Source organism: Pseudomonas sp. Seg1 (assembly GCF_018326005.1).
GTDB lineage: Bacteria > Pseudomonadota > Gammaproteobacteria > Pseudomonadales > Pseudomonadaceae > Aquipseudomonas.
In genome coordinates this window covers 6,571,473-6,625,535 of the sequence record NZ_AP021903.1, presented here as the reverse complement: position 1 = coordinate 6,625,535, position 54,063 = coordinate 6,571,473, and the positions used below count along the sequence as shown (strand labels likewise).

Genomic DNA, 54,063 nt, shown 5'->3' with positions numbered 1-54,063 from the left:
GTGGATAACCTGCCTGTGGATAACAGGCCATTCCACACACAGGTTATCCGATAGCGCAGCACAGGCTGAACACGGTTTTCCACTGTAGTTGTCATTCTCTGTACATCACGAAAAATAAGGCCCCATGGCACTTATCCACAGATGATGGCGTGCCTAGCTTTTATAAGCTTTACAGAAAAGCTTTAAATAATTCCCTTCTTTATTTTTATGTATCGCGAACAGGCTTTCAGCCAAAGAAGCCCCGAAGATCTATTTATAAGGAAACGCTGGTTGGAAATTGACCTGAAGGCTTGCTTTCTCTAGAATCCCCGGTCTCTTAAAACGGGGGCCATTCCGGCCCGTTGTGGACGAACCAGGTAACACGACATGAAACGTACTTTCCAACCAAGCACTATCAAACGCGCTCGTACCCACGGTTTCCGTGCTCGCATGGCTACCAAGAACGGCCGCGCAGTCCTGTCGCGTCGTCGCGCCAAAGGTCGTGCGCGTTTGGCAGTTTGATAATCCGGTACTGGAGGTGAGTCAGGACTTCAGTCGGGAAAAGCGTCTGCTTACTCCCCGGCATTTCAAGGCAGTCTTTGACTCCCCTACCGGCAAGGTTCCGGGGAAAAATCTCCTGCTCCTTGCACGCAACAACGATCTCGATCACCCCCGTCTCGGGCTGGTTATCGGGAAAAAGAGCGTCAAGCTCTCCGTTGAGCGAAATCGCCTCAAACGTCTGATGCGCGAATCATTCCGTCTGCACCAGGATTCACTGGTCGGCTGGGATATCGTTATCGTCGCGCGCAAAGGTTTGGGTGATGTAGAAAACCCCGAATTGATTCAGCATTTCGGCAAACTCTGGAAGCGACTGGCCCGTAACAAGCCCGTTCCAGCAGTCAAAACCGAAACTGTAGGGGTAGACAGTCCAGATGCGTAAACTGGCACTCGTTCCGATCCAGTTTTATCGCTATGCCATTAGTCCTTTGATGGCCAGCCACTGTCGTTTCTACCCCAGTTGTTCTTGCTACGCGTATGAAGCCATCGAAAAACATGGCCTTCTGCGCGGTGGCTGGCTGACCTTTCGTCGTTTAGGTCGCTGTCATCCGTGGAATCCCGGTGGTTATGACCCGGTTCCACCTATCCCTACCTCCCGTTCTTCTTCGATGGCCGAGTAATCATGGATATCAAACGCACGATCCTGATCGTCGCCCTGGCAATCGTGTCCTACGTTATGGTTCTTAAATGGAACCAGGACTATGGCCAGGCTGCCCTGCCGACTCAGAATGTTGCTTCCAGTACGACTACATCCGGTTTGCCGGACACCGCCACTGGCAATAATGCTGCCGCCAGTGACGATATTCCGCGCGCCGCTAGCGATACCAGCGCACCTGCCGAAACTCCGGTGGCCGCCAGCAAGGATCTGATCCAGATCAAAACCGACGTGCTCGATCTCGCGATCGATCCACAAGGTGCCGATGTTGCTCAACTGACCTTGCCTTTGTATCCACGTCGTCAGGATCGTCCTGATGTTCCGTTCCAGCTGTTCGATAACGGCGGCGAGCGTGTTTATCTGGCACAAAGCGGTCTGATCGGTACCAACGGCCCGGACGCAAATCCGGCCGGTCGTCCGGTTTACTCTTCGGAGAAGAAGACTTATCAACTGGCTGACGGTCAGGATCAACTCGTCGTTGACCTGAAATTCAGCAAGGACGGCGTCAATTACATCAAGCGTTTCACCCTGAAGCGCGGCCTGTATGACGTAGCCGTTTCCTACATTGTGGATAACCAGAGCGCTCAGCCCTGGAATGGCGCGATGTTCGCCCAGTTGAAGCGTGATAACAGCGCTGATCCTTCGTCCACAACCGCTACTGGTACCGCGACTTACCTGGGCGCCGCCCTGTGGACAAGTTCGGAGCCGTACAAGAAAGTGTCCATGAAGGACATGGACAAGGCCCAACTGAAAGAAACCGTCACCGGTGGTTGGGTAGCGTGGCTGCAACACTACTTCGTGACTGCGTGGATTCCGGCCAAGGGCGAAAACAACATCGTCCAGACCCGTAAAGACAGTAAAGGCAACTACATCATCGGTTACACCGGTCCTACACTGACCGCTGCTCCGGGTGCCAAAGTTGAAACCAGCGCTGTGCTGTACGCCGGTCCGAAAAGCCAGGCTGTGCTGAAAGAGTTGTCCCCAGGTCTGGAACTGACCGTCGACTACGGCATCCTGTGGTTCATTGCCCAGCCAATCTTCTGGCTGTTGCAACACATCCACGCGATTGTGGGTAACTGGGGCTGGTCGATCATCTTCCTGACCATGCTGATCAAGGGTCTTTTCTTCCCTCTGTCGGCTGCCAGCTACAAATCGATGGCGCGCATGCGTGCCGTTGCGCCGAAACTGGCTGCGCTGAAAGAGCAACATGGCGATGACCGGCAGAAAATGTCGCAAGCCATGATGGAGCTGTACAAGAAAGAGAAGATCAATCCGCTGGGCGGCTGCTTGCCGATCCTCGTGCAGATGCCGGTTTTCCTTTCGCTGTACTGGGTTCTGCTGGAAAGCGTGGAAATGCGTCAGGCACCGTTCATGCTGTGGATCACTGACCTGTCGATCAAGGATCCGTTCTTCATTCTGCCGATCATCATGGGCGCAACCATGTTCATCCAGCAGCAGCTGAACCCGACTCCGCCGGATCCGATGCAGGCGAAGGTCATGAAAATGATGCCAATCATCTTCACCTTCTTCTTCTTGTGGTTCCCGGCAGGTCTGGTGCTGTACTGGGTTGTGAACAACTGCCTGTCGATTGCACAACAGTGGTACATCACGCGTAAGATCGAAGCGGCGACGAAAAAAGCCGAGGCGTAACTTGCACTGTGGATAACACCACTCAAAACGCCCCCTAGTGGGGCGTTTTGCTATCTGCCACTTTTGTCTGGATACCGGTTTATGAGCACACCTCGTGAAACCATCGCCGCTGTTGCCACCGCCCAAGGTCGCGGCGGTGTCGGCATCGTCCGTATTTCCGGGCCGTTGGCCAGTGTCGCGGCCAAAGCCATCAGCGGCCGCGAACTGAAACCGCGTTACGCCCATTACGGCCCGTTTTTCAGTGATGACCAGCAAGTGCTGGATGAAGGTCTGGCACTGTATTTCCCAGGGCCGAACTCGTTCACTGGTGAAGACGTGCTGGAACTGCAGGGCCACGGTGGCCCGATCGTTCTGGACATGTTGCTTAAGCGTTGCCTGGAATTGGGCTGCCGTTTGGCTCGCCCGGGGGAATTCAGTGAACGCGCCTTCCTCAATGACAAACTCGACCTGGCCCAGGCCGAGGCGATCGCCGACTTGATCGAAGCAAGTTCTGCACAGGCTGCGCGCAACGCCCTGCGTTCCTTGCAAGGTGCGTTCTCCCAGCGTGTGCATAACTTGACCGAGCAACTGATTGGTCTGCGCATCTACGTCGAAGCCGCCATCGACTTTCCGGAAGAAGAAATCGACTTCCTCGCCGACGGCCATGTATTGAGCATGCTCGACAAGGTGCGTGATGAATTATCCACAGTGCTGCGCGAAGCCGGGCAGGGTGCCTTGTTACGTGACGGCATGACCGTGGTGATTGCCGGTCGTCCGAACGCCGGCAAGTCCAGTCTGCTGAACGCGTTGGCCGGTCGCGAAGCCGCCATCGTCACCGAGATTGCCGGCACCACGCGGGATATCCTGCGTGAACATATCCACATCGACGGCATGCCGTTGCACGTTGTGGATACCGCAGGCCTGCGCGATACCGATGATCATGTGGAAAAGATCGGTGTCGAGCGTGCATTGAAAGCCATTGGTGAAGCCGATCGGGTACTGCTGGTCGTCGATGCCACCGCCCCGGAAGCGTTGGACCCGTTTGCCTTGTGGCCGGAGTTCCTCGAAATCCGCCCAGACCCGGCGAAGGTCACTCTGATTCGTAACAAGGCCGATCTGACCGGTGAAGCGATTGCCCTGGAAGTCAGTGATGACGGCCATGTGACCATCAGTCTGAGCGCGAAATCGGCAGGCGATGGTCTGGAACTGCTGCGCGATCACCTCAAAGCCTGCATGGGTTACGAGCAAACCTCGGAAAGCAGTTTCAGTGCTCGACGCCGACACCTGGAAGCCTTGCATCACGCCAGTGCAGCGCTGGAACACGGCCGCGCACAACTGACTTTGGCTGGCGCGGGTGAATTGCTGGCCGAAGATTTGCGCCAGGCTCAGCATTCGCTGGGGGAAATCACCGGGGCCTTTAGCTCGGATGACTTGTTAGGAAGAATCTTTTCCAGCTTCTGCATCGGCAAATGACCAAAGGGTCTGTGGATAAGTTGTCCACAGACCCTTTTTCGTTTTACCAGTTGTAGGAAACCGTGCCGAGCAGCGTACGGTCTTCACCCCAATAGCAGCGGCCGGCGTCGTTGCATCCCGAGACATATTCCTTGTCGAAAAGATTTTTCGCGTTCAAGTCGACGCTCCAGTGAGTGTCGATCTGATAACCGATCGCCGCATCCACCAAGGTGACGTCGCCGGCATCAAGCTTTCCGTATAACGAAGGCGAGGTGTAAGCGAAGGCACTGTCGAAGTAACGCACACCACCGCCAACGTACAAACCTTTCAGATCGCCATCGAGGAAGCGGTACTTGGCCCAGGCCGAAGCCTGATTACGCGGCACGCCGGTCATTTGACGACCTTTGACCAGTGACGTCGCGGCATCCTTGGTGATCCGCGCGTCAGTGTAGGTGTAAGCAGCGGTGACATTGAGGTTCTGGGTCAGGTTGCTGTTCAGTTCCAGCTCTACACCTTTGGAACGGCTTTCGCCGACCTGGCGATAGGTCGCTGTCGTCGAGTCGAAGTAGGTGTCGTCCTTTTTGCGCAGGTCATACACCGAAGCAGTGAACGCGGTATCCCAGCCGATCGGCTCGTACTTAAGGCCTACTTCGTACTGGCTGCTGGTGATGGGATCAAGCGGCGCGCCGGCATTGGAGATCTGCTGCACCGGCACGAACGAAGTCGAGTAGCTGACATACGGCGTCATACCGTTGTCGAACTGGTACATCACGCCGCCCTGATAGGTGAACTTCTTGTCCTCGGAGCTGATGTTGCTGCCCTTGGCCACTTTGTCGCGAAAATCACTGTCGACCCAATCCTGACGGCCGCCGAGCAGGAACAGCCAGTGGTCATACTTGCTCTGGATCTGTGCATAAACACCTTTCATCTGCTGCTCAAGCAAGGTGTTTTGTACCGCGATCGGGGTGGTTGGATCGCGAAGATAAACCGGATTGTAGATATCAATCGGTCCGACGATGCCGGCGTTCCAGTCCTGATTGAACGACGTGCGGTCATAGCTGGCACCGAACAGCACAGTGTTCTCCAGACCGCCGACCTGGAACTTGCCTTCCAGCTGGTTATCCAGCGAGTACACCATGGATTTGTTGAAGCGATCGTAAGCGGTCATGTTCAACCGCGTTCCGAACCCGGCGTTGTTCAGGTTGCCCGGCCAGGTTTCATGGCGGGTGATGCGCGACTGCATGTAGCGCGAGTTCTGGCGGAACTGCCAGTCGTCGTTGAAGGAATGGCTGAACTCATAACCGGTGCTCCAGGTTTCGCGTTCAAAAGTGTTCCAGTCCGGATCACCGAGCATGGTGTCTTTGGATAACTTGCCGTTGGGATTGCTCAACAAAGTACCCGCGGCCGGCAGACCGAGTTCCATGTTGGTGTGATCCTTCTGGTAGTTGGCCAGCAAGGTCAAAGTGTTGAAGTCGTCGAAATTCAGCGTCAGCGACGGGGCGATGTAGATACGATCATCCGGTACATGATCGGTCTGCGTGTCGGACTTGCGCCCGAGCATCACCACCCGACCAAGCACATTGCCGCTGTCGTTGAGAGGTCCGGAGACATCGACCCCCATCTGCCGGCGATTATTCGAGCCATACCCCAATTGCACTTCGCCCTGAGGGTCGGCTGTCGGACGCTTGCTCACCAGATTGACCAGACCGCCCGGCGCGTTTTCACCGTAGAGCAGTGAAGACGGGCCGCGGAAAACCTCGACCCGCTCCAGCCCATATGGCTCGGTGCTGGTGTCATAGCGGTTGCCCTGCACGCGTAGTCCATCGCGCAGCAGGCCGTAGCCGTAATCGGTGGCGTTGAAACCGCGAATGAAAAACAGATCGCCGGCCAGACTGTCGCCGGCGGCAAACGGTGGGGCAAAGATCCCCGGAACGTAGCCAAGTACTTCGGTCAGCGTCTGAGATTTCTGATCCTTCATGCGCTGCGCGGTAACCACCGACACCGAACGCGGCGTTTCCGACAACGGTGTGCTGGTTTTCGTACCGATCCGGCTGTTCTGCGCCTTGTAGCCAACATCGGCGGCGTAATCCAGATTCATCGAGTTGGCCAACTGGCCATTGATGTTGGTCGGCGCCAATTCCAGCGAATCGCCGGTCGGCAGTGCCTGCAGAATGTAACTGCCCGCTGCTTGTGGCACGGCTTGCAGACCGGAACCTTGCAGCAGTTGGGCGAAACCCTGTTCCACGGAGAAATTGCCGCTCAGTCCAGGGCTGCGCAGGTGACTGGTCTGTTGCGGCGAGAACGACAGGATCACGTTCGCGGCCGATGCAAACTGGCTCAGGGCGCTGTCCAGTGGTCCGGCGGCAATGGCGTAACGCTGGGTTGCAGTCGCTGCGAACGCGCTACCGGTCATTACCAGGCAGGACGAGGCACTGGTCATCAGTAAGCTGTAGGCAATGCAGTGGTGGGAAAAACGCTGACGAAACGTGGGAAGACGCATGTGTGGATAAGCCCTGAAGGTGGCAAAGAGCCGCGTTTATCGCGATTACCTGTAGGGCCGGGTCAGGGCAAAAAAAGATAACCCTGTTTTCAATTTATTTTTCCAAAGGCGTCTTTTCGATCAGGCGTTATGTCGAATCGAAACCCAATAACGAGTGAAATAACGCACGTTTATTGGCATTGAAGCCTGCAGATTTGCCAGTACCGCATCGGTGGAATCGAGACGGAAGGTGCCAGACACGCGTAAATCCCGAGCGCGTTCATCGCACTGCAGCACGCCATGACGATAGCGGCCCAACTCTTCGAGTACGTCGCCCAGACGAGCATCGAGCACGATCAGCTGGCCATTGGTCCACGCCACCTCTGCGGGCTTGAAGGAATGAATCCGGCTGATGTGCTGACGATCGAAATCCACGCCTTCGCCGGCTTTCAATATTCTTGCGGTAGCCAATTCTTCACCAGGCTGAATGCTGACTCGATCTTCAAGCACGCCAACTCGAGTCGATCCCGACAACTGATGCACAGAAAACCGGGTACCCAAGGCTTGGATACGTCCATCGCGGGTTTCGACGTACAGGGGGCGCTGATCGCCGAGGTTTCCGGTCTGTATAAGGATTTCGCCAGTGCGCAAACGGATCAATCGTTGCCTGCTATCGAAAGACACGTCGATGGCCGTATCGGTATTCAGTTGAATCTGACTGCCATCGGCCAGCGTGATGTCACGTCTCTGACCGACGCGGGTTTTATAGTCGGCCCAGACGTATCCCAGGGAGGTGTGTTGCTGGACATTCCAGCCAACCAGACCCGCGCCAGCCACCAACACCATCAACTTCAGCACTTGGCGGCGTTGCTGGCCAGTGCTCAACGCTCGTCGCTTCAGATCCTGCGGCAGCGTGCCGAGGTGGCGTTGCAACCGTTCCATCTGATTCCAGGCCGCCAGATGTTCAGGAGCGCTATCTATCCACAGCTGCCATGCCCGTTGTTCGGCAAGCGTCGGTGGCTGTGACTGAAACTGCACGTACCAACCGGCAGCCGCTTCAAAGACTTTGCGATCAGGGGCGATAGCCATCACAGCTGCGCCATGATCAATGCACATTCCGTCAGTGCGCGGATCATGTGTTTCTTCACGGTGGTCAGCGAGACTTTCAACTGCGAGGCGATCTGTTGATAAGTCAGGCCATCGATCTGCGAGAGCATGAAGATCTGCCGGGTTCTTGCACCCAAGCCGGTCAAGGCCTTATCCACAGCGACCAGCGTCTCGATGATCAGCGCCCGGTCTTCTTCGCCGATGGCTGTGGCTTGGGGACGAGATGCGAGGGCTTGCAGATAAGCCGCTTCGATGGCCTGTCTTCTATAGCGATCAATGACCAGGCCCCGTGCAATGGTGGTCAGATAGTCCCGAGGTTCGCGAATCTGCGCGGCATTACGCGCAGCGAGGATCCGCACAAACGTGTCGTGCGCGACATCGGCAGCATCGCAGGCGTCATTCAATTTGCCCTTGAGCCACCCATATAGCCACGAATGGTGTTGCTCGTAGATTTGCTCGATCGCAGCGTTATGAATGGATAAGGACATGAGGAGAAGAGGGCGAGTTAATGATAATGGCTATTATTAGCCTCTGTTACGTCCTCTCACAATAGGCCTCTGACAACACTCCATCGGTTGGTTTTGGGTTTTCTGTTCGCTATCCAGCAATGGGTGGCGATTTTTTTGTGCCCGAAAAAGGTGGATTCATCGATTTTCTGTGGATTAAGCCCTGTGAATAAGTGCCACTGAGGTCAGTTGATAACAGGGCTTGAAAACTGGATATAAACCCCTCTGTGGATAACCACCCCTTTCATCCACAGGCTTACACCGGTTATCCAAACCCCTCATGGCCACATGGACACAGGCTTTTAAAACTCTGTACATATTGAATATAAAGGCCTGTAGCAATCTATCCACAGAAATGAGGCTCAGTAAGAATAAGCTTTAAAACAAAGGTTTTATAAATTTCTCTCTTTTTTATTCTTTTAACCGCGAGTTCTCCACAGCTGGTTAAATTTTGTGCAAAGGGTTCTTTAGGAAGGGCGAAGTCCCTATACTTGCCGACCAGGTCCAGAAACCTGATCTCAAACTATTCCTGAATTACCTACTTAAGCAGGCACGAGGTGCGTGGTGGATTTCCCTTCCCGTTTTGAAGTGATCGTCATCGGCGGCGGTCATGCCGGTACCGAGGCAGCACTGGCCTCAGCACGTATGGGGGCAAAAACCCTGTTGCTGACGCATAACGTGGAAACCCTCGGCGCCATGAGTTGCAACCCGGCCATTGGTGGCATTGGCAAAAGCCATCTGGTCAAGGAAATCGACGCCCTCGGCGGCGCGATGGCCATCGCCACCGATCTGGGCGGCATCCAGTTTCGCGTGTTGAACAGCCGTAAAGGCCCGGCCGTGCGTGCAACCCGGGCACAGGCCGACCGCATTCTGTACAAGGCCGCTGTCCGCGAAATCCTGGAAAACCAGCCGAACCTGTGGATATTTCAACAAGCCGCTGACGACCTGATCGTTGAGCAGGAACAAGTCCGTGGTGTTGTCACCCAAATGGGTCTGCGTTTCTTCGCCGATTCCGTGGTGTTGACCACCGGTACGTTCCTCGGCGGACTTATCCACATCGGGTTGCAGAATTTTTCCGGCGGTCGCGCCGGAGATCCGCCGTCGATCGCCCTGGCTCACCGTCTGCGTGAACTGCCATTGCGTGTCGGTCGCCTGAAAACCGGTACGCCCCCGCGCATTGATGGCAAATCTGTGGATTTCTCGGTCATGACCGAGCAGCCAGGGGATACGCCGATCCCGGTGATGTCGTTCATGGGCAACAAAGAACAGCATCCGCGCCAGGTCAGTTGCTGGATCACTCACACGAACGCCCGCACCCACGAAATCATCGCGGCGAACCTCGATCGTTCGCCGATGTATTCCGCTGCCGGTGAAATCGAAGGCATCGGCCCGCGTTATTGCCCGTCGATCGAAGACAAGATTCACCGTTTCGCCGACAAGGAAAGCCACCAGGTGTTCATCGAACCGGAAGGTTTGACCACCCATGAGCTGTACCCGAACGGGATATCCACAAGCTTGCCGTTCGACGTGCAATTGCAGATCGTGCAGTCGATTCGCGGCATGGAAAACGCGCACATCGTGCGTCCGGGTTACGCAATCGAGTACGACTACTTCGATCCGCGCGACTTGAAGTACAGCCTGGAAACCAAAGTCATCGGCGGTCTGTTCTTCGCCGGGCAAATCAACGGCACCACCGGTTACGAAGAAGCGGGCGCCCAAGGTTTGCTCGCTGGCGCCAACGCTGCACTGCGTGCGAAAGGCAAAGAAGCCTGGTGCCCACGTCGCGATGAAGCCTACATCGGCGTGTTGGTCGACGACCTGATCACCCTCGGCACCCAAGAGCCGTACCGCATGTTCACTTCCCGTGCCGAGTACCGCCTGATCCTGCGCGAGGACAACGCCGACCTGCGTTTGACCGAAAAAGGTCGCGAGCTCGGCTTGGTCGATGACGCGCGTTGGGCAGCCTTCTGCAAGAAACGCGAAAGCATCGAGCTGGAAGAACAGCGCCTGAAAAGCACCTGGGTTCGCCCGGGCACGCCGCAGGGCGAGGCGATTGCAGAAAAATTCGGCACGCCGCTGACCCACGAATACAACTTGCTCAATCTCTTGAGCCGTCCGGAAATCGACTACGCTGGTCTGGTCGAAGTGACTGGCAACGGCGCCGAAGATCCACAGGTCGCCGAGCAGGTTGAAATCAAGACCAAGTACGCCGGGTACATCGACCGTCAACAGGACGAAATCGCTCGTCTGCGCGCCAGCGAAGACACGAAACTGCCTGTGGATATCGATTACACCAACATTTCCGGTCTCTCCAAGGAGATCCAAAGCAAGCTCGGCGCGACTCGACCCGAGACGCTGGGCCAGGCTTCGCGGATCCCGGGTGTGACCCCGGCAGCCATTTCGCTGTTGATGATTCATTTGAAAAAACGCGGCGCGGGCCGTCAGTTGGAGCAAAGCGCTTGAGTTCTAAGGTCACTTCGCAACACGCCGAAGAGTTATCCACAGGAGCCCGCGAGCTCGGTGTCAATCTCAGTGAAACCCAGCACGAATTGCTGCTGGGTTATCTGGCCCTGTTGATCAAATGGAACCAGGCCTACAACCTGACGGCTGTGCGCGATCCGGACGAAATGGTTTCTCGTCATTTGCTCGATAGCTTGAGCGTAATGTCGTTCATCGAAAACGGTCGCTGGCTCGATGTCGGCAGCGGCGGCGGTATGCCGGGAATTCCGTTGGCGATCCTGTATCCAGACTCGCAAGTGACCTGTCTGGACAGCAATGGCAAGAAAACCCGCTTCCTGACTCAGGTCAAACTCGAACTCAAACTGGATAACCTGCAAGTTATCCACAGCCGTGTCGAAGCCTTCCAGCCTGCTCAGCCGTTCAACGGGATCATTTCCCGGGCGTTCAGCAGCATGGAAAACTTCACCAACTGGACTCGCCACCTCGGCGATGCCGATACACGCTGGCTGGCAATGAAGGGCGTTCATCCGGCCGATGAGCTGGTAGCATTGCCGGCAGACTTCAAACTCGATAGCGAACACGCCCTGGCCGTACCCGGTTGCCAAGGCCAACGCCATCTGCTGATACTGCGCCGCACGGCATGATTGGGAACACAAGCAAGAATGGCTAAGGTATTCGCGATAGCGAACCAAAAGGGTGGTGTGGGCAAGACCACCACCTGCATCAACCTCGCAGCATCCCTCGTCGCGACCAAGCGCCGGGTGCTGTTGATCGATCTCGATCCACAGGGCAACGCCACCATGGGTAGCGGTGTGGATAAACACGGTCTGGAAAACTCCGTCTACGATCTGCTGATCGGCGAATGCGATCTGGCCCAGGCCATGCACTATTCCGAGCACGGCGGTTATCAACTGCTGCCGGCCAACCGCGACCTGACGGCCGCGGAAGTGGTTCTGCTGGAAATGCAGATGAAGGAAAGCCGTCTGCGCAGTGCGCTGGCGCCGATCCGCGAAAACTACGATTACATTCTGATCGACTGCCCGCCGTCGCTGTCGATGCTCACGCTGAACGCATTGGTTGCCGCTGACGGGGTGATTATCCCCATGCAGTGCGAGTACTTTGCGCTCGAAGGTTTGAGCGACCTTGTGGATAACATCAAGCGCATCGCCGAACTGCTGAACCCGAACCTGAAAGTCGAAGGTTTGCTGCGGACCATGTACGACCCGCGCCTGAGCCTGATGAACGACGTTTCGGCGCAGCTCAAGGAACACTTCGGCGAGCAGCTCTACGACACAGTGATCCCGCGCAACATTCGCCTGGCCGAAGCGCCAAGCTACGGCATGCCGGCACTGGCGTACGATAAGCAATCGCGCGGCGCGCTGGCCTATCTGGCCCTGGCGGGCGAAATGGTTCGTCGTCAGCGCAAAAATTCACGCATTGCCGCCGCTCAGGCAACTTAAGGAATCCCCATGGCCGTCAAGAAACGAGGTCTCGGACGTGGACTGGATGCACTGCTGAGTGGTCCGACTGTCAGCGCGCTGGAAGAACAAGCCGCGCAAGCCGATACGCGTGAACTGCAACATTTGCCGCTGGATCTGCTCCAGCGCGGCAAGTACCAGCCACGCCGGGACATGGATCCGCAGGCGCTGGAGGAACTGGCGCAGTCGATCAGGGCGCAAGGCGTCATGCAGCCGATCGTGGTTCGCCCGATCGGTGGCGGGCGCTTTGAAATCATTGCCGGTGAACGTCGCTGGCGCGCCAGCCAGCAAGCCGGGCAGGAAACCATCCCGGCAATGGTCCGTGATGTACCGGATGAAACCGCGATCGCCATTGCACTGATCGAGAACATTCAGCGCGAAGACCTCAATCCGATTGAAGAAGCGGTGGCCCTGCAGCGTTTGCAGCAGGAATTCCAGCTGACTCAGCAACAAGTCGCCGAGGCTGTGGGTAAGTCCCGTGTCACTGTGGCTAACCTGTTGCGGCTTATTGCGTTGCCGGAAGTCATCAAGACCATGTTGTCTCACGGTGACCTGGAAATGGGTCATGCGCGTGCTTTGCTCGGTCTGCCGGACAATCAGCAGGTGGAAGGGGCGCGACATGTTGTCGCACGCGGCCTCACCGTGCGCCAAACCGAGGCACTGGTTCGCCAGTGGTTGAGTGGCAAACCGGAGCCTGTGGAGGCTACAAAACCCGACCCGGATATCGCTCGTCTCGAACAGCGTCTGGCCGAGCGCCTAGGCTCTGCGGTGCAGATCCGCCACGGGAAGAAGGGAAAAGGGCAGTTGGTGATCGGTTACAACTCCCTTGATGAGCTCCAGGGTGTGCTCGCACACATCCGCTGAAACATTTCCTCATGTAGCGCGCAGTCGGAAATCACTACCTGACAGTTGAATAGGGGCAGAACCGCCCCTATACTCTGCGCGCATTTTGTCGGCACAAATTATGCCAAGTTATTGAATTCTGGCAGCCGACCATTGGAGAGCAAACGTGATGGAAACCCGCAAGCCAAACCGCCTGCCGTTCCATCGCCTGGCGGTTTTTCCGGTGTTGATGGCTCAATTTGTCATTTTGCTCATTGCCGCTTTGGCGCTCTGGCAATGGCATGGAGTCGTTGCCGGATACTCGGGACTTTGCGGAGGCCTGATAGCCTTGCTGCCCAATGTTTATTTCGCTCACAAGGCATTTCGGTTTTCCGGCGCCCGAGCAGCCCAGTCCATCGTCCGGTCTTTTTATGCCGGCGAGGCAGGCAAACTGATTTTGACGGCAGTGCTCTTTGCACTGGTGTTTGCAGGTGTGAAGCCACTGGCGCCGATAGCTGTATTCGGCGCGTTCGTGCTGACTCAGTCGGTCAGCTGGTTCGCTCCCCTGCTGATGAGAACAAGACTTTCGAGACCTTAGGGCGTTTGAGGCAACCATGGCAGAAACAACCGCTTCGGGCTATATCCAGCACCACTTGCAGAACCTGACCTTCGGTCAGCTACCTAACGGCGGCTGGGGCTTTGCCCATACCGCAGCAGAAGCCAAAGAAATGGGCTTCTGGGCTTTCCACGTCGATACTCTCGGCTGGTCGGTCGCGTTGGGTCTGATCTTCGTTCTTCTTTTCCGCATGGCGGCAAAGAAGGCAACTTCGGGTCAGCCAGGTGCTTTGCAGAACTTCGTTGAAGTATTGGTCGAATTCGTCGATGGCAGCGTGAAAGACAGCTTCCATGGCCGTAGCCCGGTGATTGCACCGCTGGCACTGACCATCTTCGTCTGGGTGTTCCTGATGAACGCCGTCGACCTGGTACCGGTCGACTGGATTCCTCAGCTGGCCATCCTGATCACCGGCGACCACCACATCCCGTTCCGCGCCGTGTCGACTACCGACCCGAATGCGACCCTGGGCATGGCGTTCTCGGTTTTCGCACTGATCATTTTCTATAGCATCAAGGTCAAGGGCCTCGGCGGCTTCATCGGCGAGCTGACCCTGCACCCGTTCGGCAGCAAGAACATCTTCGTTCAAGCCCTGCTGATCCCGGTGAACTTCCTGCTGGAATTCGTGACCCTGATCGCCAAACCGATCTCCCTGGCTCTGCGTCTGTTCGGCAACATGTATGCCGGCGAGCTGGTGTTCATCCTGATCGCTGTGATGTTCGGCAGCGGCCTGCTCTGGCTGAGCGGCCTGGGCGTTGTTCTGCAGTGGGCGTGGGCTGTGTTCCACATCCTGATCATCACGCTGCAGGCGTTCATCTTCATGATGCTGACCATCGTCTACCTGTCGATGGCGCACGAAGAAAACCATTAAGACCAGTTTCGACTAGTCTGATGTCCCTCCCGGTCAAACGGGAGGGGGCTCTTCACAGGGCACCTGAAACGATTTGTTTTACCGCTTTAATCTAAAAAACCTAAACCATACGACGTAAAAGTCGGGAGGAAAGATGGAAACTGTAGTTGGTCTAACCGCTATCGCTGTTGCACTGTTGATCGGCCTGGGCGCACTGGGTACCGCAATTGGTTTCGGCCTGCTGGGCGGCAAGTTCCTGGAAGGCGCAGCGCGTCAGCCAGAAATGGTTCCAATGCTGCAAGTTAAAATGTTCATCGTTGCCGGTCTGCTCGACGCCGTAACCATGATCGGTGTTGGTATCGCTCTGTTCTTCACCTTTGCGAACCCGTTCGTTGGTCAGATCGCTGGCTAATTACCCGGATTCTTCCGAGTAATTTGATGTGATGGACAACGTAACTGCGAGGTGTTGGCGTGAACATTAATGCGACCCTGATTGGCCAGTCCGTTGCGTTCCTGATTTTTGTACTGTTCTGCATGAAGTATGTATGGCCTCCGGTCATCGCTGCTCTGCACGAACGTCAAAAGAAGATCGCTGATGGTCTGGACGCTGCCAGCCGTGCAGCTCGCGACCTGGAGTTGGCCCAAGAAAAAGCGGGTCAGCAACTGCGCGAAGCGAAAGCTCAGGCAGCTGAAATCATCGAGCAAGCCAAGAAACGCGGTAACCAGATTGTCGAAGAGGCCGTTGAAAAGGCCCGTGTCGATGCTGACCGTGTGAAGGTTCAGGCTCAAGCCGAGATCGAACAGGAACTGAACAGCGTCAAAGACAAGCTGCGTGCCCAAGTGGGCTTGCTGGCTGTCGGCGGCGCCGAGAAGATCCTGGGTGCCACAATCGATCAAAACGCGCACGCAGAGCTGGTTAACCAACTGGCTGCTGAAATCTAAGCGAGGGCGATCATGGCAGAACTGACCACGTTGGCCCGACCTTACGCTAAGGCGGCCTTCGAGCACGCTCAGGCCCACCAGCAACTGGCCAATTGGTCAGCCATGCTCGGCCTGGCAGCAGCGGTGTCGCAAGACGACACCATGCAGCGCGTGCTCAAGGCCCCGCGACTGACGAGCGCAGAAAAGGCCGCCACGTTCATTGACGTGTGCGGCGACAAGTTTGATGCCAAGGCACAGAACTTCATCAACGTCGTTGCCGAAAACGACCGTCTCCCGCTTCTGCCGGAGATCGCCGCTCTGTTCGACCTGTACAAGGCCGAGCAAGAGAAATCGGTAGACGTTGAAGTAACCAGTGCATTTGCATTGAACCAAGAACAGCAAGACAAACTCGCCAAGGTTCTCAGTGCACGACTCAACCGGGAAGTGCGCCTGCAAGTTGCGGAGGACGCTGCCTTGATTGGTGGTGTCGTGATCCGCGCCGGCGACCTGGTTATCGATGGCTCGATTCGCGGAAAAATCGCGAAACTTGCCGAAGCATTGAAATCTTGAGTTTGAAGGGGCAGCAGAGCAATGCAGCAACTCAATCCTTCCGAAATAAGTGAAATTATCAAGGGCCGCATCGACAAGCTCGATGTGACCTCCCAAGCCCGTAACGAAGGCACTGTCGTCAGCGTATCTGACGGCATCGTGCGGATTCACGGTCTGGCCGACGTCATGTACGGCGAGATGATCGAGTTTCCGGGCGGCGTCTACGGTATGGCCCTCAACCTGGAGCAAGACTCCGTAGGTGCCGTTGTATTGGGCTCCTACCAGTCTCTGGCTGAAGGCATGAGCGCCAAGTGCACCGGCCGCATCCTCGAAGTTCCTGTTGGTAAGGAACTGCTGGGTCGCGTAGTCGACGCACTGGGTAACCCTGTTGACGGCAAAGGTCCACTGGGCAACACCGAGACCGACGCGGTCGAGAAAGTTGCTCCGGGCGTGATCTGGCGTAAGTCGGTAGACCAGCCTGTACAGACTGGCTACAAGGCTGTCGATGCCATGATCCCTGTCGGCCGTGGCCAGCGTGAGCTGATCATCGGTGACCGTCAGATCGGTAAAACCGCTCTGGCGATCGACGCGATCATCAACCAGAAAGACAGCGGCATTTTCTGCGTCTACGTAGCGATCGGTCAGAAGCAATCGACCATCGCCAACGTGGTTCGCAAGCTGGAAGAAAACGGCGCCCTGGCCAACACGATCATCGTGGCTGCCAGTGCTTCGGAATCTCCTGCGCTGCAATTCCTGGCACCGTACTCCGGTTGCACCATGGGTGAATTCTTCCGCGACCGCGGTGAAGACGCGCTGATCGTTTATGACGATCTGTCCAAGCAAGCAGTGGCTTACCGCCAGATTTCCCTGCTGCTGCGCCGTCCACCAGGCCGTGAAGCTTACCCAGGCGACGTGTTCTATCTCCACTCCCGTCTGCTGGAGCGCGCATCCCGCGTTTCGGAAGAATACGTAGAGAAGTTCACCAACGGCGCAGTGACCGGCAAAACCGGTTCCCTGACCGCACTGCCGATCATCGAAACCCAGGCTGGCGACGTTTCCGCGTTCGTTCCGACCAACGTGATTTCCATCACTGACGGTCAGATCTTCCTGGAATCGGCCATGTTCAACTCGGGCATCCGCCCAGCAGTGAACGCCGGTGTTTCGGTATCCCGTGTGGGTGGTGCCGCTCAGACCAAGATCATCAAGAAGCTGTCCGGTGGTATCCGTACCGCTCTGGCTCAGTACCGTGAACTGGCGGCATTCGCCCAGTTCGCTTCTGACCTGGACGAAGCGACCCGTAAGCAACTTGAGCATGGTCAGCGCGTTACCGAGCTGATGAAGCAGAAGCAATACGCACCAATGTCGATCGCTGACATGGCGCTGTCGCTGTATGCCGCTGAGCGTGGGTTCCTGACTGACATTGAAATCGCCAAGATCGGCAGCTTCGAACAAGCGCTGATTGCTTTCTTCAACCGCGATCACGCCGATTTGATGGCCAAGATCAACGTTAAAGGTGACTTCAATGACGAAATCGACGCTGGCATGAAAGCCGGTATCGAGAAGTTCAAGGCCACCCAAACCTGGTAAGCCGCAGCGGGAGCCGCGAGGCTCCCGCTTGCTAACCTGATAGGTGTTACATGGCAGGCGCAAAAGAGATTCGCAGTAAGATTGCGAGCATCAAAAGCACGCAAAAGATTACCAGCGCCATGGAAAAAGTGGCGGTCAGCAAAATGCGCAAGGCACAAATGCGCATGGCTGCTAGCCGTCCTTATGCGGAGCGTATCCGCCAGGTAATTGGGCATCTGGCCAACGCCAACCCGGAATACCGCCACCCGTTCATGATCGACCGCGAAATCAAGCGCGTCGGTTATGTCGTCGTGAGCAGTGACCGTGGTTTGTGCGGCGGCTTGAACACCAACCTGTTCAAGGCCCTGGTCAAGGACATGGCGGTAAACCGCGAAAACGGCGTCGAGATTGATCTGTGTGTCGTTGGTAGCAAGGGTGCGGCCTTTTTCCGCAACTTCGGCGGTAACGTCGTTGCAGCTATCAGCCACCTGGGTGAAGAGCCGTCGATCAATGATCTGATCGGCAGCGTCAAGGTGATGCTGGATGCCTACCTGGACGGCCGTATTGATCGCCTGTCCGTGGTGTCCAACAAGTTCATCAACACCATGACGCAACAGCCTACCGTGGAGCAGTTGATTCCACTGGTGGCGACCCCGGATCAGGATCTCAAGCACCACTGGGACTATCTCTACGAACCGGATGCCAAAGAGCTGCTTGACGGCTTGATGGTCCGTTACGTCGAGTCGCAGGTCTACCAGGCGGTGGTCGAGAACAACGCGGCTGAACAAGCTGCGCGGATGATCGCGATGAAGAACGCTACCGACAACGCCGGTGATTTGATCAGCGATTTGCAGCTGATCTACAACAAGGCGCGTCAGGCTGCGATCACCCAAGAGATCTCGGAAATCGTCGGCGGCGCTGCCGCGGTTTAACGGTTCAAATATTCAGAGGATCCAGCTATGAGTAGCGGACGTATCGTTCAAATCATCGGCGCCGTTATCGACGTGGAATTTCCACGCGACAGCGTACCGAGCATCTACAACGCGCTGAAAGTAGTGAGCGCGGCCGAAACCACTCTGGAAGTTCAGCAACAGCTGGGCGACGGCGTGGTTCGCACCATTGCGATGGGTTCCACCGAGGGCTTGAAGCGCGGTCTGGAAGTTACCGATTCCGGCGCAGCCATCTCCGTACCGGTCGGTAAAGCGACCCTGGGCCGGATCATGGACGTCCTCGGTAACCCGATCGACGAAGCTGGTCCGATCGACACCGAAGAGCGTTGGGGCATTCACCGTCCAGCGCCTTCGTTCGCTGAACAGGCAGGCGGCAACGACCTGCTGGAAACCGGCATCAAGGTTATCGACCTGGTTTGCCCGTTTGCCAAAGGCGGTAAAGTCGGTCTGTTCGGTGGTGCCGGTGTAGGCAAAACCGTAAACATGATGGAACTGATCCGTAACATCGCCATCGAGCACAGCGGTTATTCCGTGTTCGCCGGTGTGGGTGAGCGTACTCGTGAGGGTAACGACTTCTACCACGAGATGAAGGACTCCAACGTTCTGGACAAAGTGGCACTGGTTTACGGTCAGATGAACGAGCCGCCGGGTAACCGTCTGCGCGTAGCATTGACCGGCCTGACCATGGCCGAGAAGTTCCGTGACGAAGGTAACGACGTTCTGCTGTTCGTCGACAACATCTATCGTTACACCCTGGCCGGTACTGAAGTATCCGCACTGCTGGGCCGTATGCCTTCGGCAGTAGGTTACCAGCCGACCCTGGCTGAAGAGATGGGCGTTCTGCAAGAACGTATCACTTCGACCAAGGAAGGTTCGATCACCTCGATCCAGGCGGTATACGTACCTGCGGATGACTTGACCGACCCGTCGCCAGCGACCACCTTCGCCCACTTGGACGCCACCGTCGTTCTGTCCCGTGACATCGCTTCCCTGGGTATCTACCCGGCGGTAGATCCACTGGATTCGACCTCGCGCCAGCTGGATCCGAACGTAATCGGCCAGGACCACTACGACACCGCTCGCGGCGTTCAGTACGTTCTGCAACGTTACAAAGAGCTGAAAGACATCATCGCGATCCTGGGTATGGACGAGCTGTCGGAAGCCGACAAGCAGTTGGTAAACCGTGCTCGTAAGATCCAGCGCTTCTTGTCGCAGCCGTTCTTCGTGGCTGAAGTCTTCACCGGTGCTTCGGGTAAATACGTTTCCCTGAAAGACACCATTGCTGGCTTCAAAGGCATCCTCAACGGTGACTACGACCACCTGCCAGAACAAGCGTTCTACATGGTTGGCGGCATCGAAGAAGCGATCGAGAAAGCCAAGAAACTGTAATCCCGGCGCCCGGCAACGGGCGCTAATTTAGGTTGAGGCAATCAGATGGCTATGACAGTCCATTGCGATATCGTCAGCGCGGAAGGGGAAATCTTTTCCGGCCTGGTCGAGATGGTGATTGCGCACGGTGCACTGGGTGATCTTGGTATCGCTCTGGGTCACGCGCCGCTGATCACTAATCTGAAGCCAGGTCCGATCCGCCTGATCAAGCAAGGCGGGGAAGCCGAGGTGTTCTACATCTCCGGTGGTTTCCTCGAGGTTCAGCCGAACATGGTCAAGGTGCTTGCCGATACCGTGCAACGTGCCGCCGACCTGGATGAAGCTCAGGCCCAAGCAGCTCTCAAGGCTGCCGAGGCTGCTCTGCATGAGAAGAGCGCAGATTTCGATTACGGAGCTGCGTCCGCACGTCTGGCCGAGGCTGCAGCTCAGCTGCGCACCGTCCAGCAGATCCGCAAGAAGTTTGGCGGTTAATCCGTCAGCCACTTGTTGTGCGATTGATAAAAAAGGGTAGCCTCGGCTACCCTTTTTTCTTTTCCGAATTTACAACCCCGGTCGCAGTTGCTGACCACCCAGGATTGGTAGCCAGTCATGTCTCTCGAAATCGTAATTCTCGCGGCCGGCCAAGGCACTCGCATGCGTTCGGCGCTTCCGAAGGTTCTGCATCCGATTGCCGGTAATTCCATGTTGGGCCATGTTATCCACAGCGCCCGGCAACTTGATCCACAACGCATCCACGTGGTCATTGGCCACGGTGCCGATGTGGTGCGTGAGCGTCTGGCCGCAGACGATCTGAATTTCGTCCTGCAGGACAAGCAATTGGGCACCGGTCACGCGACCGCCCAGGCGGTGCCTTTCATTACCGCAGACACCGTGCTGATCCTTTACGGTGACGTACCGTTGATCGAAGTCGAAACCCTGCAACGTTTGCTCAAGCATGTCGTCCCGGGCCAGATGGGCCTGCTGACGGTCGAACTGGATGATCCGACCGGCTATGGCCGAATCGTGCGGGATGCCGACGGCAAGGTCGCGGCTATCGTCGAGCACAAAGACGCCAGCGAAGCACAGCGCGCAATCACCGAAGGCAACACCGGCATCCTCGCCGTGCCGGCCAATCGCCTGGCCGACTGGATGAGCCGCTTGTCGAACAACAATGCCCAGGGCGAGTATTACCTGACCGACGTGATCGAGATGGCGGTCAGCGATGGTCTGGTCGTGGCCACTGAACAGCCGCACGATCCGATGGAAGTGCAGGGCGCCAATGACCGCAAACAGCTATCGGAGCTGGAGCGGCATTACCAGTTGCGTGCTGGCCGTCGTCTGATGGCGCAGGGCGTGACCCTGCGTGACCCGGCGCGTTTCGATGTACGTGGTGAAGTAACTGTTGGTCGCGATGTGCTGATCGATATCAACGTGATCCTCGAAGGCAACGTAGTCATTGAAGACGACGTGGTGATCGGCCCGAACTGCGTGATCAAGGACAGCACCCTGCGCAAAGGCGTGGTGATCAAGGCCAACTCTCATATCGAAGGCGCGGTGCTGGGTGAGGGCAGTGATGCCGGTCCGTTCGCTCGCCTGCGTCCGGGCACCGTGCTGGAAGCGCGCGCCCATGTGGGTAACTTTGTTGAACTGAAAAACGCCCACATGGGCGAGGGCGCGAAGGCTGGTCACCTGACCTATTTGGGCGATGCCGAAATCGGTGCGCGCACCAACATCGGCGCCGGCACCATCACTTGTAACTACGATGGCGCCAACAAGTGGAAAACCGTGTTGGGAGCGGACGTGTTCATTGGCTCCAATAACTCGTTGGTAGCCCCTGTGGATATCTCTGACGGTGCAACCACTGCTGCCGGATCGACCATTACGCAGAATGTGGATAACGCGCAATTGGCCGTCGGTCGTGCGCGGCAGAAGAACATCGATGGCTGGAAACGGCCGGAGAAGATCAAAAAGAACTGAGTTATACACAGACCGTTCGATGGCTATCGCGGGCAAGCCCGCTCCCACAGGACTCGCGTTGAAGCAAAGGTCTTCAATGCACAGCGAATCCATGTGGGAGCGGGCTTGCCCGCGATGCTTTTATCCACAGAATATTTTTCCAGCATCCGCTTGACGATTTATTGCTGATAGGTTTTGATTGCTTCCGTTATCTTTCGAATCGAAACTTAAGCCGCCATGTCGAAACGCAATACACCTCAGCGCCGCCACAACATTCTCGCCTTGCTCAACGAGCAGGGCGAAGTCAGTGTGGATGAATTGGCCAAGCGTTTCGAAACCTCCGAAGTTACGATTCGCAAGGATCTCGCCGCGCTTGAGAGTCATGGTCTGCTGCTGCGCCGTTACGGCGGGGCGATCACCATGCCTCAGGAACTGGTCGCCGAAACCGCCCAGACCGTTTCCAAATACAAACAAGCAATCGCTCGCGCAGCGGTGAAGCGCATCCGTGAGCACGCGCGCATCATCATCGACAGCGGCAGCACCACCGCCGCGATGATCCCCGAGCTCGGCCAGCAGCCGGGTCTGGTGGTGATGACCAACTCCCTGCACGTCGCCAACGCCTTGAGCGAACTCGAGCACGAGCCGGTGCTGTTGATGACCGGTGGCACCTGGGATCCGCATTCGGAATCCTTTCAGGGCCAGGTCGCCGAGCAAGTACTACGCTCTTACGACTTCGATCAATTGTTTATCGGCGCCGATGGCATCGACCTGTTGCGCGGTACCACCACGTTCAACGAATTGCTCGGCCTGAGCCGGGTCATGGCTGAAGTGGCGCGTGAAGTCATCGTCATGGTCGAGGCCGACAAGATCGGTCGCAAGATTCCCAACCTGGAGCTGCCATGGAGCAGCGTCCATACCCTAATTACCGATGATCGCCTGTCTCTAGAAGCGCGCGATCAGATTCAGGCCCGCGGTATCACCGTGATTTGCGCGGCTGTCAGTCAGGAGAAATAAGCATGTGTGGAATTGTCGGCGCAGTTGCTGAACGTAATATCACCGCCATCCTGCTCGAAGGCCTCAAGCGCCTTGAGTACCGCGGCTATGACAGCGCCGGTGTGGCGGTCTACACCAACGACGAAACCCTCGAGCGCATGCGCCGCCCGGGCAAAGTCAGTGAATTGGAAAACGCGTTGGCCGAGCACCCGCTGGTCGGCCGTCTCGGTATTGCCCACACCCGTTGGGCCACCCACGGCGCACCCTGCGAGCGCAACGCCCACCCGCATTTCTCCGGCGATATCGCGGTGGTGCACAACGGCATCATCGAAAACCATGAAGCCCTGCGTGAACAGCTGAAAGCCCTGGGTTACGTGTTCACCTCGGACACCGATACCGAAGTCATCGCGCACTTGCTCAGCCACAAACTCAAAGACGAGCCAGACCTGACCGTTGCCCTTAAGGCTACCGTCAAGGAACTGCATGGCGCTTACGGTCTGGCGGTGATCAATGCCGCGCAGCCTGATCGACTAGTGGCTGCGCGCAGTGGCAGCCCACTGGTGATCGGTCTGGGTCTGGGTGAAAACTTCCTCGCCTCCGACCAACTGGCCCTGCGTCAGGTAACTGACCGTTTCATGTACCTCGAAGAAGGCGATATCGCCGAAATTCGCCGCGATAACGTGCAGATCTGGGATATCGACGGCAACGCCGTCGAGCGCCAGACCGTGCAGTACACCGATGGTGCCGAAGCGGCCGACAAAGGTGAGTTCCGCCACTACATGCTCAAGGAAATCCATGAGCAGCCAGCGGTGGTGCAACGCACCCTTGAAGGTCGCCTGAGTAACGATCAAGTGCTGGTTCAGGCATTCGGCCCACAAGCGGCCGAGCTGTTCGCCAAAGTGCGCAACGTCCAGATCGTTGCCTGTGGCACCAGCTACCACGCCGGCATGGTCGCTCGTTACTGGCTGGAAGAACTGGCCGGCATCCCGTGCCAGGTCGAAGTTGCCAGCGAGTTCCGCTACCGCAAAGTGGTAGTACAGCCGGACACCCTGTTCGTGACCATCTCGCAGTCTGGTGAAACTGCCGATACCCTGGCAGCGCTGCGCAACGCCAAGGAGTTGGGCTTCCTCGCCAGTCTGGCGATCTGCAACGTCGGCATCAGCTCGCTGGTGCGTGAATCCGACCTGACCCTGTTGACCCAGGCCGGCCGCGAAATCGGTGTAGCCTCGACCAAAGCCTTCACCACGCAATTGGTCGGTTTGCTGCTGCTGACCCTGTCGCTCGGACAAGTGCGCGGTACCTTGGCCAAAGGCGTCGAAGCCACTCTGGTCGAAGAACTGCGTCGCCTGCCAACCCGCCTCGGCGAAGCGCTGGCCATGGACAGCACTGTGGAAAAAATCGCCGAGTTGTTCGCCGAGAAAAACCACACCCTGTTCCTCGGCCGTGGCGCGCAATTCCCGGTGGCCATGGAAGGTGCCTTGAAGCTCAAGGAAATCTCCTATATCCACGCCGAAGCCTATCCGGCCGGTGAGCTGAAACACGGCCCGCTGGCACTTGTGGATAACGACATGCCGGTGGTTACGGTGGCGCCGAACAACGAACTGCTGGAGAAGCTCAAATCCAACCTGCAGGAAGTCCGTGCCCGTGGCGGTGAACTGATCGTATTCGCCGACGAGAAAGCCGGGATGACCAACGGCGAAGGCACCCACGTCGTGCAGATGCCGCACATCCACGACATCCTCTCGCCGATTCTCTACACCATCCCGCTGCAACTGCTGTCGTACTATGTTGCGGTGCTCAAAGGGACGGATGTGGATCAGCCGCGTAACCTGGCGAAGTCGGTGACGGTGGAATAAGTTATCCACAGTTGATCGACGCACATGTGTGCAATAAATAAAGGTTGTCACAAATAAATAAACATTGTCACAACGGAATAAAAGTTGTCACAGAAGCGGTCGCCTCCCTTCGTCTGGGAAGCGGCCGCAATTTGTAATGAGGTCCACAATCTATTTCTGAGGTTGTTATTTTTGATGCCCAGCGCTGCTACTCGAGAGCGTGGGATCCCTTTCCCTATCAGCAATGCTCCTCCAGGGGTGCTGCCACGTAATTTAGGTAGTTCGGTTAGCCAGATGAGCCAGGTTCAATCGTCACCTCGCAAGCCAGTGCGCTCGAAGGTTGTTACACAGGAAAAGGTAGATAAACGGATAGCCGCCGGCGATGGCCAAGGGGTCAGAGATGAGTATGTTCCTTGGATCAAGGTACGGGCGTTTGCATCCCGTGGAACCTCGCACATTGTTCCAGGAGTGAAGGTCCATCGAGCTCACCACCTGCTGTCGAACGCGGAATACCACTATCACGTAATACTGGAGCATGACCGGTCAATCATCGACATTCGGGAACAGTTTCCTCTACTACCAGCCGCTGAAACCCAAGCAATCGCTTCGAGCTTGAGTGTGCGGCCACCTGTTTACCCTGGGACTACTGTTCCGCTTGTGCTAACGACTGACTTCTTAATCACTCAAGTGGATAGCTCTGGTAAGGAGCGGCTGGTCGCGAGATCAATGAAATATGCAAGTGAGATCGAGGATGCCTCAAAAGCCGAGCAGGATAGATTGCTCGAAAAACTCGAGATCGAGCGCATTTTCTGGGCCAGAAGGAATATTGAGTGGAAGCTGGTTCTCTATGAACGCCTCTCGCAGATCAGAATAAAAAACCTATTAATTCTTCGAAGCTATGCGCTCATCTCGTCGGCACTTATGTCCGAGAAAAACATTATTCGTATGTTAGAGGCGATCTCTATGGTGAAGACCGGTGAGATACCTCTGAAGACCCTTCTGCTTAAAATCGCAAAACGTCTTTATATGGAATACATGGGTGTGAAGGGGCTATTTTTCCATTTGATATGGGTCGGAAGGCTAAAGGTCGACCTGAATTCAATGCTCATTGAGTTATCAAAGCCTTTGTATGTAGAGCCAGTGGGCTTGTTCGAGCTCTCGACGGGTGAGGTATCCCTTCATGCTTAAGTTCGCCATGAACGCAATCATTTCTCCCGGAGAGGGATCCCTTTTACTCGAATCGCCGGTGAGGGTTCTTGGGTTTAAGGGAGATCAGGTTGTTGTTATCGAACTATCGGTTAATGCACGAAAACCTTGGATACTCGATAAGCAATCGCTTGCGGATGAAATCAAAGGTGGAGCTGCTGTACTCAATGTGGAGCTACCCCTTAATTTTATGGTTCGTCTCGAAAATGAGATGAGCGACAGAGAAAAGAAAAGTCGCGAGAACAGCTGGAATTTGATCAAGGATATGGTCGAGGGCAGCTCCCCTGTAGATATCCTGGTCGACAGCTTCGGAGCGGATGTTAAAAAACATGCTGACAAGATGGGCGTTGATAGGAAACAAATCTACCGATTGCTGTTTAGGTATTGGAGCATGGGGCAGGTAAAAAACGCTTTCCTCTGGAATACAGCCAAATGTGGCGGACGAGGTAAATCTAAAAATAGGGAGTCCGGTATTACGCCAGGACGACCACCAAAATATCGCGGTGTCATTTTAGAGGATGGCGCGGTTCTCCTGACTGAGCACCACTTGTCCGCTATCAAATTGGCGTATAGCCGTTATGCAAGCGGTAAATGCGGAACGATCGGGGACTGCTTTTCTTGGATGTTGAACCGGTTCTACCGGACGGTCGCTGCCGATGGTTCCAAAGGTGATGTCGTAAAGGGTAGCCACCCCACGATTGGACAACTCACCTATAACGGGAAGAAATTCTATGACGCGTTGTATGTGCTGAAGGGGCGCCGTGGCGGGATTCGTTGGAATAAAGATTACAGACCAATCTCTGGGGAAGCCTCACAGAACCTCTCTGGTCCATGCCATCGGTACGAGATCGACTCAACCATCGCGGATGTTTATCTCGTTCACCGAGTGAATAGAAACTGGCTGATTGGGCGCCCGGTGTTGTACGTGGTTGTTGATAGCTTCACGCGGATGATTGTTGGTATACACGTTGGCCTTGAAGGACCTAGCTGGAACGGGGCAAGGCATGCGTTGTTCAACGCGTATACACCCAAAAAAGAATTCTGTAAGCGATATGGAATTGAGGTGGAGGAGTCCGAGTGGCCCTGCTCTCATTTGCCTATCGAATTGACTGCAGACCGGGCAGAGCTGCTCAGTGAAGCTGGTGAGGTCATGTGTAATACCTTGGGCACCGTTCTTAATATCCCACCGCCCTATAGGCCAGACTGGAAAGGTATAGTCGAAAGTCGTTTTCGATTGATCAACGAAAAATTGGATCTAAAGTTTATCCCCGGTGGAGTGGATGCTCGGCGCCTGGAACGGGGTGACAGGGACTATGAACTCGACGCAATTCTAGATCTCGATGAATTCACTCAAATGATCATCGCGGGAGTATTGGCTCACAACAAAAGCTTGCAGCTCCCTCATCTACTGACGCCGGCGATGATGGCGGACGACCTTGAGCCTACTCCGATCAACATTTGGTGTTGGGCAATGGACCATAATATGGTGAATACCAAGGTCGTAACGCCGGCGGAGCTGAAGATCGCGCTGCTGCCCTCCAAGGAATGCCGCATTACTCGCGCTGGTATTCAATTCCAGGGTGTTATCTACACCTGCGAATTAGCTCAGCGGGAGAATTGGCTTGCTCACTCGCATAATTTCCAAAGCCGGTATGTACGTGTCTGGTATGACCCGAATTCAATTGAAAACTGCTGGGTAAAAAATGGCGCTGAGTTTCAGCCAATGACCATTGTTCCTCATCAGGCGAACAAATATGCCGGTTATCGAATGGAGGAGGTCATCGATTTCCTCAACATTACTCGACAGGTTTCCCCAGATTCAAAACATGAGGCGTTAAATGACGCCGCTCAGCTGAAGGATCTCCAAGAGAGTATCGTCAATGGTGCGAAAGCCAAGAAGGATAAAGCCGGCTCTCCGAAATCTAAGGCGGATTTCAAAAGCAGAAAGCAGGAAAAGCGTAGTACTGAAATTCAGATTGAGCGGGATAACCTTACGGCTGATTTGAATCAGCTTCGCGGTGTGGAAAACTCTCCACCGCTCGCGGAACGCCGGGGGCATATTCACAGCAAGACTGGTTCAGCAAGGAGTGCGGCTTTTCTCAAGTTGGTCGTCAGTGAGGCTCAGGAGGTGGACCAATGAACACCCCATCTTTTGCTAAGGCCGTCTACGTAAAGACCGAGATGCAGCAGTACGATGGCAATCCATTGATTGAGTGCCTTCCGACAATTCTTACCGATATCGATGTGGTCCGAAGCATAGGTAATCTGCCACCCAAGCCAACTGCCGCGGAGCTTGAACTTAGTCCAAAACTCCGCGGGCACGGTGTAAATAGGTTGAAGGACGTAGTGATCCCGCTCGATATTCATCTTGAGCTCGAGGATTGCTTTAGCCAACTGATCCGTTATGGATACACCGCGCGAAACCCGTTCAGTGCGGAAACGGTCAGGTATCGTCAGCCTTCCTCAAACGACATGCGCCGTGGGGGGTTCAAGTCTTCTGCAAACATCATGACGCTGATAGGTCTGAGCGGAATGGGTAAGACGACAGCCCTAGACGCGATAACCAGGCTCTATCCGCAGGTTCTGAGTCATAAAAAGTACGGGCAGAAGGTGTTTATTCAGACTCAGGTGGTTTGGCTGAAGATAGAGTGTCCCCATGATGGGTCATTGCGCGGTTTTTGCGCCGCCTTCTTCGCATCCCTAGACAATGCCCTGGGCATTGAAAAGTATTCATCGTTAAGTGTGAGTCGAATCAGCGTAAGCGTGATGCTCCAGCACATAAGCCAACTGTGCAAAGCCTATTTCATTGGGGCTTTGATCATTGATGAGATGCAGCATCTGAATTCCTCGCGTGGAGGGGCTGACAGGGAAAAACTGCTTAATTTCTTCGTGACGCTTTCTAATGATGCAGGTATTCCACTGGTGTATGTTGGTACGAACGCAATGCTGCCTCTCTTTTCCGGTGTGCTGCGAAATGCCAGGCGAGCTGTCGGAATGGGTGAGATCACCTTTGATCGGTTTAGCGAGGATGATCCGTTCTGGGAACATCTTGTCAGTCGCCTGTGGGAATATGATTGGACTGGGTCTGCAACGCCCTTGGACGACAAACTCCAGTGGAAAATATATGAACTCACTCAGGGCAACACAGACTTTCTCGTTAAGCTGTTGATGCTTGCACAGCGTCACATGATATCGGAGGAGCTTGAGGTCATCACTTCGCAGGTATTGCAGCACGTCTACGATAATCAGATGAGGATGCTTCATAAACCGATCGAGGCACTGCGCAGTGGTGATCCACTCCAGATCGCAGACTTCGAGGATATGATGCCTACGAAGGATCAGATTGCGCAGATGCTTAATCATGACTTGGCTCGGCGAGCTAAGCGTGCGGATCTTGCGTTGATTTTACGAGGCATGCCCGACCCCCCTGAAACCCAGGCAAGAAAACCAGCCGGCAAACCAGTAGCTCGAGTGGTCACTGGCGATCTCAAGAACGTTCATTTGGATCAGAACGAGGATGTCCAAGCAGAGCTTTTGAAGCGTGGCTGGATCGATGAGGAACCAGTCTGGTGAGTATCCCTAACGGGAGGGCGTATGGATGGATCGTCTGTTCTTGTTCCCAGAACCGTTTCCTGATGAGTCTCTGTATAGCCTAGCGGTTCGCTATCATCGATTGGTCTCCAATAAGAGCTATCGACAAACCAGCCAAGAGTTGTTCGGTACCTACTCAAGAACCTGCGGATCGGTGCTTCCCTGCTGTCTAGGGGCCTTATCGCAGCGATTGGAGGGGCAATATTCAGTTCGCGAGCTTATCGAAACTCGTACGTTGTTGCCGCTATATAGGCCATTTCTTAGCGAACAAGTGTACGAGTCAGCAATCCTGTGTATGCAAGGTACAAATGGCACAGGGCTGAAGATGAGCCTAGGGATGACGGCCTCTGGACTGCTAAAGCATGCATCATTCCGTTACTGTGAAGCGTGTATGCACCATGATTCTAATGTTTTCGGTATGCCCTATTGGCATCGTATTCACATGGCTGCAGGAGTTTGCATCTGTCCAACTCATGGCAATGTACTTCTAGGTATGAGCTTCCCTGAAGGCGCAGATTGGCGTTCTATGTTCCTCCCTGGTGAGTTTGCCAGTGAGCCTGTCTTGAGAACGCCATCTTTGGACGCCGCATTTGCTGTGGCAAAAATGCAGTTCTGGGGGCTGCAAAATCCACAACAAGCATGTGATCTAGTGGATGGTGAGTTCCTCCGGTGGCGTCTTACTGAAATGGGCATGGTCCATCGAGGCCGACTAAGAGAACTCGCGATAAGAAAATTCTTGGAGCCCAGACTCGATTTTTCCACAAAAGAAGTTGAGTATCAGTCGGTCACCAAAGGTTTTGAATGGATAATGTGTTTGCTTCGTCGTAATAGGTGGACCATTCAGCCATTTAGATATTATTTTCTCAGCTGGTTACTTGGATCTAGTGTAAGTGATCTGAGTGCCTTTCAATGTCGAGCTTTTTATTATTCACCCAAAGCTGTTTCAGCCGTAACGCATGTGTATAGACCAGATAAGAAAATGGTAGTCGCACGTCGCCGGGAATTTAAACGGGATATCAGTAAAAAATGTCACGATAAGTCTGGGTATTATTGGTTGCATCGTCATGATCGTGAATGGCTAAATAAATATGTGAAAAAAAATACATTTATTAGGATTAGAGACAGCTCTATTAAATGGTCGGTTCAAGATGCTCGGTTGGCGAAAGAACTTTTAGGTGCGCGGGATAAAATTTTTAATATTAAGGGAAAACCAACTAAAATAACAAAATCTGCGTTACTGAGAAGAGTTTCGTTAAAGTATAGATTTTTACGGGATTTTTCAATGTTTACAGAAAGTTCTCGGATATTGGGCGAGCTTCTCGAAACAGAACACGATTTTCAAATCCGTAAATTGCATTGGGCGATAACAAATTTCTCGATATCCGGGCAATCTGCGGCGAGTGTCATAATGCGCTTTGCCGGAATACGTATTAGGCTAGTGTCTCAATCAGAGTTAGATAGATTGTTTCTAGCCCGGTAGCATTTCAAAGGTCATTGAGTTTTTTGATTGTTTCAGTCGTTAGGCGGTGGGAGAATGGATCTCAGTAAAATACTTACTGGTTGCATATTTTGCGAGCGTACTAAAGGTTCCGCTGCAATCATGAAAGGGCGGTTATCTTAGACAGTCTTTCATAAGCTGAGAGAATTTTTCGCTTAGAAGTGCCAAAATTGCGCCGCCAAAAAAATGTCTTAAATATTTTGGTGGTGCCGATTGAAAGTTATCGGGAAAAATGCCATATCACTCTTTGCCATCACTATTGAGAGTGCGGATGAAAATGGCTAGGAATTATGAAAAGTATGTAGATGACGTAACAGAAGATATTAAGACCTGTATTGGCGACATGGCTTGCCAGCCCATATTGTTCGTAGGGTCGGGTTTTACGAAACGGTATCTGGCTGGCCCCAACTGGGAGGAGCTGCTCAAGGATCTTGCTGGTCGGTGTCCTGAGATCCGACAGTTTGCTTACTACAAGCAACGTTATCCTGACTTTGTAGATATCGGTACGCAATTCTCTGAAAAATACAACGATTGGGCTTGGGGAGCGGGTGAAGATCAGTTTCCAAAAGAACTCTACGACGAAACTAGCTCTCCACAGATCTACATCAAGCACACAGTCTCACAGATTTTCACGCAACTGCTTGCCAACGGCGATCACGAGCTCGCTGAAGAGATTGAACTGCTAAAGAAAATTCGCCCGCATTCTGTGATTACCACTAACTACGACCAGCTTCTCGAGCGATTTTTCCCTGAATACGAGCCCATCATTGGCCAGAGGATTCTCTATGCCAATCATTCGAGTATTGGTGAGATTTTCAAGATTCATGGATGTGCCTCTCAACCCGAAAGCATTGTGCTCACCCGGGCAGACTACGAGGAGTTTGTGAAGCGTAAGAAATACCTGTCCGCAAAGCTTCTAGCGTTCTTCGCTGAGCACCCACTAGTGTTCATAGGTTACCGAGCCGAAGATCCGAATATCAAAATTATTCTCGCCGACATCGACGAAATCCTTTCCGAGGAAGGCAAGCTAATCCCTAATATCTACATTCTGGAATGGGACGACCGGGATATGTCGGAAGAGTATCCGCGTCGCGAGCGCCTCATACCCGTATCCGATCACCGTAGCGTGATAATCAAAAGTATCGTTGCCAAGGATTTTAGCTGGGTCTACTCGGCATTCAGCGCTAACGAAGCGCTGCAGAACGTGAACCCTCGGCTATTGAGGGCGTTGCTAGCACGTACCTACCAGCTCGTGAGAACCGATATTCCTAGGAACCCTATCCAGGTGGATTACGGGGTTCTTGCGAATGTAACTGAGGCCGATGGAGAGTTGGCCAAGCTTTACGGCATTGCAGATGGTGCCGACGGACTGGCATTCAATCTAAATTTTCCGTACACACTTACGACCGCAGGCCAGGCAATGGGTTACAAATACTGGCATGCGTGCGACCGGCTTATCACAACGATCGCTGAAACGACCGGTGTCGACATCAAAAGCTTCGACAACAAGTATCACTGCGCGATTATGAACGGCGCTGAGGTGCAGTCACATCGATACTCGGATGCGCTAATGGAGCTGCTGGAAAAAGTGAGATTAGGTGAGGAATACGCTCCAGAAGTGATACGGGAGGCTGAATTGAAGGGGCACCGACTTTAGGTAGGGCACCTCTAAACCTGGCGCAGTGCGGCAGGTTGGCCTTAAATTTATTCGAGATTTTGGAAATGCGGCGCGATATCATTATGCTGCTATATTAAAAAGTAGCCTGTCACGTCCATTAGCGGACGTTGCCTGCAAGTCAAAGCCGAAATATGGATATTTCAATGCGATCCCTAGCCCCATCGCGACCCTACGCCCCTTTTCGTTTTACCCAGACTCTGCACGCTATTTATTCGAGCGAGCATGATGGTGCGCGCGATCAATTTGGACTTAAGAGCTCCTTATGAATTATTTCACTGAAACGGCCGCGAACATCCTAGGTAACAACAAACTCCGTACGCCTCAAATTGAGGCGTACATAAAAGCGCAGGAGCACTTTGGCACCTCTCCCGAGGTAGACGCCTTAATCGTTTTACCTACGGGAACGGGCAAGACTGGTTTGATTTCCATCGTGCCGTTCGGCTTGGCAAACGGGCGGGTTCTGATCATTACCCCTGGGCTTGTGACGAAGCAAAGTATCCGGAAGACCCAAGAGGCGCTTGAGGACAATTTCTGGATCAATTTTGATGTCATTTTTAGCGCAGATGACTTGCCCATCACCTGTGAATATAACTCTGAAACGCTAATGACAAGTCTCGTGCAAAGTCATTTCGTGTACTCCAACATCCAACAAATCCATAGTGATCGCAGCACGGCCCTCACTAACCGCGTGCCGAGCGATTTCTTTGACCTAATCATCATCGATGAAGCTCACCACGCGCCTGCAGAAACGTGGCAGAAGACACTGAATCACTTCTCCAAGGCGAAGAAACTTTTTGTCACGGGAACCCCGTTCCGCGGTGACAAGCAGGAAGTGCCAGGGAAGCTTATCCATGAAACGCCGCTCTCAGAAGTAATGAGAGATCGGTATGTGAAATGGCTTCGGAAAGAGACCGTGAACGCCCACGAGCTCTACTTCACGCTCGCAGAAGAGCCTGGGGTTCGATTCTCCAAGGACCAGGTATTGGCCTTCAGAGATCGTGAGTGGGTCGAGCGAAGTGTCGCCCTATCTAAAGAGTGCTCGCTAGACGTCATCGATCAAAGCATTAATAACCTTAACGAACTGAGAAAGGCCTCTCCAAAAGTCCCTCACAAGATTCTCGCAGTTGGCTGCAGCATCACACATGCTGAGGATCTTCGAACTTGGTATCAGTCTAAGAACCTTACCACTGCCATTGTTCACAGTGACATGGAACAAGGTGATATCGAGTCAGCGTTCAGGGTGATCGACAACCATCAATGCGATGTAGTCATCTCTGTGAACATGCTGATGGAAGGCTACGATCACCGGTACTTAACGGTGCTCGCTTTGTTTCGTCCCTACCGCAGCATCAACGCCTTCGCCCAAATCGTAGGTCGTGTTTTGCGGGCAATCCCGGAAGAAGAAATTACCGCTTTCGAGATTGATAACAATGCCGTGGTGATTTATCACGAAGAAAGCGGCCTTGACGCAATGTGGAGCGCATTTCAGAAAGAAGTCGATCGGGCTAAGCATCAACGCACAAAAGAATACGCAATAACTGACGAGGAATACGTCAGGAAGGAACAGGCATTGGCGGGTGTTTCCTCATCCTCAGCTTTCGTGAGTGACCAGGACTCATACCTGGAAGACCTCGACTTCAACAAGATCTTTTCCGCAAAGAGAGCCGAGATTGACTCTATCGCGACCCAAAAAGTCCAAGCGCTGCCCGGCATTGAGGGCTACGATGATGACGTATTGGCACAATTGAAGAATGTCTTCATCAGCGCTGAAACGAAGAAAGCTGCCCAGATCATCGATCCGAATCTGGTTGCCAAAAGGCCAGAGATTGCTCGTAGACAGCTCCGCGAAATACTGACCAAAAAAGCTCAGGATGAGGTCGCTACATTGCTCAGCGACTTAGGTATCGACGAAAAAGCTTCGACCCTTTATCCGAAATTCAGGAACCTTCTGCCCGTAGCCAAGGTGAATATGCCTAATGACGGTATACTGGTGAGCTTTATCAACGCAAAGCTCGCGAAGAAATTCGGGAAGGTTGCTGAACGCGACAACAGCTCACTCTCCAAGTCAATCGAGCACGTGGAGGTGATCATGGTAGAACTTAGAGGTATGCTGAAATGAGTCTTGAATCCATCAAATTGCTTGTTGACGAGCTCACGACTCTCCACGTAACTCGTGGTGTTCAGCCTAGCGAGCTCGTCGACAATATCTTTGAAGACGACTACGTTGAATCCGCTTCTCGAAAAACTCAGAGCGGTATCGTCTTCGAAATCACCTTTCTGGAAACAGACGATGACGGCTGCGCAAGCAAGGTGACTATGAGGTATACCTACGATCAGCGTCGTTACCTCGTCCTCGTTGAACAGAAGGTTGCAGCGAAGAAATTCTGCGTTCAGTGGGATCGTGCCGTAGCGATCCATGATCGTGTAACGAAGCTTGAGGCGTCTCTGAACGGGAAGCTGCCCAAGTATCAGGTCCAAGAAATCCTCTCAACTATCCCAGTAGATTTCGCGAAGAATTTCCCGCAACTAAAGCTCGCGGCTTAATAACATATCTCGCCGCTCGATCATTTATTGATCGCTTTCACAGAGTTTCCCTCATCTGAAGCTAGGATCAATCCAGTGACGCGTATGGGGGAAATTGCTCAGCCCTGTGTACAAACAGAATCTGCTGCATTCAGCTTAGAGATCAGTATGATGTCCAAATCGGTGCGTAGCCTACGGCGGGCCCCCACTAACACATCGACCGTATTTTTTAGTCTCAAATAAGCAGGCGAGGGTGAGGGAAACACCCAAAGTTGTTCTGACACAGCTTGTCTTTGATCACTCCCGCTACCTTGCTGAACGGGAAGATCTCTATAGGTGGCGTCATAGCACAACGGTTTGCGCCAGTAACCCACCCAATGCCATTGGCCATCATTCGATGCGTGTTTCAATCAAAACGGCGCTTCGAAAGCTTCACCGCGATTTTCCCGTCCTTCAACCGTTTTACATTGGCACTTGCCGATTGCACCGGGTGGGGCCTCTAAGCACCCGTGAAATATCTGCCATCCTAGTCAGTGAATAGATGAACTAGGCTTCCTGAATGACTTCCAAGGACGATTTCCATGCCTGATAACGCTAACTGCAGGATCGCCACCGCAGATGCCCTGACATTGCTTCTGCACAATCAGCACGCACTGGGTGCGGCGATTGAGGAAATCACCAAATGGCTTTCGGAGAATGGCGTAGGCAGCGTTGCAGTCAACGCTGTCGTGGCGATGGAAACATTGGACGCCAATGCAAAAGCGATTACCAATGCGATTACGCAACTACGGCAGTCGTAATGAATCAAGATTAGGACCTTTATAAAAAATGACTGAAGTTTTAGGGGCTCCGCCGCCGATCGCCATTGGATTTAGGCAGGTACAGTGGCATGAGCATCTGCAGCATCCAGCAGTCGCTTTAGGGCTTGAAAGCCATCGTCATTAGTGATCAGGAAGTTAATTAGATCTTCAGCAACGAATCTGAATGCCTCATCAATCTTGAAGGTTTTGAATAGCTTAGATGCCAGCAGCATCCCTGCTGTGTTAAGTAACCCCTGATCGTCCTTGCTGATCAATTGCGGAAAGAATGTCGATACCACCGCTGTGCTCAACGGCCTTATGTCCAGAGAGATCGCGCAATATTCCCAATGCCAAACTCCTTTTGTTGGGCAAAAGGTTGGGCCGTCATCATTAAGCATATAGTTCCAGCGATCGCTTTCCCACATCCACTGAGGAGGCTTTAGTAGATAGGGGGCAGCTTCTTCCGAATAGACTGTGACCTCGTGATTGCGTCCATTACCCCAGATTGTTAAGGGACGCTGCCCCAAATAGTTCTCGGCACGCTCTCGTAGCTCAAATCCGGCCATCTGCTCATTGATACCTGATTGCACTGCTGCTTGGCTATAACCTTCAGCTAGGCCAACTACCGTCACCCCGATGTCAATATTCCGCTGCAATAACGGCTGTAGGTCGAGGTAAATGCGTTTGGTCAAAGGGGCAGGTAACTCCTCAACACAATCTGCTTCAAGGATTAGTGGGATAACCCTCACGCCTGGTTGATCAACAATGTGAGCCAACATCTGCAGCTCGCGAGACAAGCCTGAATCTTCTTTTTTTGCTGAGCGCAGGTAATCCTGATCACAGAGGCATAAAACCGTTATTGGTCGCTTGGCGAGCTGTTTGGAGATAGCAACGTCTGGCAGTTCTCCATAACTGATGTTGTCTCGATCCCAGAATACGTCATGGCTCCAATTCAAACAGGAGACAATATGTTGGCGTACCCATTCCTTGTTCTCGAATCCCGCTCCCCAGGCATAGGAGATGAAGATAGAGCTCCGGTTTTCTTCAACTGTCATATCTGTTCGCCTTTAATATTGACCCGGAGCATTTGGCCGCTTACTCGGAAACGGTTATATAGCCATCGCTTAGTAACCAGAAGTGCTGCAATCTTTGATGCTACTGCTTGATGTCTTGGCATCCCTGATGTCGCCTTCTGCTGTAAAAGATGAAGGGATGCTAGACTCCTTGCGAGGTCTAGAACCCCTAACCTTGCACCACCACAGTCCTGTCCAGTCAAGACTCGACCCTCAGCTGGTTCAGGACTTTATTTTTGAGGGCATCGAGGTGGGTGGATTAGCACTCGATGCCCCTCACTCTTCTCCTCTCTATCCGCATACACGGCCTCCTGTAGCATGTCTTTACCCATCGTTGCTCCACCACAGTCTTAGCCGGTCAACATTCGACCCTCAGCCGGTCTAAGACTTTTACTTCTGGGGCACCGAGGTCGGTGAACTCAATGCCCCGCACTCTTCTATGCATTTTCCTTTGATCTCCTGGTGCGTTTGGATTTGGTGGGTGGAATTGGCGGCGGAGGAGGCGGTGGAGATGTGCTTGATGTCTGCTTGGCGGCCTCCTCGGCCGCAGCAACTTTTGCCTTTTCTGCGTCATTTACCGCTGTCCAATAGGCGTGGACTGCTTCGATATCCCCATACGCACCGATCTCTGGCAGTCGCTCGATGAAGCGGCTATACAGCCCATCCTGAATTTTTCCACCACTGCGCATCCACTCGACAGCAGCATTAGGATTGGTGAGCATCACGTAGTGGAATTCACCTGAAGCACCTGGTTTGGTGGTAATGAACTGCAGCTCCCGAAGCTTTTTCATCCGTCGGCGCCAGGTGTCCACGGCCCGTTCCCCGAGGAATCCCGCTTCTGCTGCAAAAGTGCTGGGATTCTCGATCGTGATGACCGGGTGATCGGGCATGCGCGCCCAAAGACAAAACAGCACGTGGCCGGCAGGCTGTCCCTTCGATTGAGCGTCGATAATCTGCATAGCAATGGGCAGGGTTCGAGGAATCGTGCTGAAGCCGTCGTGAGTTTTGCGTGTCCATTTCCACGCTTCGGGAATATTCGGGAAATGGACCAGCATCAGTTGCTGAGCACGTTCCGCCATGGTTAGGCGGCGTTTTGCTGACTGTTTCGCATTGGCCATTGTGCAGCCCCTGTCTGATTTCTGTTGAGTCCAGTGTCCCGGCAACCGATGACGATGACAAACCGTCATTACGTGCTCATATCACGCATTTTCATGCATGTGAATGAACGATACAGACCACTCAAATGCCTGATATGAGGCTAGATCAAGTTATCGAATTGCGCGATATCGCGCAGAAGATGTTTATAACTGATTGAAATATATATTTTTTATTTAGCCTTTCGGTGCTCGCTGTGCTGAACGTACTCGGCGTGCTCGATGTCCTCACGGTGCTGCTGGGTGTAGGGTGTGGGAAGAGGGGCAAGGTGAAGTGGATATCTCCTATTTTTTCGCACCTGAGGGCTCGCGCATCTTCAACATTTTTTGCGAACCTTGTAGTCGGAGACTTTTCAGGACGACGGTGTCAGCGAGCGTAGATTGGCGTGGTATTGCATACGTTTCAGCCAAGCGTAAATCGTGCAGCGGACCGGCAGGTTTTTCTTCGAGACGCGCGAGTTGAATTACCGCATGGGTCGTTCTGTGAAGCCTGACTTAATAAGACGTTCGCGCGTCGCGCACCTGCAGCCGTTGAGTAGATTTACAGAACCAAGGCCGATTCAACGACTGCGCTGCAGTACTCGATTATTCGCTTGTAAGCACCTTTTACGGGCCGCGCTCTCGTGAGTTGAGGAGCGAAACTGCTTATTTATAAAGCGTATTAAAGTCAGGTTTAGTGCGGATCCAGCTCGATAAGTATAGGAAAAGCGCCACTACCCCGATCCGTGTTGTGTGACGCGTAAGCGCAGCCTTCGTGTGTTGGTTGGAGAATGTCATGCGCCAATCCGCGAATCACCCTAAATCAAATACCAATCAACTAATACGACAAAAAACCGCCAAAGCACGCCGAGATAAATTTGATTAATTGAAGCTAAAAGGTGGATGTCAATTTTATGGCGTATTTGCAAGCGAAATAAGACGAGAGGCTCCCTTTGGTGCCAGCTGATCGTTGATCGTTATTTGATTTGTGCCTATAGTGCTTCTAGACCAAGGGGGAACAATATGACGGCCGGCAACGTTCTTATGGAACTGCTCCAAAATCCGAAGGAACCACTGGGCCTGAGTCGGCACTCAGGCGCCATCCTCGCCGATTGGCTCGAGGAAGCCATGCTTAGCGCCTCACGCCAAAAATCAGGTGAAATCCACGATGCAATAGTTCAACTCTATCAGAGCGCATTAACCCGTTGCTCTGCTGATGTTCAGCTTGCTGTCCAAGCCGCTAGCAAAGAGGATTTCTCGCATAGAGAAGCGTATCAAATGGGAATGCTTAGCCTTGCCCAACTTTTGGCAGCGCAGGGGTTGGATCGAAAAGTTAGTGCTGAATTTAATGAATCTTTGAATGATCCGGCAAATGTATTATATATAAATGCATTATTTGAGCAGCCACTTAGCAATAAAGTGCTTTCTAAAGTTGTAGGCCAAACCGAAGAAAACGTCAGCCGTAAGCTAAGAAAATTTAGAGAATTGGGAATTACGACATCTAAAAAAGTCGGAACAACTGTGATTAATTCTCTTTCTGCGACAGCTCGACAAATGCATGAAGAGCGCAGACTGCAAGGAAGTATAGATGCGGCGGTACCAAAGGTTTCGAGGGATAGTGCCTTAGTTGCACTTGCGAGCAAGAAGGACTCTTCCCAGCCGTTTATGCAACGCCAAATTGCTTTCAGTCGTTCCGCCAGTAATCGTGCTGAGAGAATGTCAGCATGATTGAATCAAAAATTGTAACTTTTTACTCCTATAAAGGCGGCGTTGGACGAACTATGAGTCTCGCCAACGTCGCGTTTTTAGCTTCGTTGGACAGCTACAGAGTTCTAGTCATGGACTGGGACATGGAAGCGCCAGGGCTAGCTTACTATTTTCGGGGGCTTCACGACGGAGCGGAAGCTAAGGCCTTAAAAAATACGCGAGGATTGCTAAATATTTTTTGGGATTGGAGTGCGGCTGCCGAGCAGGCGCGCAGCTCTGAGGATGTAGAGTTACTTTTTGATAAGGCGAGCTCAGGTGAAATCTTTCAAGAGTGTGTTAAACCTCTAATTGGTCCAGGGCTTTTCGACAAAAAAATTAAGCTTGACTATATTAGTGCTGGCGGATTGACGGTAGGAAAAGAGCAGTTTTTTTATGAGGATGCACTCTCTAAGTTTTCCTGGGGAGACTTTTTTGATAAGTATGCAGGTGGAGCCCTACTTGAACATTTAAAGACATGGGCAAAATCGAAATACGATTTAATTCTTATTGATAGTCGTACAGGTTTTGCAGATGTTGCGGGTATTTGTACAATGCAAATGCCCGACGAAGTTGCACTATGTTTTGTTCTAAATCGTCAAAATATCGATGGTATAGCACGTGTTGCTTCTGCAATAAGAGAGCGAAGGGAAGAAGAGGTTTCTCTCAGAGCAGTACCTATGCGGATGCGTGTTGTTGGTACTGAATCTTCTGAGGTGAGCGACGCCAAGGCGCGCGCGGTTAGTGAATTGGTGCGGGTTGGAGGTTTTTCCAATCTTGCGATTCAAGAAGATATAAAAAATTTGGCAATACCTGCTATTGATAGTATTCCATCCTATGAAACTCTAGCTCCATTTGTTGCTACTGATCCAAAATTCGACCAATTGACTTTGAATTACGCGAAGTTAGCAAGTGAGCTTATAGGACAGGACGTTAATATTCCAACTATAAAAGCCGAAACAATAGACTTGGTAAAGCGCAGACTATTGCCTCGGCATGCGACTGAAGAGTTTCTAGAGAACCTTGCGACCCGTGACTCCGAGTCGGCAGTTGCCGAGCTACAGCAGCTTACTCAAAGCGCTCAAGAGCTGATTGTAAATGAAGAGTATCTTGATCCAGACTATGTAAAAGCATTAGTTCATGCGTGCGATAACGTAGCTGAAAATCTAAACGATCTAGCTGAAACAATATCAATCAAAATGGCCGCGGTGGATCTGCTTCGGGCTATTGGTAGCGTTGAACCAGAAGTATGGAATCTCACTCTTGAGAGTAAACTTTCTGAAGTCGTAGACTTTCACGGATACATGCTCGAGCATGAAGTTCAATTGGCGCTGCTCGAGGAGCTCGATATTATTTTAGCCGGTTACTCCTCGATCAACTTAAAATTTCGACGTATAGAGCATAGACGTAAGGCTGCATGGATCTATGTTGAAATGAAGAAGGTTGAAGCAGTCAAGACTACGATAGGAGAAATTATCGCCCTCAGCAAAGATTTAATGGGACATAAACTTGCCCAAGACCAGATAGCTGAAACTGTCGCGATCGATGTTGATGTTTTTCGACTTAAAGCCGAAATTGAAATTCAGTTGGGGAGTTATCAAGCTGCACGAAATTATTTAATTCAATCCCTTGGCTTGATTAAGAGCTATACGTCAAGTAATAGCGCGACAAATGCTCTATCAAGACTGAAGTTTAATATTCATATTAGATTTACCGAGCTTCCTAGGCCTTTTTTGAGCGTGCGAGAAGCCGCAGAGCACGCGGTTGAAGCTGCTGCAAGCGGGTCATCCGTTCAAAGGATAGTTCTTCGTTTTATAACTTTGAGTAGAGTGGTAATTGAGAGCGGTAGCGACGCGTTGACAGTAAAGTTCTGTGCGGCCTTATTCGGGGGGGAAAGCAGAGCTAGGGTTCAACTTGGTAACTATTATGGGCGCTACCCAGAGGAAGCTTTAGACTTCTTCAAAATAGCTCGTGAATTGGTTTCAGTTGTCATTAAGCATGAAGATCGGGCACGCTCATTTGTAATATGTACATCCTTTTCTGAGGCGGCGTCGCTCGTAGTCAAAGGTCTCATTCGCCGTCGACATAGTATAAAAGAAGAAGACTGGACATTATTGATGAATGAGTTTGACTTGCTTTCTACACTATTTGATCGTGTGGGGGTACATATAGAAGCGCATAACAGCGTGATAGAGAATCGCCTATTTGTGCGAGGGCATAGACACGATAGCAGCCCCCGCGAGGATGATTGAATAATGCCTTCTCCCGCTGACTTATTCATGGAAAATTGGGAGCTCGCGCGCAAGTGGAGTGGTCCCGATGTGCAAAACTTTAAAACGCCCTGTGCGGAATTTAAGCGCGCCGTTGATGAATCGATATTAATTCCTAGTGCTTCAGACTCTTATGAAGCGCTAAAGAATTTACAGCGTGGAGACGACCCCTCCGTTCTGAACGGCAGAATAATGCATATTCTTGCGGCGATAGACGATTTTTTTGAGATCGTTCATCCCAGAACGTTGAACCGAAGTAAGTTGTTTGATCGAATTCCGTTATCGCACTGGATGAGAAAAGTTGTTCTTGACCGATTAGATAATGGGGCATTTAGTTCTTCGCCGAGTCATCAATTGGTTCCAAGGGGGCCCTTACTTCGCTCCCCTCGGGGGGATTTCGCATCAAGTGCCTATTCATTCCTCGATCAATTCGCATTCCTGACGGTAGTAAGATCAGAGTTACTGGTTGATGAGCGACCAATTCGAGTGAGCACGCTTGCCAAAGATCGCTCTCTTAGTCAAGGTCTTGGGTTGGCGCCTAGTTCGAGTGGTTCGGAGAAAGTAGCATTTATCCCTATAGCTCAATTAGATGAGCATTTGGACGTAGAAAGATCAGAGCGAAATGGCCATGCCTATATTGACTTCAAGCTCAGCGAGGATATTGATGCGGCTGCGGTAATTGATTCCGTACTTTGTGACATTGGTTACGCAGATATAGTCATGTCCGCGGAGTTGATGGTGGATGCTCACGCTGCGGATAGACTTAGGCCGCTAATCGCCGCCAAACCTGGCCGTACTCGGATTCTGCTCGCTGGTTCTGGCAATACGCTCGATACTCGAGATGGCTTACCTTGGAATGAAACTCGCGTATTCAATGGTTCCGGTGTTGAGCTTTGGCGCCAGAGAAAAATTTGGCAGGCTGGATTAGACACGGCTCGCTCTGAAGATCTTGGGCTTGTTCCCGGCAGCAACGGTCGGCTCATGGAGCATAATCATGCGGGTGACGAAGTTGTTGTCGCTGATTTAGATGGATTCGGACGATGCGTTGTACTCATTTGCCAAGATATTAAATCCAGCCCGTTGGCGTCTCAGCTAATCAAACTTTATCAGCCTGATTGGGTTTTTGTTCCAATTTTAGATTGGGGAACCGGCATAGCGCGCTGGGCGCATGTTGAGGCATTTCATTTGAGCGATTTATCTCCAGCCAGATTTTTGATCGCCAGCAGCTTATCAATGGTGGAGAAACTGAAAAAGGTGGAACAACCTTGCGGGTTAGCTATTGGGCCAAAAGATTCGACTGAGGAAAGCCCAGGGCGTGAATGCGCAACCGCTTACGCAAAAACATCGCCTCACGGCTTCGGTATGGTCGAGTGGCAGACTGGCTGGGGTAAGAGTGCTTTGAAATATGAACCGAAAAAATGAGCTCGAATAGGCTGTGTTGTTTTCCCCAATCACGCTTAATTTAATGTCTCTAGCTTCTTACGACTTAGTTTTGCGATGCTGCTGCAGTTAGTTAAAAGGGGAAATACGGAGGATCCTGCGTGGCTGCCAAGGAGCACCGCGGAGGCGTCCAAGTCCGCGGCGACCTTGAACCCCTCAATGAGTGCTCGATAGACAATCGCACTTTACTATGCTCACCTCTACGTTAACTCGATTCGTGATCGCGATTGTCGCACTTAAGCTCCTGGTCGTCTTTGCCTTACTCAGCAAGGAGGCGGGCGTCGGGTAGAGGGCCATCATGACGCACTGCTGCTTGACGGTCGCTGAACCACTGCAATAAAAGCATCTGCAGTTTCGAACCCAAGAAACGCTAAAGCCAAGCATAAGTCAAAAGACTGATAACCGGATCTATTGTCTTTAAAGTCCATGCCGAAAATTTTACTTATATCACTACGATATGAGTTATAGCCGTGAAAGTAATTTTTGTAACTGAGTTTAATATATTTGCTGTACAGTTTTTCGTCTACCACTACTGCGCTATAAGCCGAACCACGAAAGTCGAAGAGGTCTCTAACGAAGACAGCATAGTCTTGCTGCCATGCTTCAGAGTTGGATGTTTCTAGTGAAAATGAGTCACTGCAAGCTATAAAGTCCGAGAGGTTGTGGGAGCTGACGGCTAAACTACATGTTGGGCACCGGGCCTGGAGGTAGCTTGCGTGCTTATGGCAAAATTTTACGGACTTGGGCAGATGGCAAACATGTATGTACGGAGAGCCATATTTTTCGGCGTCTTCTACGACGCATGTAGTACATATTTTCCAAGTGCTCGCCGGTGCGTAGGTCGCAGAGCTAGGCGATCGACCAAGAACGGAATACAGCGGATATAGAGTATTCTCTTGGAGTACTTCCGTTGAAAGTCCGTGATCTTCGATTAACTTGGGGAGAATAAACTCCCATTTCCCGTAACGTGTGCTCCGTTTCACAACTCTGATCTTAAAATCGAATTTTCTGCAGTTAATTATCCCTTGAATCTCTTTTCCTCGACGCAACGCCGATGCGATAAATTCACCAGGGAACGGAGCGTAGATCACGTTGGAACCTATCAGAATTAGAGGTGCAATACTGGAGTACCGGTGTTTCACCTTACAAGATCTTTTTCAGGAAGCAGGAGAGCTCATGTTAATTGACGGTACTTAGCTACTCTTGTCATGCCGAGCTCGTCTAGTGATACGCGCTCGAAGTCGAACCCCCGCTTACGTTTCAACGGCGCAAGGGCGCTTTCGCTAAGTTGGCAAAGCTGTGCGTACTGCTCGAGGAGGCTTGGCTCCTAGCTCATAGGAATAGCGTCCATCAATATGGGTAGATTAACTCCCAGTATGACGAGGTAGCATAGGACAGCGCCACTAGGAAATCCGCGCCAGAGCGGTGACTAAATCCAGATTATTGATTAACGTGGAGAGTGCGATATGCCAAGCTTGGCAAGACGCGGAGAAGGTCCGTCCGATTCCAGTGACCCAGTAATGATTTTCCTCACACTGATAAACCCAGCTGGCTACGACCAATTTTTGCTGGGTTGTTCGCAAAAGCCAAGCACATCTTCGGCAAATTGATCTAGAGAACTGTGGGTGCTTCGTCCTAGCCGATCCAGCCAGAACCCTCGCATCCCGAACGCAGTTGGTCCATCGCAATCGCTCACTTTAGAATCCCCAATCATCCAGACTTCTGCTGGCACAGCCGATACAGCATGCACAGTTTGACTGTATATCTTGAACGAGGGCTTCACGGCGCCTACCTCAAAGCTGTAGGAGTATCCATCGAGTGTTGGATAAAGTCGTTCAATGGCTGCGGCGTAGGGTTTCGCGAGATTTGAACAGACCGCTACCTTAACGCCCGCATCTTGCAGCAGTCGTACTGCTTGAATGCCATCGGCGTAGGCTTGAATTTCGGCAAGTTCGCGGCTGAGGTCTGAGTCCAAGCAAACCATCACGGCTGGATCGACACTAATCCCAAAAAAATCAGCAGCCTGGCGCAAGTCCATAGGCAAAGATAGGATGCATTCCCCATCGTGTGGCTGAGGACGGCGACCCTGCTCAATCCCAATTTTAAGGATTTTTCGATAAGGGTTACTACCTTTGCTGATCTTGATGAGGGTACCGAAGGCGTCGAAGATAACTGCGGAAATGGGCATAAAAACACCGGCTCATGAAAAGATGCTCGCGGCAGTCATCTATTCGCCAGGGCGGATGCCGACATGCCTTACAAAAGGACGTTTCCATACAATTTGGAAAAGGTCAGCCTATTCCGAACATTCATCCGCCAAGCCGTTTGTGACTTTACCTGCCAAAGGCCCAGCAGGCTCTAGCGATAGTGTGCATGCCGTCAATCGATCAAGCAGGTGAATATCCATGCGATTGGACTTAGCTACAACCCGCCTCAAGTTCTCGATGCAAGCTGTAGCAGCTGTCTTCGACCGGTTAAGGGTAAAGCGTTTGCGTTCCCCACTCATAAATCAGACCTCCGATCAGCCGACAGATAGCTAGAGCACCTACAAAACGCTGGATCTCTGAGACTGGCTCCCTACGGCTACAATCTTCGTATTGGTCTCGCGCATGGTCAAGGATATGACGAAATCCCACGCGGCCGCGCCACAACTACCGCGCCTACTGTGCAACTCTGTGTGGAGCGATGTAGGTATAGGGATCCCCTATAGGAGGAGCTGAGCCGGATCGTTCCCCGAGACCTTTTCGCATACCTCAAAAAATAGTCCATCCTCCCCGATAGAAAGACGGAAGTCCCGTCCCGCCCCCTGCGGGGGCTAGCCGTATGCGTCACTTTTCGTTCGGAATACTTGCGGGTGAAGCCCGCTGCACTCTTAGAGTGTCGCATCGGATCCGACATCTTTTGCCTGTGACAATCTTTATTCTTCTCAATTGAGGCAGATTTCCGAGTTTTGTTCTTTTTGTGACATTCTTTATTTGGCTGAGGTTCGTTGAGAACTCTGCTGCAGCCCGCTAATTCCAGTGGGGGCTGTGACAACCTTTATTTTTAATACACAGCACAAAATAATCGCAGCTTCGGCTGCGATTTTTGTATCTGACTCGAGGGCCTCCATGGACCGCTTCCAGGAAATGCAGATCTTCGCCGCCGTTGCTCAGGAGCAAGGTTTCTCCGCAGCAGCGCGGCGCCTCGGTTTTTCGGCGGCCAGTGTCACTCGGGCGGTGGCGGCGCTGGAGCAGCGGATCGGCACGCATTTGCTGGTGCGGACCACGCGCAGCGTGCACCTCACCGAAGCCGGTCAGCGTTATCTGGAAGACTGTCGCCGAATTCTTGCCGAGGTGCAGGAGGCCGAGGATTCGGCGGCGGGCAGTCATGCCGAGCCGCGGGGGCAATTGACGGTCACGGCGCCGGTGTTGTTCGGTGATTTGTTTGTGACGCCGGTGATGGCGAATTATCTCGCGCAGTATCCGGATGTCACGATCAACGCCGTACTGGTGGATCGGATCGTCAACATGGTCGAGGAGGGCATCGATGTCGCGGTGCGCATCGGTGATCTGCCGGACAGCAATCAGCACGCGATTCGTGTGGGTGAGGTGCGCCGGGTCATTTGCGGCTCGCCGAAATACTTTGCCGAGCGTGGTCGGCCGGTTCATCCCCACTCGTTGGCGGGAGCGCCAGTGGTGGCGACTTCGGCGATTGGTCAACAACGCAGTTGGCCGTTTCTCGACGGTGGCGAGCCGCTCGGTGTGCGTCCTGAACCGCGTTTGATCGTGACCGCCAATCAGGCTGCGATCACGGCTGCTTGCATGGGCTTGGGTTTGACCCGGGTGTTGTCCTATCAAGTGGCGAGTCAGGTGGCTGCCGGTGAGCTGGAAATCGTCCTCGCAGAATTCGAACTGCCGCCGTTGCCGATTCATGTCGTCTATCAGGGCGGGCGCAAGGCCCCGGCGCGAATCCGCAGTTTTGTCGATTTCACGGTCAACGCGTTGCGCGAACATCCTGCTTTGAAAAATGCTTCGTTATTGCACCCACTGAAATAATTGATTGCGCTTGATGGTGATTCTGTTGTTTTGGCGAACAGAGGAAGATGGCCCTCATTGGCGCTCTCATCCCCGCAGCGGCGCCCCTGTTCAGCGGAGTCGACCATGCAAGCGATCAAACTCTACAACTTTCCACGTTCCGGCCACGCCCACCGTGTCGAGCTGATGTTGTCCCTGCTGCAACTGCCGACCGAGCTGATCTTCGTCGATCTCGCCAAAGGCGAGCACAAACAGCCCGCTTACCTCGCAATCAACAGTTTCGGCCAGGTGCCAGCCATTGATGACAATGGCGTGGTGCTCGCCGACTCCAACGCGATTCTGGTGTATCTGGCGCAGAAATATGGCCACGGTCGTTGGCTGCCAACTGATCCGGTCTGTGCCGCACGGGTACAGCGCTGGTTGTCGGCCGCCGCCGGACCGATCGCTTTCGGGCCAGCCGCTGCGCGATTGGTCACGGTGTTTGGTGCACAACTGAACGCGCAAGAGGCGATCACTCGTGCGCACAACCTGCTCAAGGTAATGGACGCCGAGTTAAGCACAATCCGGTATCTGGCCGGCGACGAACCGACCATCGCCGACGTTTCCGCCTACAGTTACATCGCCCACGCGCCGGAGGGCAACGTTTCGCTGGATGACTACGCGAACGTGCGTGCCTGGCTTGCCCGGGTTGAAGCCTTGCCGAATTTTGTCGGCATGCCGCGCACCGTCGCGGGTTTGCAAACCGCAGTCTGATTCCCGCATTCCACACTGTGCCGACGGCGCAGGGGAGAGGTCGTGATGGAACGTTCACCGTGGCACGCTGGCGAGCAACAACTGCAAGCACATGTCGGCGTTGCCGAACGCATGGAAGAATTCGGCCGTAAGGTGATTCGCACCTGGATGCCGGACCAGCACCGCGAGTTCTATCAGCAATTGCCGTTCATGCTCTACGGCGCGGTCGATGCTGAAGGTCGTCCGTGGGCCAGCGTGCTCGAAGGCGCGCCGGGGTTTGCCCATTCACCGGACCCTGAGCATTTGCACTTCGCCACGCTCCCCACTGCCGATGATCCGGCGCTGTTGCGCAACGGCGAGCCTATCGGTCTGCTCGGCATCGAACTGCACACCCGTCGGCGCAATCGCCTCAACGGGCATGTCGGCGATTTGAATGGCGGCGGTTTCACCCTGAGCGTCGATCAGGCGTTCGGCAACTGTCCGCAGTACATTCAGCTTCGGCAGTTTCAGCGGGTACCGCTCAGCGATCCGCAGACGCGTCCATCTCAGCATCTCGACAGGCTCGACGACGCGGCCACAGCCCTGATTGCAGGCGCCGACACGTTCTTCGTAGCCAGTTACGTGGATGTCGAAGGCCAGCGTTCGGTGGATGTTTCCCATCGGGGCGGTCAGCCTGGTTTCGTCCGGGTGGAGGGCAATCGTCTGACCATTCCGGATTTTGCCGGCAACCTGCACTTCAACACCCTCGGCAATCTGCTGCTCAACCCCAAGGCCGGCCTGCTGTTCATCGACTTTTCCACAGGCGATCTGCTGCAACTCAGCGGGCGTACCGAGATCATTCTGGAAGGGCCGCAGATCGAGGCGTTTCAGGGCGCGGAACGGCTGTGGACATTCGAGGTGGAAAAACTGGTGCGCCGCCCGGCGGCACTGGCCTTGCGCTGGCGCTTCGACGGCATGTCGCCGACCAGTCTGTTGACCGGCAATTGGGCCGAGGCCGACGCGCGTTTGCAGGCACAGGCGTTGGGCAATCGCTGGCGGCCATTGCGGGTGGCGAAGATCGACATGGAAAGTCGCCACATCCGTTCGATCTATCTGGAGCCGGACGATGGCGCCGGTTTACCGGTGTTTCAGGCTGGCCAGCACTTGCCCCTGCGTTTCACCCTCGATGGCGAGGTGCACATTCGCACCTACAGTCTGTCGAGTGCGCCGTCGGACGGTTTTTACCGCATCAGCGTGAAGCGCGAAGGGCGGATTTCCACGCACTTGCATGAGCAGATTCGTGTCGGCGATGTCCTCGAAGCACGAGCGCCGCAAGGGCATTTCACCGTGGCGCCACTGGAGCGTCGGCCGTTGGTGCTGCTGGCCGCCGGGGTCGGCATCACACCGTTGCTGTCGATGTTGCGCGAGGTGGTGTATCAAGGCCTGCGCACTCGACGGATTCGTCCGACGTGGCTGGTTCAGAGTTCACGCAGCCTCGCCGAGCAACCGTTTCGCCAAGAGCTGGATCGTTTGCTGGAGGAGGCGGGTGATGCCGTGCGGGTCTTGCGTCTGCTGAGTCAGCCGGAAGTGGATGCACACCAAGGCGAGGATTTTGATCGGCAGGGGCGCATCGACGCCGACCTGTTGAGGAATCTGCTGGAGGTTGCGGATTACGATCAGATCGATTTCGTCCTCTGCGGCCCCGGCGGTTTTACCCAAGGGCTTTACGACAGCTTGCGCGAGCTGGACGTCAGCGATCGGCAGATCCACGCGGAAACTTTTGGCCCGTCGACACTCAAGCGTCGGCCCGACCCGGACGCCAATGTGCTCGAGCAGCCGCCCGCTGCCACCACGTCTGTGCCGGTGGTGTTCGAACGCTCGGCGAAGGAGGCGCGTTGGCAACCGGACGGCGGCAGTCTGCTGGAACTGGCGGAAAGCCGTGGGTTGCGCCCGGAGTTCAGTTGCCGGGGTGGTTCATGCGGCACCTGCAAGACCCGACTGGTCAGCGGTGCGGTGAATTATCCACAGCCTCCGGCGGATATTCCGGAAGCGGGGCATGTGCTGATTTGCTGTGCGGTGCCAGCCCAAAGCGACCAAACGCTGGTGCTGGACCTATGAACTGCCGATCTCCATTCGGCATAAAAACCCTGTGGGAGCGGGCTTGCCCGCGATGGCGTCGGGAAATCCAACATCTATCTCGGCTGACATACCGCAATCGCGGGCAAGCCTGCTCCCACAGGGACAGTGGTGGACAGGGGTCAGGCGTAGGAGAGGGATTTTTCCTCCAGCAATTCCTGGTACAGCTCCGTCCACTTGCGGCCCATTTCATCGGCTGTGAATAACTGCCGATAGCGCGCCTCGGCCTTTACCCCCATCTCTGCCGCGCGCAGCGGGTTTTCCCACAAGGTGCGCATGGCTTCGCGGAACGCCTGTGGATTACTCGGTGGCACCACCAGCCCGGTTTCGTTGTGGATATTGATGTAGCTGGTGCCGGTGCCGATTTCGCTGGAGATCATCGGTTTGCCGTACATCGCGCCTTCGAGCAGGGAGATGCCGAACGCCTCGGAACGCAGGTGGGACGGGAACACAATGGCGTAGCTCAATTGCAGCAGCGCCACTTTGTCTTCATCGCCCAGGCGTCCGAGGAAATGAATGTTGCGCAGCCCCAGCGCCGAAGCCTGGGCATGCAGTTCCCGTTCAAGCGGACCGGCGCCGACGATGACCACCGGGTAATCAATATCCTTCAGTGCATCGAGCAGGATGTGCAGGCCTTTGTAGTAGCGCATCACCCCGACAAACAGGAAAAACTTATCCCCAAGCTGCTGGCGCCAGCGGTTCATCCGCTCGGTGTCCGCCTGTGGATAACCTGATTTGTTCAAGCCGTAGGGAATGACCCGGGTCTTGTTCTGGAATTGCTGCAATACATCGCTGGTGTGCAGGTAATTGGGTGAGGCAGCGACGATGCGGTCGGCGCTGGCGAGGAAGCGATTCATCAGAGGCCGATAGAGTTTGAGCAGGTGTTTCTGGCGAATGATGTCGGAGTGGTAAGTCACCACGCTTGGCTTGTTCATGCCACTGGCGAAATGCACCAGATCCATGAACGGCCAAGGGAAGTGGTAATTGACCACATCGGCTGCAGCGGCCAACTCGCGAAACTGTTTGAACACGCTCCAGGAAAATCCGGTGGAGGCGAACTGGATGTCGAGTTTCGCCCGGTGCACTTCGTGTTGCCCCAGTTGCACGACGGCGGGCGTCGGGTCGGCGCTGAGGGTCAGCACCTGACCGTCGATGCCGTGCTGGGCGCCGCTTTCGCACAGTTGGAAGATCACTTGTTCGATGCCGCCGACCGAATCAGGCAGGTACGTCTTGAAAAAATGAAGAACGCGCATTCAACCTCCCATGGCCTGTCGGTAGGCACCGGCCGTGGCCTGTGCACAACGCTTCCAGGAAAAAAATCGTGCCTGCTGCAATCCGGCTTCGCGGCATGCCTGCCAGTGCGTCTGATCGTCGATCAGGCGAGTCATCACGTCGCGCAAGCCGTCCGCATCGTCAGGGTCAATATAGTTGCCAGCGGCCCCCGCCACTTCCGGCATGGCCGAAGAGCGTGTGGTCACTACCGGTGTGCCGCTGGCCATCGCCTCCAGTACCGGCAGGCCGAAGCCTTCGTACAGCGAAGGAAAAATCAGTGCCCGGGCGCCAGCGAGCAATTGCGCCACGTGCTCGTCGGGCAGATAACCGAGCAGGCACACATGGCCGCTGGCCAGTGCCTGGCGCAACGGTTCACTGAACTGCTCACGCTGCCAACCGGCCATGCCGACGATCAGCAACGGAAAGCGCTCGCGCACGGCTTCCGGCAGCAAGGCATGGGCGCGCAAGGCCAGACTCAGGTTCTTGCGCGGCTCCAGCGTACCGACACACAGGAAATACCCGCGCGCCTCGACGGCATGCGCCTTGAGCACCTTGTCGATGCTGTTTGCCTCGCGGGGATGGAAGCGTTCGGCGACACCCAATGGCGCCACGACGAAGCGCTCGGCGGGCAGCCCGAAATGTGCTTGAGCTTCGTCGGCAATCGCCTGCGAGTCCGTCAGGATCAGACGCGCCTGCTGTACCCCGACGGCCAATCGCCGCTCGATTTCCTTGAGCCGTGCCGGTGGCTGAGTCTCGGGAAAATGCAGGTGGGTCAGATCGTGCAGGGTGATCACGGTCGGGCCGTCAAAGGCCAGCGGCCACAGGCTCGGCTCGTGATACAGATCGATGCCCCGCGCGCGGCCCTGATCGAAGCGTTTCTGTTCCAGCCAACGGCGTGCCTGGTAAGCCCCGGGAATCTGCCGCAGCAGTGGCGTCAAACGCGAATAACCGGGCATGGCCGCTTCTGGCAACGCCGAACTCCAGCCCCAGCCGTGAAACAGATTTACTTCAACATCAGGTTCGTTGTGCAGGGCGTTGACCAGCTCAGCGACGTAGTGGCCGATGCCAGTGCGCGGCGCCTGGAGAATCCGCGCGTTAAGAGCAATGCGCATGCTGACTCTGCGGGCCGACCGCTGCGGGGTTCACATTGCGCTCGATGCGCTCGACCAGCTGCGCACTCGCTTCGCGCCAGCTCAACCAGCGCCATTGGTCCAGGCTGAGAGGGGCAGGAAATACCTCGCTGCGTTCCATGCCGGTGACCAGATCGGTCAGGCTCTGCGGGTTGGCCAAATCGAAGTAGGCCATGTAGTCGCCGCCGATTTCGCGGAACACCGGAATGTCACTGCCCATCGCCGGCAAGCCGCGCTGCATCGCCTCCACCAGCGGCAGGCCGAAACCTTCGACGTGGGACGGGAACACCAGCGCCGTCGCGTGGGAGTAGGCGTGTTCGAGGCTTCTGTCCGACAGCGAGTTGTACATGAACAAGCGCCGGTTCAGTTCGGGATGCAGGCGGATGCGCTCGATCAACGCCTCGCACTTCCAGCCGATCTTGCCGACGATGCATAACCGCGCTTTCGACCCCGCAGCCCAGGCGCGTTCAAACGCATCCAGCAGATAAGCATGGTTCTTGCGCGGCTCGATGGTGCTGACCATGAGGAATACCGGATCCGCCGTTTTGAACAGACGTAACAAGCCGCGATCGACCTCGGCGTCGGGGTCGCTCAGATCCAGCTCTGAACCGAGGTGGAAGTGATCGAACCAGCGTTGCGCGACCTGTTGCGGGCCGATGCGCCGCAGCATTTCCTCGCGCACCTGATCGCGGATAGTGGTCGAGATCGCCACGTAGCCATCGGCCGTGCGGGCGATCCAGTCGAACCAGTCGTTGAATACCTTGACCAGCCCGGCATCGCAGAACTGCGGATGGGTCAGCGGGATCAAGTCGTAGATCACCGAAACGATACCGACCCCTTCACGCTTGAGTTGCTCGGCCAAAGGGAAAAAGTTGGCGTGCCAGGACGAGTCGAGCAGCACCAGTTGATCACCGGCCCGATGCTGCAACGGCACGCAGCGCTCGGGGATCTGTTTGCCCTTGAGTGCTCGCCCGAGCAAGCGCATCGGCAGGCTGAAACAGGCGAAGGCGGTGAGCCGGCAACCGACGTACAACACGCGACGAGCGAAGTGCGACTGAGTGAACGGGCGCCGCCGCTCCAAGGCTCGGTGGCGCAACCAGAAGGCATTGGCCCACTG

General features: G+C 54.1%; 44 protein-coding genes (1 of these 44 cut by a window edge). 35 read left to right on the top strand and 9 right to left on the bottom strand.

Annotated features, from left to right (window positions below; all coding sequences use genetic code 11):
• Window positions 1–366: 366 nt before the first annotated feature.
• From rpmH to mnmE, 5 genes are all read left to right on the top strand, one after another.
• Window positions 367–501 (top strand): 50S ribosomal protein L34, encoded by a 135-nt coding sequence (rpmH, locus tag KI231_RS29895; RefSeq protein WP_003213577.1) that lies wholly within the window; start codon window positions 367–369, stop codon window positions 499–501.
• Between the two features lie 16 nt (window positions 502–517).
• Entirely contained in the window at window positions 518–919 is a 402-nt protein-coding gene (gene rnpA, locus KI231_RS29890; protein WP_011336726.1) for a ribonuclease P protein component, read from the top strand.
• Window positions 912–1,157: a membrane protein insertion efficiency factor YidD gene (gene yidD / locus KI231_RS29885; protein WP_072397545.1), complete on the top strand. Its 246-nt coding sequence runs from the start codon at window positions 912–914 to the stop codon at window positions 1,155–1,157. The genes rnpA and yidD overlap by 8 nt, the downstream gene beginning before the upstream one ends.
• Window positions 1,158–1,159: 2 nt before the next feature.
• Window positions 1,160–2,842: a membrane protein insertase YidC gene (yidC, locus tag KI231_RS29880; RefSeq protein WP_213027090.1), complete on the top strand. Its 1,683-nt coding sequence runs from the start codon at window positions 1,160–1,162 to the stop codon at window positions 2,840–2,842.
• Window positions 2,843–2,923: 81 nt separating this feature from the next.
• The gene (gene mnmE / locus KI231_RS29875; RefSeq protein ID WP_213027089.1) at window positions 2,924–4,294 is read left to right on the top strand and encodes a tRNA uridine-5-carboxymethylaminomethyl(34) synthesis GTPase MnmE; all 1,371 of its coding nucleotides are present in this window, start codon (window positions 2,924–2,926) and stop codon (window positions 4,292–4,294) included.
• A 43-nt stretch (window positions 4,295–4,337) separates the two neighbouring features.
• Here mnmE and KI231_RS29870 read toward each other — a convergent pair whose 3' ends face one another.
• The 3 genes from KI231_RS29870 to KI231_RS29860 all read right to left on the bottom strand — a co-directional run bounded on the left by KI231_RS29870 (window position 4,338) and on the right by KI231_RS29860 (window position 8,347).
• Window positions 4,338–6,773 (bottom strand): TonB-dependent siderophore receptor, encoded by a 2,436-nt coding sequence (locus KI231_RS29870; RefSeq protein ID WP_213027088.1) that lies wholly within the window; start codon window positions 6,771–6,773, stop codon window positions 4,338–4,340.
• Window positions 6,774–6,893: 120 nt separating this feature from the next.
• Window positions 6,894–7,841, bottom strand: coding sequence for a FecR domain-containing protein (locus KI231_RS29865; protein ID WP_213027087.1), 948 nt, complete (start codon window positions 7,839–7,841; stop codon window positions 6,894–6,896).
• Window positions 7,841–8,347, bottom strand: a complete 507-nt coding sequence (locus KI231_RS29860) for a sigma-70 family RNA polymerase sigma factor (protein ID WP_213027086.1) — start codon at window positions 8,345–8,347, stop codon at window positions 7,841–7,843. The genes KI231_RS29865 and KI231_RS29860 overlap by 1 nt, the downstream gene beginning before the upstream one ends.
• A gap of 582 nt (window positions 8,348–8,929) precedes the next feature.
• Here KI231_RS29860 and mnmG point away from each other — a divergent pair.
• The 24 genes from mnmG (at window position 8,930) to KI231_RS29740 (ending at window position 36,022) form a co-directional block, all read left to right on the top strand.
• Window positions 8,930–10,828 (top strand): tRNA uridine-5-carboxymethylaminomethyl(34) synthesis enzyme MnmG, encoded by a 1,899-nt coding sequence (mnmG, locus tag KI231_RS29855; protein ID WP_213027085.1) that lies wholly within the window; start codon window positions 8,930–8,932, stop codon window positions 10,826–10,828.
• On the top strand, window positions 10,825–11,469 hold the full coding sequence (gene rsmG, locus KI231_RS29850) for a 16S rRNA (guanine(527)-N(7))-methyltransferase RsmG (RefSeq protein WP_103302854.1): 645 nt from the start codon (window positions 10,825–10,827) through the stop codon (window positions 11,467–11,469). The genes mnmG and rsmG overlap by 4 nt, the downstream gene beginning before the upstream one ends.
• A gap of 18 nt (window positions 11,470–11,487) precedes the next feature.
• Entirely contained in the window at window positions 11,488–12,285 is a 798-nt protein-coding gene (locus KI231_RS29845) for a ParA family protein (RefSeq protein ID WP_007911909.1), read from the top strand.
• A 9-nt stretch (window positions 12,286–12,294) separates the two neighbouring features.
• Window positions 12,295–13,167 (top strand): ParB/RepB/Spo0J family partition protein, encoded by an 873-nt coding sequence (locus KI231_RS29840; protein ID WP_213027084.1) that lies wholly within the window; start codon window positions 12,295–12,297, stop codon window positions 13,165–13,167.
• 148 nt (window positions 13,168–13,315) lie between these two features.
• The gene (locus tag KI231_RS29835) at window positions 13,316–13,723 is read left to right on the top strand and encodes a F0F1 ATP synthase subunit I (RefSeq protein ID WP_003229783.1); all 408 of its coding nucleotides are present in this window, start codon (window positions 13,316–13,318) and stop codon (window positions 13,721–13,723) included.
• Window positions 13,724–13,739: 16 nt separating this feature from the next.
• Window positions 13,740–14,609 (top strand): F0F1 ATP synthase subunit A, encoded by an 870-nt coding sequence (gene atpB, locus KI231_RS29830; protein WP_034152183.1) that lies wholly within the window; start codon window positions 13,740–13,742, stop codon window positions 14,607–14,609.
• 133 nt (window positions 14,610–14,742) lie between these two features.
• Window positions 14,743–15,000 (top strand): F0F1 ATP synthase subunit C, encoded by a 258-nt coding sequence (atpE, locus tag KI231_RS29825; RefSeq protein ID WP_003097235.1) that lies wholly within the window; start codon window positions 14,743–14,745, stop codon window positions 14,998–15,000.
• Window positions 15,001–15,059: 59 nt separating this feature from the next.
• Window positions 15,060–15,530 carry a F0F1 ATP synthase subunit B gene (locus KI231_RS29820; protein WP_003229781.1) on the top strand — a complete coding sequence of 157 codons (471 nt, stop codon included), beginning with the start codon at window positions 15,060–15,062 and terminating at the stop codon, window positions 15,528–15,530.
• 12 nt (window positions 15,531–15,542) lie between these two features.
• Window positions 15,543–16,079 (top strand): F0F1 ATP synthase subunit delta, encoded by a 537-nt coding sequence (locus KI231_RS29815; protein WP_007911956.1) that lies wholly within the window; start codon window positions 15,543–15,545, stop codon window positions 16,077–16,079.
• A 21-nt stretch (window positions 16,080–16,100) separates the two neighbouring features.
• On the top strand, window positions 16,101–17,645 hold the full coding sequence (gene atpA, locus KI231_RS29810) for a F0F1 ATP synthase subunit alpha (protein ID WP_103302851.1): 1,545 nt from the start codon (window positions 16,101–16,103) through the stop codon (window positions 17,643–17,645).
• Between the two features lie 50 nt (window positions 17,646–17,695).
• Entirely contained in the window at window positions 17,696–18,556 is an 861-nt protein-coding gene (gene atpG, locus KI231_RS29805; protein WP_007911960.1) for a F0F1 ATP synthase subunit gamma, read from the top strand.
• A gap of 27 nt (window positions 18,557–18,583) precedes the next feature.
• On the top strand, window positions 18,584–19,963 hold the full coding sequence (gene atpD / locus KI231_RS29800; RefSeq protein ID WP_007911961.1) for a F0F1 ATP synthase subunit beta: 1,380 nt from the start codon (window positions 18,584–18,586) through the stop codon (window positions 19,961–19,963).
• 45 nt (window positions 19,964–20,008) lie between these two features.
• Window positions 20,009–20,434 carry a F0F1 ATP synthase subunit epsilon gene (locus tag KI231_RS29795; protein WP_007954164.1) on the top strand — a complete coding sequence of 142 codons (426 nt, stop codon included), beginning with the start codon at window positions 20,009–20,011 and terminating at the stop codon, window positions 20,432–20,434.
• Window positions 20,435–20,551: 117 nt separating this feature from the next.
• Window positions 20,552–21,919, top strand: a complete 1,368-nt coding sequence (gene glmU, locus KI231_RS29790) for a bifunctional UDP-N-acetylglucosamine diphosphorylase/glucosamine-1-phosphate N-acetyltransferase GlmU (RefSeq protein ID WP_103302849.1) — start codon at window positions 20,552–20,554, stop codon at window positions 21,917–21,919.
• Between the two features lie 216 nt (window positions 21,920–22,135).
• Window positions 22,136–22,912, top strand: a complete 777-nt coding sequence (locus KI231_RS29785) for a DeoR/GlpR family DNA-binding transcription regulator (RefSeq protein WP_103302848.1) — start codon at window positions 22,136–22,138, stop codon at window positions 22,910–22,912.
• A gap of 2 nt (window positions 22,913–22,914) precedes the next feature.
• Entirely contained in the window at window positions 22,915–24,747 is a 1,833-nt protein-coding gene (glmS, locus tag KI231_RS29780; protein WP_213027083.1) for a glutamine--fructose-6-phosphate transaminase (isomerizing), read from the top strand.
• Between the two features lie 273 nt (window positions 24,748–25,020).
• The gene (locus tag KI231_RS29775) at window positions 25,021–25,914 is read left to right on the top strand and encodes a TnsA endonuclease N-terminal domain-containing protein (protein WP_213027082.1); all 894 of its coding nucleotides are present in this window, start codon (window positions 25,021–25,023) and stop codon (window positions 25,912–25,914) included.
• Window positions 25,907–28,072 (top strand): TnsB C-terminal domain-containing protein, encoded by a 2,166-nt coding sequence (locus KI231_RS29770; protein WP_213027081.1) that lies wholly within the window; start codon window positions 25,907–25,909, stop codon window positions 28,070–28,072. Before KI231_RS29775 ends, KI231_RS29770 begins: the two co-directional genes overlap by 8 nt.
• Entirely contained in the window at window positions 28,069–29,505 is a 1,437-nt protein-coding gene (locus KI231_RS29765) for an ATP-binding protein (protein WP_213027080.1), read from the top strand. The genes KI231_RS29770 and KI231_RS29765 overlap by 4 nt, the downstream gene beginning before the upstream one ends.
• Before the next feature lie 25 nt (window positions 29,506–29,530).
• Window positions 29,531–31,003, top strand: coding sequence for a TnsD family Tn7-like transposition protein (locus KI231_RS29760; protein WP_213027079.1), 1,473 nt, complete (start codon window positions 29,531–29,533; stop codon window positions 31,001–31,003).
• 289 nt (window positions 31,004–31,292) lie between these two features.
• A complete protein-coding gene (locus KI231_RS29755) occupies window positions 31,293–32,678 on the top strand; it encodes an SIR2 family protein (RefSeq protein ID WP_213027078.1) in 1,386 nt (461 codons plus the stop codon).
• A gap of 283 nt (window positions 32,679–32,961) precedes the next feature.
• Complete coding sequence (locus tag KI231_RS29750; RefSeq protein ID WP_213027077.1) at window positions 32,962–34,818, top strand: DEAD/DEAH box helicase; 1,857 nt, start codon at window positions 32,962–32,964, stop codon at window positions 34,816–34,818.
• Window positions 34,815–35,243 (top strand): hypothetical protein, encoded by a 429-nt coding sequence (locus tag KI231_RS29745; RefSeq protein WP_213027076.1) that lies wholly within the window; start codon window positions 34,815–34,817, stop codon window positions 35,241–35,243. The genes KI231_RS29750 and KI231_RS29745 overlap by 4 nt, the downstream gene beginning before the upstream one ends.
• Before the next feature lie 560 nt (window positions 35,244–35,803).
• Entirely contained in the window at window positions 35,804–36,022 is a 219-nt protein-coding gene (locus KI231_RS29740; RefSeq protein WP_213027075.1) for a hypothetical protein, read from the top strand.
• A gap of 71 nt (window positions 36,023–36,093) precedes the next feature.
• Here KI231_RS29740 and KI231_RS29735 read toward each other — a convergent pair whose 3' ends face one another.
• Both KI231_RS29735 and KI231_RS29730 read right to left on the bottom strand, forming a co-directional pair.
• Window positions 36,094–37,077 (bottom strand): toll/interleukin-1 receptor domain-containing protein, encoded by a 984-nt coding sequence (locus KI231_RS29735; protein WP_213027074.1) that lies wholly within the window; start codon window positions 37,075–37,077, stop codon window positions 36,094–36,096.
• 455 nt (window positions 37,078–37,532) lie between these two features.
• Window positions 37,533–38,213 carry a hypothetical protein gene (locus tag KI231_RS29730; RefSeq protein ID WP_213027073.1) on the bottom strand — a complete coding sequence of 227 codons (681 nt, stop codon included), beginning with the start codon at window positions 38,211–38,213 and terminating at the stop codon, window positions 37,533–37,535.
• A gap of 1,059 nt (window positions 38,214–39,272) precedes the next feature.
• On the opposite strand from KI231_RS29730, the gene KI231_RS29725 reads away from it, so the two are divergent.
• Genes KI231_RS29725 through KI231_RS29715 form a run of 3 tightly spaced genes read left to right on the top strand, consistent with a single transcriptional unit; the run spans window position 39,273 to window position 43,663 of the window.
• Entirely contained in the window at window positions 39,273–39,956 is a 684-nt protein-coding gene (locus KI231_RS29725) for a helix-turn-helix domain-containing protein (protein WP_213027072.1), read from the top strand.
• On the top strand, window positions 39,953–42,223 hold the full coding sequence (locus KI231_RS29720) for a KGGVGR-motif variant AAA ATPase (protein ID WP_213027071.1): 2,271 nt from the start codon (window positions 39,953–39,955) through the stop codon (window positions 42,221–42,223). The genes KI231_RS29725 and KI231_RS29720 overlap by 4 nt, the downstream gene beginning before the upstream one ends.
• Window positions 42,224–42,226: 3 nt before the next feature.
• The gene (locus KI231_RS29715; RefSeq protein WP_213027070.1) at window positions 42,227–43,663 is read left to right on the top strand and encodes a hypothetical protein; all 1,437 of its coding nucleotides are present in this window, start codon (window positions 42,227–42,229) and stop codon (window positions 43,661–43,663) included.
• A gap of 1,570 nt (window positions 43,664–45,233) precedes the next feature.
• On the opposite strand, the gene KI231_RS29705 is transcribed toward KI231_RS29715, so the two are convergent.
• Window positions 45,234–45,869 carry an HAD family hydrolase gene (locus KI231_RS29705; RefSeq protein WP_213027068.1) on the bottom strand — a complete coding sequence of 212 codons (636 nt, stop codon included), beginning with the start codon at window positions 45,867–45,869 and terminating at the stop codon, window positions 45,234–45,236.
• 922 nt (window positions 45,870–46,791) lie between these two features.
• Here KI231_RS29705 and KI231_RS29700 point away from each other — a divergent pair.
• The 3 genes from KI231_RS29700 (at window position 46,792) to KI231_RS29690 (ending at window position 50,526) form a co-directional block, all read left to right on the top strand.
• Window positions 46,792–47,718, top strand: a complete 927-nt coding sequence (locus KI231_RS29700) for a LysR family transcriptional regulator (protein WP_213027067.1) — start codon at window positions 46,792–46,794, stop codon at window positions 47,716–47,718.
• A 105-nt stretch (window positions 47,719–47,823) separates the two neighbouring features.
• Window positions 47,824–48,450: a glutathione S-transferase family protein gene (locus KI231_RS29695; protein ID WP_213027066.1), complete on the top strand. Its 627-nt coding sequence runs from the start codon at window positions 47,824–47,826 to the stop codon at window positions 48,448–48,450.
• Window positions 48,451–48,495: 45 nt separating this feature from the next.
• Complete coding sequence (locus tag KI231_RS29690) at window positions 48,496–50,526, top strand: 2Fe-2S iron-sulfur cluster-binding protein (protein ID WP_213027065.1); 2,031 nt, start codon at window positions 48,496–48,498, stop codon at window positions 50,524–50,526.
• Between the two features lie 140 nt (window positions 50,527–50,666).
• Here the strand turns inward: KI231_RS29690 and KI231_RS29685 are convergent, their stop codons facing one another.
• The 3 genes in view from KI231_RS29685 to KI231_RS29675 are tightly spaced (each overlapping or abutting the next) and all read right to left on the bottom strand, a layout consistent with a single transcriptional unit that may run on beyond the window.
• The gene (locus KI231_RS29685; protein ID WP_213027064.1) at window positions 50,667–51,797 is read right to left on the bottom strand and encodes a glycosyltransferase family 4 protein; all 1,131 of its coding nucleotides are present in this window, start codon (window positions 51,795–51,797) and stop codon (window positions 50,667–50,669) included.
• Window positions 51,798–52,928: a glycosyltransferase family 4 protein gene (locus tag KI231_RS29680; protein WP_213027063.1), complete on the bottom strand. Its 1,131-nt coding sequence runs from the start codon at window positions 52,926–52,928 to the stop codon at window positions 51,798–51,800. It abuts the gene before it with no gap.
• Window positions 52,912–54,063: the 3' portion of a glycosyltransferase family 4 protein gene (locus KI231_RS29675; RefSeq protein WP_213027062.1), read on the bottom strand. Its footprint extends 225 nt past the window's final position; only the last 1,152 of its 1,377 coding nucleotides appear in the window; its start codon lies off the right edge, out of view — the gene reads right to left on this strand; its stop codon occupies window positions 52,912–52,914. The genes KI231_RS29680 and KI231_RS29675 overlap by 17 nt, the downstream gene beginning before the upstream one ends.

Bases quoted from the DNA above. Each gene is read 5' to 3' on its own strand.
- rpmH (WP_003213577.1), top strand. From the start codon at position 367: ATGAAACGTACTTTCCAACCAAGCACTATCAAACGCGCTCGTACCCAC.
- yidD (WP_072397545.1), top strand. From the start codon at position 912: ATGCGTAAACTGGCACTCGTTCCGATCCAGTTTTATCGCTATGCCATT.
- yidC (WP_213027090.1), top strand. From the start codon at position 1,160: ATGGATATCAAACGCACGATCCTGATCGTCGCCCTGGCAATCGTGTCC.
- mnmE (WP_213027089.1), top strand. From the start codon at position 2,924: ATGAGCACACCTCGTGAAACCATCGCCGCTGTTGCCACCGCCCAAGGT.
- KI231_RS29870 (WP_213027088.1), bottom strand. From the start codon at position 6,773: ATGCGTCTTCCCACGTTTCGTCAGCGTTTTTCCCACCACTGCATTGCC.
- KI231_RS29865 (WP_213027087.1), bottom strand. From the start codon at position 7,841: ATGGCTATCGCCCCTGATCGCAAAGTCTTTGAAGCGGCTGCCGGTTGG.
- KI231_RS29860 (WP_213027086.1), bottom strand. From the start codon at position 8,347: ATGTCCTTATCCATTCATAACGCTGCGATCGAGCAAATCTACGAGCAA.
- KI231_RS29845 (WP_007911909.1), top strand. From the start codon at position 11,488: ATGGCTAAGGTATTCGCGATAGCGAACCAAAAGGGTGGTGTGGGCAAG.
- KI231_RS29840 (WP_213027084.1), top strand. From the start codon at position 12,295: ATGGCCGTCAAGAAACGAGGTCTCGGACGTGGACTGGATGCACTGCTG.
- KI231_RS29835 (WP_003229783.1), top strand. From the start codon at position 13,316: ATGGAAACCCGCAAGCCAAACCGCCTGCCGTTCCATCGCCTGGCGGTT.
- atpB (WP_034152183.1), top strand. From the start codon at position 13,740: ATGGCAGAAACAACCGCTTCGGGCTATATCCAGCACCACTTGCAGAAC.
- atpE (WP_003097235.1), top strand. From the start codon at position 14,743: ATGGAAACTGTAGTTGGTCTAACCGCTATCGCTGTTGCACTGTTGATC.
- KI231_RS29815 (WP_007911956.1), top strand. From the start codon at position 15,543: ATGGCAGAACTGACCACGTTGGCCCGACCTTACGCTAAGGCGGCCTTC.
- atpA (WP_103302851.1), top strand. From the start codon at position 16,101: ATGCAGCAACTCAATCCTTCCGAAATAAGTGAAATTATCAAGGGCCGC.
- atpG (WP_007911960.1), top strand. From the start codon at position 17,696: ATGGCAGGCGCAAAAGAGATTCGCAGTAAGATTGCGAGCATCAAAAGC.
- atpD (WP_007911961.1), top strand. From the start codon at position 18,584: ATGAGTAGCGGACGTATCGTTCAAATCATCGGCGCCGTTATCGACGTG.
- KI231_RS29795 (WP_007954164.1), top strand. From the start codon at position 20,009: ATGGCTATGACAGTCCATTGCGATATCGTCAGCGCGGAAGGGGAAATC.
- glmU (WP_103302849.1), top strand. From the start codon at position 20,552: ATGTCTCTCGAAATCGTAATTCTCGCGGCCGGCCAAGGCACTCGCATG.
- KI231_RS29785 (WP_103302848.1), top strand. From the start codon at position 22,136: ATGTCGAAACGCAATACACCTCAGCGCCGCCACAACATTCTCGCCTTG.
- glmS (WP_213027083.1), top strand. From the start codon at position 22,915: ATGTGTGGAATTGTCGGCGCAGTTGCTGAACGTAATATCACCGCCATC.
- KI231_RS29775 (WP_213027082.1), top strand. From the start codon at position 25,021: ATGAGCCAGGTTCAATCGTCACCTCGCAAGCCAGTGCGCTCGAAGGTT.
- KI231_RS29770 (WP_213027081.1), top strand. From the start codon at position 25,907: ATGCTTAAGTTCGCCATGAACGCAATCATTTCTCCCGGAGAGGGATCC.
- KI231_RS29765 (WP_213027080.1), top strand. From the start codon at position 28,069: ATGAACACCCCATCTTTTGCTAAGGCCGTCTACGTAAAGACCGAGATG.
- KI231_RS29760 (WP_213027079.1), top strand. From the start codon at position 29,531: ATGGATCGTCTGTTCTTGTTCCCAGAACCGTTTCCTGATGAGTCTCTG.
- KI231_RS29755 (WP_213027078.1), top strand. From the start codon at position 31,293: ATGAAAATGGCTAGGAATTATGAAAAGTATGTAGATGACGTAACAGAA.
- KI231_RS29750 (WP_213027077.1), top strand. From the start codon at position 32,962: ATGAATTATTTCACTGAAACGGCCGCGAACATCCTAGGTAACAACAAA.
- KI231_RS29745 (WP_213027076.1), top strand. From the start codon at position 34,815: ATGAGTCTTGAATCCATCAAATTGCTTGTTGACGAGCTCACGACTCTC.
- KI231_RS29740 (WP_213027075.1), top strand. From the start codon at position 35,804: ATGCCTGATAACGCTAACTGCAGGATCGCCACCGCAGATGCCCTGACA.
- KI231_RS29735 (WP_213027074.1), bottom strand. From the start codon at position 37,077: ATGACAGTTGAAGAAAACCGGAGCTCTATCTTCATCTCCTATGCCTGG.
- KI231_RS29730 (WP_213027073.1), bottom strand. From the start codon at position 38,213: ATGGCCAATGCGAAACAGTCAGCAAAACGCCGCCTAACCATGGCGGAA.
- KI231_RS29725 (WP_213027072.1), top strand. From the start codon at position 39,273: ATGGAACTGCTCCAAAATCCGAAGGAACCACTGGGCCTGAGTCGGCAC.
- KI231_RS29720 (WP_213027071.1), top strand. From the start codon at position 39,953: ATGATTGAATCAAAAATTGTAACTTTTTACTCCTATAAAGGCGGCGTT.
- KI231_RS29715 (WP_213027070.1), top strand. From the start codon at position 42,227: ATGCCTTCTCCCGCTGACTTATTCATGGAAAATTGGGAGCTCGCGCGC.
- KI231_RS29705 (WP_213027068.1), bottom strand. From the start codon at position 45,869: ATGCCCATTTCCGCAGTTATCTTCGACGCCTTCGGTACCCTCATCAAG.
- KI231_RS29700 (WP_213027067.1), top strand. From the start codon at position 46,792: ATGGACCGCTTCCAGGAAATGCAGATCTTCGCCGCCGTTGCTCAGGAG.
- KI231_RS29695 (WP_213027066.1), top strand. From the start codon at position 47,824: ATGCAAGCGATCAAACTCTACAACTTTCCACGTTCCGGCCACGCCCAC.
- KI231_RS29690 (WP_213027065.1), top strand. From the start codon at position 48,496: ATGGAACGTTCACCGTGGCACGCTGGCGAGCAACAACTGCAAGCACAT.
- KI231_RS29685 (WP_213027064.1), bottom strand. From the start codon at position 51,797: ATGCGCGTTCTTCATTTTTTCAAGACGTACCTGCCTGATTCGGTCGGC.
- KI231_RS29680 (WP_213027063.1), bottom strand. From the start codon at position 52,928: ATGCGCATTGCTCTTAACGCGCGGATTCTCCAGGCGCCGCGCACTGGC.